Source organism: Muricoprocola aceti (genome assembly GCF_025567005.1).
Lineage (GTDB): Bacteria > Bacillota > Clostridia > Lachnospirales > Lachnospiraceae > Marvinbryantia > Marvinbryantia aceti.
Genome location: NZ_JAOQKE010000001.1, coordinates 1 through 57,671, shown reverse-complemented (window position 1 = coordinate 57,671; position 57,671 = coordinate 1). Strand labels below are relative to the sequence as shown.

The 57,671-nt window shown below is 43.3% G+C and carries 55 protein-coding genes, 1 other RNA gene and 1 pseudogene (1 of these 57 running past the window's edge); 9 read left to right on the top strand and 48 right to left on the bottom strand.

Going from position 1 to position 57,671, the window contains the following annotated elements; genetic code table 11:
- From ilvD to tgt, 4 genes are all read right to left on the bottom strand, one after another.
- On the bottom strand, nucleotides 1-60 hold the 5' end (the start) of the coding sequence (gene ilvD, locus OCV47_RS00280; protein WP_262652964.1) for a dihydroxy-acid dehydratase. 1,602 nt of this gene lie to the left of the window's left edge; 60 of the gene's 1,662 nt are visible here — the first part of the coding sequence; its start codon is at nucleotides 58-60; the stop codon falls past the left edge of the window.
- Nucleotides 61-88: 28 nt separating this feature from the next.
- The gene (leuB, locus tag OCV47_RS00275; protein ID WP_262652962.1) at nucleotides 89-1,171 is read right to left on the bottom strand and encodes a 3-isopropylmalate dehydrogenase; all 1,083 of its coding nucleotides are present in this window, start codon (nucleotides 1,169-1,171) and stop codon (nucleotides 89-91) included.
- A 71-nt stretch (nucleotides 1,172-1,242) separates the two neighbouring features.
- Nucleotides 1,243-1,548 (bottom strand): preprotein translocase subunit YajC, encoded by a 306-nt coding sequence (yajC, locus tag OCV47_RS00270; protein ID WP_117448715.1) that lies wholly within the window; start codon nucleotides 1,546-1,548, stop codon nucleotides 1,243-1,245.
- A 70-nt stretch (nucleotides 1,549-1,618) separates the two neighbouring features.
- A complete protein-coding gene (tgt, locus tag OCV47_RS00265) occupies nucleotides 1,619-2,749 on the bottom strand; it encodes a tRNA guanosine(34) transglycosylase Tgt (protein WP_262652960.1) in 1,131 nt (376 codons plus the stop codon).
- A gap of 226 nt (nucleotides 2,750-2,975) precedes the next feature.
- On the opposite strand from tgt, the gene OCV47_RS00260 reads away from it, so the two are divergent.
- Complete coding sequence (locus OCV47_RS00260; RefSeq protein ID WP_262652959.1) at nucleotides 2,976-7,208, top strand: 2-hydroxyacyl-CoA dehydratase; 4,233 nt, start codon at nucleotides 2,976-2,978, stop codon at nucleotides 7,206-7,208.
- A gap of 134 nt (nucleotides 7,209-7,342) precedes the next feature.
- Here the strand turns inward: OCV47_RS00260 and OCV47_RS00255 are convergent, their stop codons facing one another.
- The 11 genes from OCV47_RS00255 to ssrA form a co-directional block, all read right to left on the bottom strand.
- Complete coding sequence (locus tag OCV47_RS00255) at nucleotides 7,343-8,308, bottom strand: OmpA family protein (RefSeq protein WP_117448716.1); 966 nt, start codon at nucleotides 8,306-8,308, stop codon at nucleotides 7,343-7,345.
- 19 nt (nucleotides 8,309-8,327) lie between these two features.
- Nucleotides 8,328-9,971 (bottom strand): MotA/TolQ/ExbB proton channel family protein, encoded by a 1,644-nt coding sequence (locus OCV47_RS00250; protein ID WP_262652958.1) that lies wholly within the window; start codon nucleotides 9,969-9,971, stop codon nucleotides 8,328-8,330.
- A gap of 17 nt (nucleotides 9,972-9,988) precedes the next feature.
- Nucleotides 9,989-10,663, bottom strand: coding sequence for a uracil-DNA glycosylase (locus OCV47_RS00245; protein WP_117448719.1), 675 nt, complete (start codon nucleotides 10,661-10,663; stop codon nucleotides 9,989-9,991).
- 10 nt (nucleotides 10,664-10,673) lie between these two features.
- Nucleotides 10,674-11,435 (bottom strand): imidazole glycerol phosphate synthase subunit HisF, encoded by a 762-nt coding sequence (gene hisF / locus OCV47_RS00240; protein WP_262652955.1) that lies wholly within the window; start codon nucleotides 11,433-11,435, stop codon nucleotides 10,674-10,676.
- Nucleotide 11,436: 1 nt separating this feature from the next.
- Nucleotides 11,437-12,051, bottom strand: a complete 615-nt coding sequence (hisH, locus tag OCV47_RS00235; RefSeq protein ID WP_262652953.1) for an imidazole glycerol phosphate synthase subunit HisH — start codon at nucleotides 12,049-12,051, stop codon at nucleotides 11,437-11,439.
- A gap of 89 nt (nucleotides 12,052-12,140) precedes the next feature.
- Complete coding sequence (locus tag OCV47_RS00230) at nucleotides 12,141-12,782, bottom strand: type I phosphoribosyltransferase (RefSeq protein ID WP_117449293.1); 642 nt, start codon at nucleotides 12,780-12,782, stop codon at nucleotides 12,141-12,143.
- Nucleotides 12,783-12,858: 76 nt separating this feature from the next.
- Nucleotides 12,859-13,398 (bottom strand): hypothetical protein, encoded by a 540-nt coding sequence (locus tag OCV47_RS00225; RefSeq protein WP_262652951.1) that lies wholly within the window; start codon nucleotides 13,396-13,398, stop codon nucleotides 12,859-12,861.
- A complete protein-coding gene (locus tag OCV47_RS00220) occupies nucleotides 13,385-14,893 on the bottom strand; it encodes a sensor histidine kinase (protein WP_262652949.1) in 1,509 nt (502 codons plus the stop codon). The genes OCV47_RS00225 and OCV47_RS00220 overlap by 14 nt, the downstream gene beginning before the upstream one ends.
- Nucleotide 14,894: 1 nt before the next feature.
- Nucleotides 14,895-15,572, bottom strand: a complete 678-nt coding sequence (locus OCV47_RS00215) for a response regulator transcription factor (protein ID WP_117449290.1) — start codon at nucleotides 15,570-15,572, stop codon at nucleotides 14,895-14,897.
- 110 nt (nucleotides 15,573-15,682) lie between these two features.
- The gene (locus OCV47_RS00210; RefSeq protein ID WP_262652948.1) at nucleotides 15,683-16,375 is read right to left on the bottom strand and encodes an SGNH/GDSL hydrolase family protein; all 693 of its coding nucleotides are present in this window, start codon (nucleotides 16,373-16,375) and stop codon (nucleotides 15,683-15,685) included.
- Between the two features lie 169 nt (nucleotides 16,376-16,544).
- Nucleotides 16,545-16,890, bottom strand: a transfer-messenger RNA (tmRNA) gene (gene ssrA, locus OCV47_RS00205).
- 153 nt (nucleotides 16,891-17,043) lie between these two features.
- Here ssrA and OCV47_RS00200 point away from each other — a divergent pair.
- Nucleotides 17,044-18,696 carry an SH3 domain-containing protein gene (locus OCV47_RS00200; protein ID WP_262652946.1) on the top strand — a complete coding sequence of 551 codons (1,653 nt, stop codon included), beginning with the start codon at nucleotides 17,044-17,046 and terminating at the stop codon, nucleotides 18,694-18,696.
- Nucleotides 18,697-18,743: 47 nt separating this feature from the next.
- Here OCV47_RS00200 and smpB read toward each other — a convergent pair whose 3' ends face one another.
- The 22 genes from smpB to OCV47_RS00090 all read right to left on the bottom strand — a co-directional run bounded on the left by smpB (nucleotide 18,744) and on the right by OCV47_RS00090 (nucleotide 41,166).
- Entirely contained in the window at nucleotides 18,744-19,211 is a 468-nt protein-coding gene (gene smpB / locus OCV47_RS00195) for an SsrA-binding protein SmpB (RefSeq protein WP_256301486.1), read from the bottom strand.
- Nucleotides 19,212-19,214: 3 nt separating this feature from the next.
- The gene (gene rnr / locus OCV47_RS00190) at nucleotides 19,215-21,341 is read right to left on the bottom strand and encodes a ribonuclease R (protein ID WP_262652945.1); all 2,127 of its coding nucleotides are present in this window, start codon (nucleotides 21,339-21,341) and stop codon (nucleotides 19,215-19,217) included.
- 138 nt (nucleotides 21,342-21,479) lie between these two features.
- Nucleotides 21,480-21,716, bottom strand: coding sequence for a preprotein translocase subunit SecG (secG, locus tag OCV47_RS00185; RefSeq protein WP_117449286.1), 237 nt, complete (start codon nucleotides 21,714-21,716; stop codon nucleotides 21,480-21,482).
- 65 nt (nucleotides 21,717-21,781) lie between these two features.
- On the bottom strand, nucleotides 21,782-22,540 hold the full coding sequence (locus tag OCV47_RS00180) for a hypothetical protein (RefSeq protein WP_262652943.1): 759 nt from the start codon (nucleotides 22,538-22,540) through the stop codon (nucleotides 21,782-21,784).
- Between the two features lie 48 nt (nucleotides 22,541-22,588).
- Nucleotides 22,589-22,915: a DUF3837 family protein gene (locus OCV47_RS00175; protein ID WP_256301480.1), complete on the bottom strand. Its 327-nt coding sequence runs from the start codon at nucleotides 22,913-22,915 to the stop codon at nucleotides 22,589-22,591.
- Nucleotides 22,915-24,456, bottom strand: a complete 1,542-nt coding sequence (gpmI, locus tag OCV47_RS00170) for a 2,3-bisphosphoglycerate-independent phosphoglycerate mutase (protein ID WP_117449283.1) — start codon at nucleotides 24,454-24,456, stop codon at nucleotides 22,915-22,917. The genes OCV47_RS00175 and gpmI overlap by 1 nt, the downstream gene beginning before the upstream one ends.
- 76 nt (nucleotides 24,457-24,532) lie before the next feature.
- Nucleotides 24,533-25,819, bottom strand: coding sequence for a homoserine dehydrogenase (locus OCV47_RS00165; protein ID WP_256301476.1), 1,287 nt, complete (start codon nucleotides 25,817-25,819; stop codon nucleotides 24,533-24,535).
- Between the two features lie 99 nt (nucleotides 25,820-25,918).
- Complete coding sequence (locus OCV47_RS00160) at nucleotides 25,919-26,638, bottom strand: ABC transporter ATP-binding protein (protein ID WP_262653435.1); 720 nt, start codon at nucleotides 26,636-26,638, stop codon at nucleotides 25,919-25,921.
- A 1-nt stretch (nucleotide 26,639) separates the two neighbouring features.
- Nucleotides 26,640-27,482 (bottom strand): ABC transporter ATP-binding protein, encoded by an 843-nt coding sequence (locus tag OCV47_RS00155; RefSeq protein WP_117449281.1) that lies wholly within the window; start codon nucleotides 27,480-27,482, stop codon nucleotides 26,640-26,642.
- Nucleotides 27,482-28,564, bottom strand: a complete 1,083-nt coding sequence (locus OCV47_RS00150) for a branched-chain amino acid ABC transporter permease (RefSeq protein ID WP_262652938.1) — start codon at nucleotides 28,562-28,564, stop codon at nucleotides 27,482-27,484. Before OCV47_RS00150 ends, OCV47_RS00155 begins: the two co-directional genes overlap by 1 nt.
- 14 nt (nucleotides 28,565-28,578) lie before the next feature.
- The gene (locus tag OCV47_RS00145) at nucleotides 28,579-29,460 is read right to left on the bottom strand and encodes a branched-chain amino acid ABC transporter permease (RefSeq protein WP_117449279.1); all 882 of its coding nucleotides are present in this window, start codon (nucleotides 29,458-29,460) and stop codon (nucleotides 28,579-28,581) included.
- An 82-nt stretch (nucleotides 29,461-29,542) separates the two neighbouring features.
- On the bottom strand, nucleotides 29,543-30,718 hold the full coding sequence (locus OCV47_RS00140; protein WP_262652937.1) for an ABC transporter substrate-binding protein: 1,176 nt from the start codon (nucleotides 30,716-30,718) through the stop codon (nucleotides 29,543-29,545).
- A gap of 338 nt (nucleotides 30,719-31,056) precedes the next feature.
- A complete protein-coding gene (locus OCV47_RS00135; protein WP_262652935.1) occupies nucleotides 31,057-33,003 on the bottom strand; it encodes a TRAP transporter permease in 1,947 nt (648 codons plus the stop codon).
- 109 nt (nucleotides 33,004-33,112) lie between these two features.
- Nucleotides 33,113-34,063: a TAXI family TRAP transporter solute-binding subunit gene (locus tag OCV47_RS00130; RefSeq protein ID WP_256301469.1), complete on the bottom strand. Its 951-nt coding sequence runs from the start codon at nucleotides 34,061-34,063 to the stop codon at nucleotides 33,113-33,115.
- A gap of 394 nt (nucleotides 34,064-34,457) precedes the next feature.
- Entirely contained in the window at nucleotides 34,458-34,922 is a 465-nt protein-coding gene (locus OCV47_RS00125) for a low molecular weight protein-tyrosine-phosphatase (protein ID WP_256301465.1), read from the bottom strand.
- Nucleotides 34,923-35,082: 160 nt separating this feature from the next.
- Nucleotides 35,083-36,324 carry a site-specific integrase gene (locus tag OCV47_RS00120; RefSeq protein WP_262652931.1) on the bottom strand — a complete coding sequence of 414 codons (1,242 nt, stop codon included), beginning with the start codon at nucleotides 36,322-36,324 and terminating at the stop codon, nucleotides 35,083-35,085.
- A 104-nt stretch (nucleotides 36,325-36,428) separates the two neighbouring features.
- A complete protein-coding gene (locus OCV47_RS00115) occupies nucleotides 36,429-36,659 on the bottom strand; it encodes an excisionase (protein WP_262652929.1) in 231 nt (76 codons plus the stop codon).
- 6 nt (nucleotides 36,660-36,665) lie between these two features.
- Nucleotides 36,666-36,875, bottom strand: coding sequence for an LLM class flavin-dependent oxidoreductase (locus OCV47_RS00110; RefSeq protein ID WP_262652927.1), 210 nt, complete (start codon nucleotides 36,873-36,875; stop codon nucleotides 36,666-36,668).
- 222 nt (nucleotides 36,876-37,097) lie between these two features.
- Nucleotides 37,098-38,441 carry a virulence-associated E family protein gene (locus tag OCV47_RS00105; RefSeq protein WP_262653434.1) on the bottom strand — a complete coding sequence of 448 codons (1,344 nt, stop codon included), beginning with the start codon at nucleotides 38,439-38,441 and terminating at the stop codon, nucleotides 37,098-37,100.
- Nucleotide 38,442: 1 nt separating this feature from the next.
- Nucleotides 38,443-39,060: a CHC2 zinc finger domain-containing protein gene (locus OCV47_RS00100; RefSeq protein ID WP_262652925.1), complete on the bottom strand. Its 618-nt coding sequence runs from the start codon at nucleotides 39,058-39,060 to the stop codon at nucleotides 38,443-38,445.
- A gap of 60 nt (nucleotides 39,061-39,120) precedes the next feature.
- Nucleotides 39,121-40,341, bottom strand: coding sequence for a serine/arginine repetitive matrix protein 2 (locus tag OCV47_RS00095; RefSeq protein ID WP_262652923.1), 1,221 nt, complete (start codon nucleotides 40,339-40,341; stop codon nucleotides 39,121-39,123).
- A gap of 516 nt (nucleotides 40,342-40,857) precedes the next feature.
- Nucleotides 40,858-41,166, bottom strand: a complete 309-nt coding sequence (locus tag OCV47_RS00090; RefSeq protein ID WP_262652922.1) for a molecular chaperone — start codon at nucleotides 41,164-41,166, stop codon at nucleotides 40,858-40,860.
- Nucleotides 41,167-41,492: 326 nt separating this feature from the next.
- Between OCV47_RS00090 and OCV47_RS00085 the strand changes: the two genes are divergently transcribed.
- The 5 genes from OCV47_RS00085 (at nucleotide 41,493) to OCV47_RS00065 (ending at nucleotide 45,307) form a co-directional block, all read left to right on the top strand.
- Nucleotides 41,493-42,305, top strand: coding sequence for a helix-turn-helix domain-containing protein (locus tag OCV47_RS00085; protein WP_262652921.1), 813 nt, complete (start codon nucleotides 41,493-41,495; stop codon nucleotides 42,303-42,305).
- A gap of 15 nt (nucleotides 42,306-42,320) precedes the next feature.
- Nucleotides 42,321-42,998 (top strand): response regulator transcription factor, encoded by a 678-nt coding sequence (locus tag OCV47_RS00080; protein WP_262652919.1) that lies wholly within the window; start codon nucleotides 42,321-42,323, stop codon nucleotides 42,996-42,998.
- A gap of 1 nt (nucleotide 42,999) precedes the next feature.
- On the top strand, nucleotides 43,000-44,004 hold the full coding sequence (locus OCV47_RS00075) for a sensor histidine kinase (RefSeq protein WP_262652916.1): 1,005 nt from the start codon (nucleotides 43,000-43,002) through the stop codon (nucleotides 44,002-44,004).
- 106 nt (nucleotides 44,005-44,110) lie between these two features.
- A complete protein-coding gene (locus OCV47_RS00070) occupies nucleotides 44,111-44,791 on the top strand; it encodes an ABC transporter ATP-binding protein (protein ID WP_262652914.1) in 681 nt (226 codons plus the stop codon).
- A 12-nt stretch (nucleotides 44,792-44,803) separates the two neighbouring features.
- Entirely contained in the window at nucleotides 44,804-45,307 is a 504-nt protein-coding gene (locus OCV47_RS00065; protein WP_262652913.1) for an FtsX-like permease family protein, read from the top strand.
- On the opposite strand, the gene OCV47_RS00060 is transcribed toward OCV47_RS00065, so the two are convergent.
- The 4 genes from OCV47_RS00060 to OCV47_RS00045 are packed head-to-tail and all read right to left on the bottom strand — an operon-like array spanning nucleotide 45,297 to nucleotide 49,425.
- A complete protein-coding gene (locus OCV47_RS00060) occupies nucleotides 45,297-46,142 on the bottom strand; it encodes a type I restriction endonuclease (RefSeq protein ID WP_262652911.1) in 846 nt (281 codons plus the stop codon). The two genes, OCV47_RS00065 and OCV47_RS00060, sit on opposite strands and share 11 nt — an antisense overlap.
- A 16-nt stretch (nucleotides 46,143-46,158) precedes the next feature.
- Nucleotides 46,159-47,370: a restriction endonuclease subunit S gene (locus tag OCV47_RS00055; protein WP_262652909.1), complete on the bottom strand. Its 1,212-nt coding sequence runs from the start codon at nucleotides 47,368-47,370 to the stop codon at nucleotides 46,159-46,161.
- On the bottom strand, nucleotides 47,367-49,193 hold the full coding sequence (locus OCV47_RS00050; RefSeq protein ID WP_262652906.1) for a class I SAM-dependent DNA methyltransferase: 1,827 nt from the start codon (nucleotides 49,191-49,193) through the stop codon (nucleotides 47,367-47,369). The genes OCV47_RS00055 and OCV47_RS00050 overlap by 4 nt, the downstream gene beginning before the upstream one ends.
- Entirely contained in the window at nucleotides 49,186-49,425 is a 240-nt protein-coding gene (locus tag OCV47_RS00045; RefSeq protein ID WP_262652905.1) for a helix-turn-helix domain-containing protein, read from the bottom strand. Before OCV47_RS00045 ends, OCV47_RS00050 begins: the two co-directional genes overlap by 8 nt.
- 300 nt (nucleotides 49,426-49,725) lie before the next feature.
- Here OCV47_RS00045 and OCV47_RS00040 point away from each other — a divergent pair, with 300 nt between their 5' ends.
- Nucleotides 49,726-50,055: a helix-turn-helix domain-containing protein gene (locus OCV47_RS00040; protein WP_262652902.1), complete on the top strand. Its 330-nt coding sequence runs from the start codon at nucleotides 49,726-49,728 to the stop codon at nucleotides 50,053-50,055.
- A 5-nt stretch (nucleotides 50,056-50,060) separates the two neighbouring features.
- Nucleotides 50,061-50,816, top strand: a complete 756-nt coding sequence (locus OCV47_RS00035) for an ImmA/IrrE family metallo-endopeptidase (protein WP_262652899.1) — start codon at nucleotides 50,061-50,063, stop codon at nucleotides 50,814-50,816.
- A 429-nt stretch (nucleotides 50,817-51,245) separates the two neighbouring features.
- Here the strand turns inward: OCV47_RS00035 and OCV47_RS00030 are convergent, their stop codons facing one another.
- From OCV47_RS00030 to OCV47_RS00005, 7 genes and pseudogenes are all read right to left on the bottom strand, one after another.
- Nucleotides 51,246-51,377, bottom strand: a complete 132-nt coding sequence (locus tag OCV47_RS00030) for a Maff2 family mobile element protein (RefSeq protein WP_087315783.1) — start codon at nucleotides 51,375-51,377, stop codon at nucleotides 51,246-51,248.
- 74 nt (nucleotides 51,378-51,451) lie between these two features.
- A pseudogene (locus OCV47_RS00025) lies at nucleotides 51,452-52,798 on the bottom strand (VirD4-like conjugal transfer protein, CD1115 family); the annotation flags it as partial.
- A 66-nt stretch (nucleotides 52,799-52,864) separates the two neighbouring features.
- Complete coding sequence (locus OCV47_RS00020; protein WP_262652896.1) at nucleotides 52,865-53,068, bottom strand: transposon-encoded TnpW family protein; 204 nt, start codon at nucleotides 53,066-53,068, stop codon at nucleotides 52,865-52,867.
- A 350-nt stretch (nucleotides 53,069-53,418) separates the two neighbouring features.
- Nucleotides 53,419-53,535, bottom strand: a complete 117-nt coding sequence (locus tag OCV47_RS15810; protein ID WP_331481072.1) for a putative holin-like toxin — start codon at nucleotides 53,533-53,535, stop codon at nucleotides 53,419-53,421.
- A 231-nt stretch (nucleotides 53,536-53,766) separates the two neighbouring features.
- Nucleotides 53,767-55,668 carry an AAA family ATPase gene (locus OCV47_RS00015; protein WP_262652894.1) on the bottom strand — a complete coding sequence of 634 codons (1,902 nt, stop codon included), beginning with the start codon at nucleotides 55,666-55,668 and terminating at the stop codon, nucleotides 53,767-53,769.
- 13 nt (nucleotides 55,669-55,681) lie between these two features.
- On the bottom strand, nucleotides 55,682-57,346 hold the full coding sequence (mobQ, locus tag OCV47_RS00010; protein ID WP_262652892.1) for a MobQ family relaxase: 1,665 nt from the start codon (nucleotides 57,344-57,346) through the stop codon (nucleotides 55,682-55,684).
- Nucleotides 57,346-57,615: a DUF3847 domain-containing protein gene (locus OCV47_RS00005; RefSeq protein ID WP_262652890.1), complete on the bottom strand. Its 270-nt coding sequence runs from the start codon at nucleotides 57,613-57,615 to the stop codon at nucleotides 57,346-57,348. Before OCV47_RS00005 ends, mobQ begins: the two co-directional genes overlap by 1 nt.
- Nucleotides 57,616-57,671 lie beyond the last annotated feature (56 nt).

Here is a 57,671-nt window from a genome sequence, read left to right as displayed (position 1 = left end):
ATTAAACAGGGATCTGTGTGGTGCCTGCTGCATACCTTTTTTTACTGCGTCACTTCTCATGATGATTCCGCCTTTCCCTTTTTCTTTTTTATACTCTCTCTGCGATCAGTCTGCCCATTTCCTTACAGCCTACCTTTGTACATCCTTCTGACATAATGTCTCCGGTACGGTAGCCATCCTTTAATACCTGAGATACTGCCGCTTCAATGGCATCCGCTGCCTCATCCAGGTTCAGAGAAAATCTGAGCATCATGGCTGCTGATAAAATAGTTGCAATTGGGTTCGCAATATCCATACCTGCGATATCCGGTGCAGAACCATGGCTTGGTTCATAAAGGCCAAAACCGGTCTCATTCAGGCTGGCTGAAGATAACATGCCGATAGAGCCCGTAACCATACTGGCTTCATCTGACAGGATATCTCCAAACATATTCTCTGTCAGGATGACGTCAAACTGCTTCGGATCACGCACCAGCTGCATGGCACAATTGTCAACCAGCATATGTTCCAGTGTAACTTCCGGGTAATCCTTTGCCACTTCTTCTACAACACTTCTCCATAAGCGGGAAGAATCCAGAACGTTTGCCTTGTCCACACTGGTCACTTTCTTTCTTCTCTTCATAGCAATATCAAAACCGCGTTTTGCGATTCTGCGAATTTCATTTTCATCGTAAGTCAGGGTATCGATAGCTTTCTTTACCCCTTTCTCTTCTACCGTCTTTCTTTCTCCGAAATACAGACCGCCAGTCAGTTCTCTCATGATCATCATGTCAAACCCGTCACCAATGATCTCATCACGAAGCGGGCAGGCATCTTTTAATTCTCTGTAAAGATAGGCAGGCCTTAAATTAGCGAAAAGATTCAGAGATTTACGAAGCTTTAACAATCCTGCCTCAGGTCTCTTAGATGGCTCCAGTCTGTACCATGGTGATGTCCTTGCATCTCCTCCAATAGAACCCATCAGAACTGCATCGCTGGCTTTTGCCTTTTCAATGGTCTCATCGGTCAGTGGAATCCCATACACGTCAATGGATGCTCCTCCCATCAACAGCTTTGTGTAGTTCAGTTCAAATCCAAACTTCTTTCCCGTTGTGTCCAGTACCTGAATGGCCTGTTCCACAATCTCCGGGCCGATTCCATCTCCCGGAATTACTGCAATGTTGTAGTTCATAATATACACTCCTCCATATAGCAAAAGACACAGCAATGATGCTGTGTCTCTTGCGTTTTTAGTGCTTTTTATTATTCAGCATCTGCTTTCTCTACTTCTGAGATAGCAGCTTTTTTCATTGGAATTCTGCAATTCTTGTTGCTGCCAAACTCAACTATTACATCTTCATCTGTAATGTCAATGACAACACCGTAAAAACCGCTTGTTGTTACTACGCTGTCTCCGACTTCCAGTTCAGAAAGCATCGCATTGAGACGTTTCTGTTCTTTCTTCTGTGGTCTGATTGCAAAAAAGTACATTGCACCGCCAATGACGACTACGTAAACCAGCAGAAGTAACATTCCTCCACCGGAAGATGCCTCAGTTAATAAATTCATGTTAAATTCCTCCATTTTATTTCGCTAAAATTCTCCGTACTGTTAATAATACACAAAAATGATAATATCATCAAGTAGTTTCTTCAAATCCAGCAAGTTTTTTTGCTTTGTACTGTTTATATTCGCCTTTTTCAATTGCTTCCCGAATCTCTTCCATCATATGATTGTAGAAATACAGGTTATGCAGCACGCAAAGTCTCATGCCAAGCATCTCTTTTGCCTTTAACAGATGGCGGATATAGGCACGGCTGTAATGTCGGCAGGCCGGGCACTGGCATCCGTCTTCAATCGGACTGTCATCTAGCTCATATTTTGCATTAAACAGGTTTAATTTTCCATGATTCGTGTAAACATGCCCATGACGACCGTTTCGGCTTGGATAAACACAGTCAAAGAAATCGATTCCTCTGTCTACCCCTTCCAGAATATTAGCCGGCGTGCCTACTCCCATAAGATAAGTTGGTTTGTTCTGTGGAAGATATGGAACTACTGCATCCAGGATCCGGTACATCTCTTCATGGCTCTCGCCTACTGCCAGTCCTCCTACCGCATACCCATCCAGATCCAGTTCTGCGATCTGCTGTGCATGTTCAATACGGATATCTTCGTAGACAGCACCCTGGTTAATGCCGAACAGCATCTGATTCGGATTGATCGTATCTGGCAGGCTGTTCAGCCGGGCCATCTCTGTCTTACATCTCTTCAGCCATCTGGTGGTACGGTCTACCGACTTTCTCACATAATCTCTGTCTGCTACGCTGGACGGACATTCATCAAATGCCATGGCTATTGTAGAAGCCAGATTAGACTGGATCTGCATACTCTCTTCCGGTCCCATAAAAATCTTTCTTCCATCTACATGAGAATGAAAATATACACCTTCCTCTTTGATCTTGCGAAGACCAGCAAGGGAAAACACCTGAAATCCGCCGGAATCTGTGAGAATCGGCTTATCCCAGTTCATGAATTTATGCAGTCCTCCCAGTTGTTTTACTATTTTATCACCCGGTCTGACATGGAGATGGTAGGTATTAGATAATTCCACCTGTGTACCAATCTCCTGCAGGTCTGTGGTAGCCACCGCACCTTTGATGGCCGCTGCCGTACCTACATTCATAAATACCGGAGTCTGAATCGTGCCGTGAACAGTCTCAAAAGAGGCACGCTTGGCTTTTCCGTCTGTTGCTAAAATCTGGTACATAGATATCTGTTCCTTTCTTTGTATGTACTCTATATCATTTCTGTAAACACCAGAATGCAGGCTCCGCATTTGGAGCTTTTAACCTTGACATCATATCATGTTTATAAAAATTTTACAATATCTACAACTTGAACTTCCAGATAATTTGTTGTATACTGTCGCAGATAAACATTTCTAAAATACCATTTAAATAGGTAACTTAATTTTTATGGAGGTTTATTTTTACATGAATGATAAAGTCACAATACATAGATTAGGTATTGACATTGGTTCTACTACTGTTAAGATTGCGGTCCTGGATGAACAGGATCATCTTCTTTTTGCAGACTATGAACGTCATTATGCCAATATTCAGGAGACACTGGCCAGTCTTCTGCAAAAAGCAGAGGAACAGCTTGGTACTTTAACTGTCGCCCCGGTCATCACCGGTTCCGGCGGTCTGGCTCTGGCAAAGAATATGGAAGTTCCGTTTGTGCAGGAAGTCATTGCGGTATCTTCTTCGATTTCTCACTACATTCCTCAGACAGATGTAGCCATCGAGCTGGGCGGCGAGGATGCTAAGATTATTTATTTTGATAACGGTAATATTGAACAGCGTATGAACGGCATCTGTGCAGGTGGTACCGGTTCTTTTATTGACCAGATGGCTTCTCTTCTTCAGACTGATGCATCTGGTCTGAATGAATATGCCAGGGATTACCAGTCTTTATATTCGATCGCAGCCAGATGTGGTGTTTTTGCAAAAAGCGATATTCAGCCACTGATCAATGAAGGTGCAACCAAGGAAGACCTGTCCGCTTCTATTTTCCAGGCAGTTGTCAATCAGACCATCAGTGGTCTGGCCTGCGGAAAGCCGATTCGCGGACATGTTGCTTTCCTTGGTGGTCCACTTCACTTTTTATCCGAACTGAAGGCGGCGTTCATCCGTACTTTGAAGCTGGATGACGAACATGCCATTACACCACAGAATTCTCATCTGTTTGCAGCCATTGGTTCCGCACTAAACAGTAATCTGGAAGCAGTCACCAGTACTGATGCACTGATTACAAAACTTTCAAAGAAAATTAAGCTGGAGTTCGAAGTAGCCCGTCTGGAGCCACTGTTTGCCTCTCAGGAAGATTATGACACCTTTCACGAACGTCAGAGCCAGTACAATGTCATGACCGATGATCTGGCTACCTATGAAGGAAACTGTTTCCTTGGTATCGATGCCGGTTCTACCACAACCAAAGCTGCTCTGGTTGGTGAAGATGGATCTCTCCTGTATTCTTTTTACAGTAACAACAATGGAAGCCCGTTAAAGACAACGATCAAGGCCATCCAGGAGATCTACTCCCTGATGCCTGAAAAGACAAAGATTGTCCGTTCCTGTTCTACCGGATATGGAGAAGCCCTGATCAAGGCAGCCCTGATGCTGGACGAAGGCGAAGTAGAGACTGTATCTCATTATACGGCTGCTGCATTCTTTGATCCGGAAGTAGACTGTATCCTGGATATCGGCGGTCAGGATATGAAGTGTATCAAAATTAAGAATCAGACCGTAGACAGCGTACAGCTGAACGAGGCTTGTTCCTCCGGCTGTGGTTCTTTCATTGAGACCTTCGCCAAATCTCTGAATTACAGTGTCAGCGATTTTGCAAAAGAAGCTCTGTTTGCCCAGCATCCAATTGATCTTGGAACCAGATGTACCGTATTCATGAATTCCAAAGTCAAGCAGGCTCAGAAAGAAGGGGCTTCTGTAGCAGATATTTCTGCCGGTCTGGCTTACTCTGTTATTAAAAATGCATTGTATAAAGTAATTAAAGTATCCGATGCTTCTTCCCTTGGAAAACACATTGTCGTACAGGGTGGAACTTTCTATAATGATGCCGTCCTGCGCAGCTTTGAACGTATTGCCGGCTGTGAAGCAATCCGACCGGATATTGCAGGTATCATGGGTGCTTTTGGTGCGGCTCTGATTGCCCGGAACCGTTATCATGGTGAAGAGACCACTATGCTGACCATTGACCAGATCAATGAGCTGACTTTCACTACCAAGATGGCCAAATGTAAGGGCTGTACCAATCAGTGTCGTCTGACCATTAACCGTTTCTCAGGCGGTCGTCAGTTCGTCAGTGGCAACCGTTGTGAACGTGGGCTCGGAAAGGCCAAAAAGAACTCTGATATCCCGAACTTATTCGAATTTAAGAATCAGCTGCTTTTTTCCTATGAGCCGTTAGCTGAAGAACAGGCAGCCCGTGGTACCGTTGGTATTCCACGTGTACTGAATATGTATGAGAATTATCCGTTCTGGTTCCAGTTCTTTACCAGACTGGGATACAGGGTGGTACTCTCTCCTGCATCCACCAGAAAGATTTACGAACTGGGTATTGAATCCATCCCAAGTGAATCTGAATGTTATCCGGCCAAGCTGGCTCACGGACATATTGAATGGCTGATTCAGCAAGGTATTCATTTTATTTTCTACCCTGCGATTCCATATGAGCGAAATGAATTCCCGGATTCCAATAACCATTACAACTGCCCGATCGTTACCTCTTATTCTGAAAATATCAAGAATAACGTGGAAGAGCTGCGCAGTGAACACATTGATTTCCGCAATCCATTTATGGCATTTACCAGCGTAGATACGGTAACTTCTCAGCTGATCAAAGCCTTCCCGGAAATTCCGGCTTCCGAAGTAAAAGAAGCTGCAAAACTGGGATGGGCGGAACTGACCAGGATCCGTGAGACCATGTACAAAAAAGGCGAAGAAACCATTGCATGGTTGAAAGAACATGGCAAACACGGTATCGTTCTTGCAGGTCGTCCGTATCACATTGATAACGAGATCAACCATGGTATTCCGGAACTGATTACTTCTTATGGCATTGCAGTATTGACAGAAGACTCTGTCTCTCATCTGCATCAGCCGGAACGTCCGCTGATTGTCAGTGACCAGTGGATGTATCACAGCCGTCTGTATGCAGCTGCCAATTACGTAAAAACTGTAGATTTTCTGGATCTGATCCAGCTGAATTCTTTCGGATGTGGTCTGGATGCCGTTACTACAGATCAGGTAAATGATATCCTGTCTGGATCCGGCAAGATCTATACCTGTCTGAAGATTGATGAAGTCAACAACCTGGGAGCCGCCCGTATCCGCGTCCGTTCCCTGATTGCAGCGATCCGGGCGAAGAAAGAGCAGAACGAAGAACGCAGGATCATACCATCCAGCATTGAAAAGGCTGTTTTCACACCAGAGATGCGTAAAAACTATACGATTCTTTGTCCGCAGATGTCCCCGATTCATTTTGATCTTCTGGTTCCTGCTTTTAAGACCTGTGGATACAATATTGAACTGTTACATAACGATGGCCGGGAAGCCGTAGATGTGGGATTGAAATATGTAAATAACGATGCCTGCTATCCATCTCTGATGGTGGTCGGCCAGGTGATGGATGCTGTGTTATCTGGAAAATATGATTTATCCAGAACTGCCATTATCATGACCCAGACTGGCGGCGGCTGCCGTGCTACCAACTATATTGGCTTTATCCGCCGTGCCCTGGAAAAAGCCGGACATCCTGAAATTCCGGTAATTTCCCTGAATGTCAGTGGACTGGAAAAACAGCCAGGTTTCCAGATCACACTTCCACTGCTGACCAAGGCGATGTATGGTGTTGTCTTTGGTGATATCTTTATGCGTTGTCTTTACCGTATGCGCCCTTATGAGGCCACTCCTGGTTCTGCCAATGCCATGCATGAAAAATGGAAAAAGAAATGTATTGAATTCCTGTGCCTGAAGAATCCGACTTATTTTGGTTTTACCAAACTCTGTCGCGAGATTATCGAGGACTTTGATCAATTGCCGATTCTGGATATTCAGAAGCCACGTGTTGGTATTGTAGGTGAGATCCTGGTAAAATTCATGCCAGCTGCTAACAATTATCTGGTAGAACTTCTGGAATCTGAGGGTGCTGAGGCAGTCGTACCGGATCTGCTGGACTTCCTGTTCTACTGCTTCTATAATTCCAACTTCAAGGCAAAGGAACTGGGTATGAGTAAGCGTACTGCTTTTCTGTGTAATTCAGGAATCAAGTTCCTGGAATTTATCCGCAGTACTTCCAGAAAAGAGTTTGCAAAGAGCAGGCATTTCTCTGCTCCTGCAGATATCCGGGAGCTGGCAGAATATGCTAAACCGATTGTATCCCTTGGAAATCAGACTGGCGAGGGATGGTTCCTGACCGGCGAAATGATGGAACTGATTCACGAAGGAGTCAACAATATTGTCTGCACACAGCCATTCGGCTGTCTGCCAAACCATGTAGTAGGCAAGGGTGTCATCAAAGAAATCCGCAGACAGTATCCTCTGGCCAATATTGTAGCAATCGACTATGATCCGGGAGCCAGCGAAGTCAACCAGCTGAACCGTATCAAACTGATGCTAAGTACTGCACAAAAAAATCTGAAGAAATAAAAATCCCAAAAGCAGTGATTCCATGTAGATATACATGGAACACTACTTTTCAAAAATAAGGAGTATCGCTCTATAACTGTCTGATCAGTTGTAAAGTAATACTCCTTATCTTCTTTTTATTCTGTCTGCGTCTCCTACTCTGATGTATCTAAGATTCCCCGCAGTTCTTCAATCATTTCTTCGTCTTTCAGTCGGAATTTTACTTCCACACGACGGGATGCTTCTGCATTTTCATTTCCATCTGCATCCAGCACCAGATTGCTGCTGGAGTGCCCGTTGACGGTCAGATTCTGACGCAGAAGCGCCTGATTGTCCTCTGAAAGGAAGTTCTGAGATAATTCCAGCAGATACTCTGCTACCGCCAGAGAACGTCTCTGGGACAGTTCCAGATTGTATTCATATCCTCCTGAGCTGTCTGTATAACCATCAATGATAATCTCTGCCAGATAAGAATAATACTGTGGATCCAGCAATACATTACAGTAAATTGGCAATACCTGCGCCAATACCTCTTTTCCTGCATCTGACAGTTCGGTCTCATCATAGTCAAACAAAACACTGGAATCCATAACCAGGGCACCATTGTTGGCATCAATCTCTACCGTCATATTATTGGCTGCAAATTCTTTTTTCAATGCTTCTATCACATCTGCCTTTACCCCGATAATATTATCAATACGCTGCTGTTGCTGGGCCAGCTGTGTAGTTTTTTCATTCAGAGCATTCTGCTGATCGTTTAACGTCACACTCTGGGCATCCAGCTTTTTCTGCTGATCTGCCAGCTGGGCGGCCAGATCATCCAGCTGCTGCTTCTGTGCTGCCAGCAGTTCATCCTGACTGGCCAGCTGATTCTGCTGGTCAGAGAGCTGGTTCTGCTGATCTTCTACCACACCCTGCTGCTCCATGATCTGCTTCGTATACTCATCTTGCAGCACCAGCTTTTCCTGCTGTTCTTTGATACTATTCTCATAATTGATCTGGGACTGAAAAAGTGTCACACACATAATCAGCACAAATAACAGCAGAATTCCGGCCATCATATCAGAATAAGAACGCCAGACATTGTGACCGGTCGTCTCTTTTTCTCTTCTTTTACGCATTTCATCCTCCTGCTAATATTTATCCAAAGAAGATTCCTTTTCCTTTTTTCCCGCTGCGATTATTTTCTTTCATATACTGCACCATCGTTTCCAGCAGTTCTTCCTGTCGGCTTCCCTGCTCTTCCAGGGTCTTCTGAATCTGCATCAGCATATCACGGTTACTGTTGTTGATGGCCATATTACGAATGTTGGTTCGATGGGTCTCATCTGGCGAAGTCACAATATTGTACAGGAGATTTTGTACCTGTTCCATCGTCTGTGCTGTCAGCTTCTGATACTGTACAAATTCCTGCATACGCTCATTGTAGCTCTGTACCACCCGTTCGTTTGCCTCATAAAGGCTGGCATTATGCTGGCTGGCTGCAGCAAATCCTTCCACACTGGCACCTGCTGCACTGACATACTGCTGCATTGCCTGGTTGCAGGCTACCCAGAACTTGGCTGAACTCTGCTCTGCATCCTGCAGATATGTCATAATCTGACGGTAATTGTGATCCAATACCTCACCATATTTCTGGTTGTTATCGATGGTCTGCTGTGCAGAAGTCATATATTCTTTTTGCATTGCGCCCATCTCACGCACCAGATTCTGCATCTGATCCCGTTCTGCGGAAAATGCGCTGTGAAGATCTGTCTCAGTTGCCTTATAAAGCTCCCTGGTAGCCTCGGTCATCTCTTTCTGTGCCTGGGTCATGCTTTCCAGTGCCTGATTGAAGTCATCAAATTCCATCTGGAAATTCTCCCGCATATTTGACAGGAAATCATTCAGCAGTCCCTTCAGCATCTCCTCCTGACCTTTTGCCATAGTTTCCGTCAGAATATCCATGGACTGATTCATTTTTCGAAAAGATGGCGTAATGACTTTTTCAAAGCTGTTCGCCAGATGCTCTGAGAACTGCTCTGACATCTTCTGGATGGCTTTTGTCTGCTCTTCCTGATAATTAACCATAATATTACGAGTCTCTGCCTCCGCAGAAGGAATCACCGTATTATGAAAATGATCCATGAACTCTGCCAGACGATCCATCAGAGACCCATAGGCAGATTTTAAGGCATAACTGAAGACCAGTGACAGAGACAGTCCATAAATCGAGGTCAAAAATGCCACCTTGATTCCATCCACAAGAGAAGATACAGAAGCTGTCATTGCCTCATAATTGGATGGCTCAAAGTCTTTCAATCCCACTACCAGTCCGATAAAAGTGCCAAGAATACCCAAACTGGTCAGGATATCCGGGATCAGATCCAGCATTTTTTTACTGATCAGTCCGTCCACTACATCCTCATTGATGTAATCTTCTATGTCCGCCAGCCCACTCTGACTCTTTTTTACAAATTTACGAAATTCAGTATAACGGCTATCCAGCTGTGATTCTCCAAACAGATCCTCTGGAAGAGTTCCTTCCTCTTCGCCGGTTGCCACATCCAGTGATTCAAAGGTATGTTCTATCTCATCAGATGCTTTCCGAAATGCATTCTCATACCGGTTCATTTTTCCAAATCCGGTGAGCATGCCAAACAGATATATGAGAATCATGATTCCAAGGAATACAAAGTTATAGATCAGTGTGGTAGAGATACCGCCGCTGACAAACCAGGTAAACCCAATACTGATTCCCACTACCAGGACAAACAGAATTTTATCTGCAATCTTATGTCCCATGTTGTTTCCTCCCTGCTCTATATATTTTCAATCTGCCAGTCTATTTCTTTTAATCCATGCTCTTTCAGGTATTTATTCGTGCGACTGAAAGGTCTGCTGCCAAAAAATCCCCGATACGCCGACAATGGGCTTGGATGTGGCGATTCTATGATCAGATGATTCGGGTTCGTCAGCATGGACTTTTTCATCTGTGCCGGTCTTCCCCAGAGAATGAAGACCATCGGTCTGTCCTGTTCATTCAATACCCGGATTGCCGCATCCGTAAATTCTTCCCATCCGATACCCCGGTGTGAATTAGCCTGATGGGCACGTACAGTCAGTACCGTGTTCAGAAGCAGTACGCCCTGCTTTGCCCACTTAGTCAGATAACCATTGTTCGGGATCTCACATCCACAGTCATCCTGCAGTTCTTTATAGATATTGACCAGTGACGGTGGGATCTCTACATCCGGTTTTACCGAGAAGCAAAGTCCATGAGCCTGTCCTTCTCCGTGATAAGGATCCTGCCCCAGAATGACTACTTTTACCTCATGTAACGGTGTCAACGCAAATGCATTAAAAATGTCATCTGCCGGTGGAAAAATCTGATGTGTCCGATATTCCTCATTCACCGTCTGATATAGTTTTTTATAATATGGTTTGGAAAACTCCGGCTTCAGAGGTTCCAGCCAGTCATTTGCTATTGCTGCCATCTTCTTTTCCTCACAATCTCACTGAAAGCCCTTTTTCTTTCAGGTACTCTTTTAATTCTCTGATCTCCAGTTCCTTGTAATGGAACAGGGATGCGGCCAGTGCTGCATCTGCCTTTCCCTCGGTCAGTGCTTCATAAAAGTGTTCCTTTGTTCCTGCTCCTCCGGATGCAATCACCGGTACAGACACCGCTTCTGCAATTGATCTGGTCAGTTCTATATCGTATCCTGCTTTGGTGCCATCACAGTCCATGCTGGTCAGAAGAATCTCTCCTGCACCCATACGGCAGACCTTTTCTGCCCATTCTACGGCATCGATTCCCACATCCACTCTTCCACCATTTTTATAAATGTTCCATCCACTGCCATCTGCCCGTTTCCTGGCATCAATTGCCACTACTACACACTGGCTTCCAAACTTGTCAGCTGCTTCACTGATCAGTTCAGGCCGGTTAATCGCCGATGAATTAATCGATATCTTATCGGCTCCTTCCCGCAGCAATACCTTGAAGTCCTCCACAGTTCGGATTCCTCCACCTACGGTAAATGGAATAAATACGTTTTCTGCTACTCTGCGCACCATGTCTACCACAGTCTTTCGTGCATCCGAAGATGCCGTAATATCCAGAAATACTATCTCATCTGCGCCAGCCTTGTCATAAGCCGCTGCAATCTCCACCGGGTCTCCGGCATCTCTGAGATTGACAAAATTCACACCTTTTACTACCCGGCCATTATGTACATCCAGACATGGTATGATTCTTTTTGTAAACATTCTAGTTCTCCTCTATTTCTGCAAAATTCTTCAAAATCTGTAAACCTGTCTCACTGCTCTTCTCCGGATGGAACTGGCAGGCAAATACATTGCCTTTTTCTACTGATGCGTGAATGTGCACGCCATATTCTGTAGAGGCCTTTACAATCTCCGGATCCTGCGCCTCCAGATAATAGGAATGTACGAAATAGACATAGCTGTTCTCCGGAATATTCTGAAATAATCTTCCATTATGTTCCAGATGAAGGGAATTCCATCCGATATGCGGCACCTTCAGTCCGTCTTCGTCCGGAATTCTTTTGATCTTTCCTTTTAATATGCCAAGCCCTTCTACTCCAGGGCTTTCTTCGCTTTCTTCAAACAAAAGCTGCAGTCCCAGACAGATGCCAAGAAATGGCTTCCCACTGTCAGCAATCTCATGAATCAATGTATCCAGATGATACTCTTTTAACTTTGCCATGGCATCTCCAAATGCTCCCACACCTGGAAGAATCACCTTGTCCACCTGCCTCAGCTGCTTCGGATCTCTGGTCACAATGACCTCTTTTCCCAGATAATGTAATGCCTTTTCCACGCTCTTCAGGTTGCCGGCATCATAGTCGATAATTCCAATCATAATTATTTTTCTCCTCTGTAACAAAATACCCCAAATGCATTATTTATCATAACACATTCGGGGTTTCTTGTCGATATCATACCCGGCGATTATACTCTTGAGTATCCATAACTGTTCACGATCGCATCCAGTTTTTCCTTCTTTGCGCACATCGGACATTCTGTCGCATGCCATGTCTGGTACTGTGGAATATCAGCTGGTGAAAACAGGGAATTGATCTTGATTCCATCTATCTCATCAGTAGCACTGAATAATGCTGCTGCACCTTCCATAATACCACCATAGTAACGGATACATTCTACTGCACGTTTTACTGTAATACCGGTAGTGGCTGTTGCCAGAACCAGCAGTACATGCTTATTGGCAATCATGGCCTGCATATTATCACGGAAGATCAGCTGACCACCAGTATGAATCTCCGGTGATGCAATATACATGGTATTATGTGTATTCAATGAGCGGATTCCGTTCTGGCTCAGTTCTTCTGCCAGATAAGCTCCGATGATCTCACATCCATCCATGCAGACAATAGTATCAATATAAGTACTGTTCTTATAATTCTGTGCCAGGATCTTTGCTGCATTCTCTGCTTCACTTTTTCTTGATTTTAAAAATGTCATATCTACATAATAATTGATATGTGAATGTGTCGTGGCAAAATGGCCAGGTATTACACGTAACACCACATTGCTGTTTACTTTCGACGGTATTCTGATCACTCTTGATTCCATATGCCGGCCTCCTAACATAATTTATAGTCAGATTATATCACATTCTCATTATTATTCAATTATTTTTGTATATATTTTATAAAGTATTCAGGAATTTTACCGGATTTTCGTCATAGCAAATACTTCTATTCTGTATTTCTTCCGGAACTTGTGCAAGTTTACTATGTATGCGGATCATCGATGATTTCTGATTATACAGAACTGTACGTTCAAACGGCATACGGATTACCGAAGGATACGCCATACCCACGCCAAGCTCCAGAATGCACAGCTTCTTTCCAATCGTCGATGTCAGCCAATTCCTATAATACTGCCACTGAGAAAGATAACAAGATTCATCATAGTCTTCATTAGTAACCACATTCCCACTACGGTCACTGCCACAGGGAGCCACTACAAAAAAGCTGTTCACTCCGGCATCATACACCAGATCATCGGTATTGACAGTCACCAGAAACCATGGTTTTCTCTTCACCAGATCCATGACTTTCTGATAGGCCTGCAAGATCTCTTCCTTTGTGTTCTTCCCTTTCTTTTCTGTGAATTCATCTCCTACCCCGATCAGCACCATGTCAGACTGCTGAATCTTTTCCGCTATCTGTTCAATTGGTTTCATATTCTCCTCCACGCTCTGCACTGTCCAGTTCAAACCAGAACACAACGCCTTCTTTTCGATTATAGACGCCATATTTCTGGTGGTGGGAATCCATAATTGCTTTCACAATTGACAATCCAATTCCACTGCCTCCATATTCTCTGGTTCTTGCCTTATCGACTTTATAGAATTTGATCCATACCTTATCAAGTGAATCATCCGGTATCGGCTGACCGGTGTTGAAGACACTGACCCGTATCTTCTCATCCTGATGCAGCACAGTTACTTCAATCTGTTTTTCTCCATCTACATGATTGATAGCATTACTGATATAGTTAGTCACTACTTCCTCAAGCTTAAACTCATCGCCCCACACATACAAAGGCTGCTTTTGATCAAAGCTGATGGTCGCCCCCTTTTGCTCTGCCAGAAGAGTGGATGACTGAATCACTCCGTTGATCAGTTCTGTCAGATCAAAACGCTGGATATTCACCACATCATTTCCAAATTCCAGCTGATTCAGACTAAGCAGCTTTTTCACCATATTGTTCATCTTGGCTGCTTCATCGATAATGACTTCACAATAAAATTCTCTGCTTTCCGCATCATCGTTGATGCAGTCCTGCAGACCTTCCGCATAGCCCTGGATCAGAGCAATTGGTGTCTTCAGTTCATGGGATACATTGGATAAAAATTCCTTTCGCATCTCATCAATCTGAATCTTCTGATTCAGGTCTGTCTGAAGCTCATTATTTGCTGTCTTAAGCTCTGAAATCGTCTTTTCCAGTGTCTCAGACATATGGTTGAAATTCTCGCCCAGCTGTCCGATCTCATTCTTTCCACCGCTGACATATTTGGCATCAAACTCCAGATTTGCCATACGCCTGGAAAGTGCAGTCAGTTCACTAAGCGGTTCTGTGATCTTCTTTGACATCCACCAGATCATGGCTACCGCCACCAGAATTCCCAAAAGCAGCGTGTATGCCACAAACCGGTTGGAAATCTTGACATTATCCTTGATCGACTGAATCGGAATCCGCATCAGGAAATAGCATCCTGATGACAGTTTACCCCAGGCTTCCAGATATTCGATTTTCTCAAAGGAATCTTCGCATTGCTGAATCGTATAATTGTCTGTGGATACCAGTACTTCCTGATGATCATTTTCCATACTGAATCCAAACAGATATCCTTCCACACGCCCCCGCATGATTCGGTTATCCCTGGACTGATAAACCGCTACAAAAGAGCCATCCTCCTCCGGTGACAGTATGGTCATCTCCACGTTATTCGTTCCGCTGATCTGTTGAAATTCATCATCAAATTCACTGCTCTTGAATTCTGATGCATCACCGATCTCATCCAGTTGTTCGTAAATATCAATCAATGCACGCTCTTTCTGATAAATGTAATATTTTTCCAGAAAAAAGTTATTAATCAGGAAATTGGCACCAAGGATCAGGGCCATCAGCGAAATAAATGATACTGCCAGCTGTGTTTTTATGGAATGCTTCATCTTATGACACCTCGAACTTATAGCCCATTCCCCAGATGGTCTTAATATAGTCGCCTTCCTTGCCCAGCTTGCTTCTCAGCTTCTTCACATGGGTATCAATGGTTCTGGCATCCCCAAAATAATCATAGTTCCATACACTGTTCAGGATCTTTTCTCTGGAAAGAGCCAGTCCCTGATTATCCATAAAATAATTCAGAAGTTCAAATTCCTTAAAACTCAGTTCCACAGGTTTGCCTTCAACAGTTACCTCATGTGCTGACTTGTTCAGCGTAATCTCTCCTGCGGTAATGATACTGTCATCATTCAGCAGATTACTTCTTCTTAAAATCGCCTCTACGCGGGCTACCAGAATCTTTGGGCTGAATGGTTTGGAAATATATTCATCTACGCCAAGATCAAATCCCAGCAGTTCGTCTCTCTCATCTGACTTCGCCGTCAGCATGATGATTGGCACGTCCGATAATTCACGTATCTCGCGGCACACCTGCCATCCATCCATCTTCGGCATCATTACATCCAGAATAATCAGTGAAATATCTTTTGTACTAAAAAAAATATCCACTGCCTGTGCCCCATCTTCTGCCTCTAATACAATAAAATCCTTTTTTACCAGAAAGTCTCTGACCAGCTTTCTCATTCTGCTTTCATCATCTACTACCAGTATTTTCAGCTTTTCCATAAGTCCTCCCATATGTCTGTATTATTTCATCAGGGAACATCCCTTCCAGAATCTTTTTACTACTATAGCGAAAAATTATGTCTGTTTTGTGAAATACATTTCTCAATCTTTTAACTTTCTTTCTGATTAATCAGATACTTTGTATACTCCTGAATCACCAGACAGGTTCCCACATCGTAATGCACCCCGTCTGAGGTTCCATATCCATTTTCCTGCAGATAGGAACAGACATCCAGATACTGCTCTGGAAAGGACTGCTGCAACACGTTATTAAAAGATATGACCATGTCACTGTTGATAAAATAACCGCAGGAAGACGCCATAGCATCGTTCACCGGATTCACCGACATGAACCAGAATCTGGTATCCGGATAAGCATCCACCAGATACTGATATTCTGAAATGTAACTGCCAATATTGGCCACATCATTAATTCCAAAACACAGGATCACATCTGCATCCGGCCATGCATTCATCTGATCCAGCATCTGATAAACGCCCTCAGATACAAACCAGTCATAACCAATGCTCTCTTTTCCTACATAACTGTAGCCACCTGCCATCGACATACCAACCACTCTGGAATCTCCCACAAAAATCATCTGAGATACTTCGTGATGTTGCTGTGCCTCCAGTTCCTTCCACTCCTTATGAATCTCCTCAATCGTATGGCGAAAAATATTCAGACCCAGATAAGGATTATCCTGTTCTTCTACAATAAACAAAAAACGCTCCAGATCAAAGGGAATCTGCGTTTTCTCTGCCGGATCAGTCTCCTGTGCATGAACATCAAAAAAAGCCATGCTTCCCAAAATCAATAACAAGCTCAGAAAAAAAACGCATTTACATTTCTTTCTAAATAACATAGTCCGTTTTCCCATCATTTTTCAGTTTTGTTTTTTAGTATAACACAAAAATTTGCTTCTGCTACAAAAAAAACCGCTAAAACACTGGATTTTAGCAGTTTTTCTTAAATGGAGCTGAGGGGAATCGAACCCCTGTCCGAAAGCCTATTCATCGTGGTATCTCCCATCACAGTCACTGTTTTAACATTCCCTCCATGGCACGCCCAGAGACAGGCTGGTCACTTCAGTAGCTTCATCAATTCTTTTATCTGTTCAAAGCTTCACAGACAAAGTGCCCCGCAAGTTTGATGCCGGGATCCTAAGCAGCGGGTTGCTCAGGGCCGACAGCAGCCATTAGGCTGCGTACGCTAAATTTTCGTCTGCGTTTATATTTAATTCCGGTTTACTATGTGGTCCCGGCCCACAGATGGCTGCCTCGATTGCAAAACCCCCGTCGAAACCAGTACAACCCCTGAATTCAGGTGTATGGGTTATGCAGATATTAGCGTAATTTATTCTAACGCATTCATTCATTTCCGTCAAGCCGGTTTCCGCATATTTTCTTGAAAAAACCTATAGTATTCAGTATAATGAAAATAACTATACCAAAAGGGGGTTGAGTTTTTATGAAGAGAAAGTATATGCTTTTACAGGCTTTTTTATTATCTGCTGCTCTTGGTTCTTCCACAGCAGCCGCTGTTCCTGAATCTGATGTAACAAAGGCTTACGATTCTGCAGTAGATCTTCAGGATCATCAGGACAGTATTGATGTTACAGTAAATGAAACTACCAATGTGCCAGATATCAAAGGCAATGCGACAAAAAACATTCATCTGCAGGCCAGCGGACTTCAGGATCTGAAGAATCTTAAAGTAGCTATCTCCATCGAGACAGATGATGGAACCAAAGAGCAGTACTATACGGACGGATATTTTTATGACAATGATTCCGGTGAGAATGTAAAGTATGCCATGAAACCGGAAGAGATGATTCAGCTTATGAACCAGTATGTCTATCTTAATCTGAATTCACAGTATCTGGATTCTCTGGATTATAATAACGCCAGCTATCTGTTCACTGCAACAGAAGGTTCTCTGGGTGAGTTTAAAGACAACGTTCTGGAAGGTGCACAGGACGAGCATCAGATTAACCTGGTGACGCTTCAGGGATATGTAAATACTGATGAGCAGGGACAGATTACGAAACGGAGGATTCAGACTGTTTACACGGTTCGCTCCGGTGAAGAGCCACAGACCTGCACTACAAACTCTGTGAGCACATTTACCAATCATAGTACTGCCATTACTGTTGATATGCCAGATTTATCTTCTTATAAAGAATCCAAGGCGACAGAACCGGTTGTAGAGATCACCGAAAAAAAAGCAACCATTTATGCTACGGCTGATCTGAATGTCCGGGCGCAGAACAATGTATCCGCCACAGTGCTTGGTGGTATTGCAGCAGGAAACGAGATTACGCAGACCGGTTATACCAGCGATGGCTGGATTCAGATCAGTTATCAGGGAGCCACAGCTTATGTATCTGCTGACTTTGTCAGCGACAAAAAGCCAGTGATTGTAAAATCCATGTCCGGTACTATGTATGCGACCACAGAAGTCTATGTCCGCAGTGCAGCCGGAACCGATGGCGCTATTCTTGGATCTCTGAGTACCGGCAGTACCGTCACTGTCAGCGGATATACGAATAACAACTGGATCCGAATCACTTACAATGGTCAGACTGGTTATGTATCCAGCGATTATTTAAGCTGGAACGCTCCGGTTACCGCTATGGGAGGAACTATGTATGTTACCAGTGCACAGGCGAATGTGCGTTCCTATTATTCGACCGATGCCAGTGTACTTGGCACTCTGAACTATGGGGATGATGTGAGTGTTACAGGATATACTCCAAATAACTGGATCCGTGTCAGTTATAAGGGATACACTGGTTATATTTACGGAGATCTTCTCTCCTGGACAGATCCATTGGATTACAGTGATTATGTACCTGGAAATGATCAGAACAATCAGCCATCCTCTGATTCTTCTAATCCGGCAGACAGCAGCTCGGTAAAACAGGTATTTGGAACCGTCATTTCCAGTGGAATGAGTACGATTACCATTTCCTGTAATAATGGCAAAATTCTAAATCTTGCAAAAGAAGACGGAGAAATCAACTGTCCAAATGGCATTTACAACGGATTATATGTATCTGTCGTATATTATCATGAGCCTGTCTACGGGGCAGATATTCTACAGTCCATGGATGCAATGTAAAACATAAGCCACCGGCTTTTTTACCTGCCGGTGGCTTTCTTACTTCTCTAATACAGATTTTTCACCTTAAATTCTTTTTCTGCTTCTCTTCTCTGATCTTTCTTGGCAATATCCTGTCTCTTATCGTAAAGCTTCTTGCCTCGCGCCAGGCCAATCTCTACTTTTACCAGACTTCCTTTAAAATAAACTTTCAACGGCACCAGCGTCATACCTTTTTCTTTGATCTTGCCCATCAGCTTATTAATCTCATACTTATGCATCAGCAGCTTTCTTGGTCGCAGAGGATCTTTATTGAAAATATTGCCCTTCTCATAAGGGCTGATATGCATGCCATAGATGATCACTTCTCCGTTTTCGATGCGGACAAATGCTTCTTTGATACTGCATTTTCCCATGCGAAGGGATTTTACTTCCGTGCCAGCCAGAGAAATCCCTGTCTCATAGGTATCATCTACAAAAAAATCATGATATGCTTTTTTGTTATTTGCAATGAGTTTGACTGTCTGTGCTCCCATCTCCTACTCTCCTATACAAAAATCTATGGTACGCATCTCTTTATCTGCATCCAGCACACGCACCTTTACCCGCTGTCCCATCTGATATACTTTTCCGGTTTCCACACCATACATCTCGTAAGTCTCTTCATTATAATAATAACGATCATCATAGAGATTGCTGACATGTACCATGCCTTCTACGGTGTTTGGCAATTCCACATAGAATCCATAGCTGTTCATACCGGAAATCACTCCTTCAAAGGTTTCTCCAATATGCCGCTCCATATATTCTACTTTCTTCATCTTATCTGCTTCCCGTTCAGCATCATCGGCACGGCGCTCAGTCTTGCTGGTCTGTTCTGCCACACTCGGAAGAATTTCTTCATAATGAGCGATTCGTTCTCCGTTCAGACGTCCTCGCAGATTTTCTTTGATAATACGATGAATCTGCAAGTCCGGATAGCGGCGGATCGGCGAAGTAAAATGGCAGTAATATTTTGCAGCCAGTCCAAAATGTCCCGTACAGTCCACCGTATAACGTGCCTGTTTCATGGACCGGAGTGTCAGTCGGCTAATCAGAGATTCTTCTGGAGAATCTTCAATTCTGGCTAAAAGTTTTTGTAACTCCTTTGGATGTACTTCATCCCGGATTCCTTTCATGCCATATCCAAAATTGGCAATAAACATGGCCAGCTGCTGAATCTTTTCCGGATCCGGTGACTCGTGGGTACGATACAGGAATGGCAGTTCCTGCCAGTAATAATCCTGCGCTACAGTCTCATTTGCCAGAAGCATGAAGTCTTCGATGATCTTGGTAGCCACATTTCGGTCATATGGTTTGATCTCTATTGGCTCTCCTTTTTCATTCAGCAAGATCTTACTCTCAGCAAAATTAAAATCAATGGAGCCACGCTTTTTACGATTCTCCCGAAGGACTGCTGCCAGTTTTTCCATCTCCTGAAACATCGGCACCAGCTCCTGATATTTTTCTATCTCTTCTTCATCATGATCTGTCAGAATCCTTGCTACACTGGTATAAGTCATTCTGCGATTGACACAGATCACGCTCTCCACAATCCGATGAGCTACTACCTCACCTTTTGCATTCACGTCCATCAGACAGCTCAGAGCCAGCCGGTCTACTCCCTGATTCAGAGAACACATACCATTGGAAAGTGTATGTGGCAGCATCGGTATCACCCGATCCACCAGATATACACTGGTTCCCCGCTTTAACGCTTCACGATCCAGTGCACTGTTCTCCTGTACATAATTCGTTACATCTGCAATGTGCACTCCAAGATGCCAGATCTGCTGCTCCTCATCCCAGGTTACCGATACTCCGTCATCCAAATCCTTGGCATCTTCCCCATCAATGGTCACAATAGTGAGATCCCGCAGATTCTCTCTGCCCTGACAGTCTGCCTCGCTGACTTCCTTAGCTACTCGTTCCGCCTGATTCAGCACTCGTTCCGGAAATTCCATTGGCAGCTCATGTCCATAGATCACAGATAGAATATCCGTTCCAGGATCATTCACGTGCCCAATGATCTTAATAACCTTTCCTTCTGGCTTCTTCGTACTGCTGCCATAGCTGGTCAGTTCCACCAGCACCTTATGTCCATCCACTGCTCCTTTAGACCTCTCGATGGGGATAAAGATGTCTTTGGAAAATTTCTGATTATCTGGTCTCACAAACCCGAAATTCTTACATTTTTCAAAAGTACCGACGATCTCTTTTAATTCATGGGTAATGACGCGGGTGATGATCCCTTCCTGCCTCTTTCCTGCTTTACCTGGCAAAATCTCTACTTCCACAGTATCATGATGGATTGCTCCATTGATATGGTCTTCAGAAATAAACAGATCTTCTTCTCTTCCTTCGATCTCTACAAAGCCAAATCCTCTGGCGTTACCAATAAACAATCCTGTGGATATGGCACGCTCTGCCTTCTTATACTTGCCCCGTTTGGTTAATTCTATCTTTCCTTCCCTCTGCAGTTCTTCCAGAATGGCCTCCAGTTCCGGCCGGTCCTCTTTGGCTACCTGCATTACAATGGCGATCTCCTTAATCTTCATCGGCACATAATGAGGATCACACATCAGGGAATATACTATTTCTTTTCTTTTTTCAAATTTATTATCCATATATCTCCTGTAATAAGGAAAAAGTATGTCTCGGGTTTTGTGTGAACGAAGATCACACAAAACACCTCACGGAACATACTCTGTGAATAGTAGCAAAAACACTCTTGTATTCTACAAGAGTGTCTTACCATTCAACGTCTAAAAGTTCAAATTCAATACAATCGCTAAAACAACAAATCCTATTGCCAGTGCCTTGGTAATCTTAACCAGTGCGCCTTCCATGGAACGACCCTTATTCTTGCCCCAGTATGTCTCGGACAGTCCGCCAATGGTTCCAAGTCCTGCAGATTTTCCCTCCTGCATTAATACGATAACCGATAAAGCGATACAATCAATAATAAAAATTATGGTAAGAATGATTCTAAGAACTCCCACTTCTCCACCTCCTATGTCAAACAAAATCAGTGTATCATAGCTACCCGCTTTTTTCAACTGATTTTTTATAAATGTTCCAGAATTCTCATCAGACGTGAATATTTCACTGTATTTTCTCCACGTACAGGCGGTCGCAGCTCCAGCACATCTGCTCCGGAAGCAACTGCCAGATCCACCAGGAATGCATCCAACACATATTCACCGTCTTTTATCACTATCGTTTTTTCTCCCTGTTCTTTCCAGGCACGAATCTCTTTCAGACACTGTGTTACGGTAATGTACTGTTCTGGATGAATCACTTTTTCCGTTTTCGTTTTCAGTGTCTCCATGCCAATCTCTGTCTTTTCATATCTTTTCTTCCATCTGTCCATCAGAATCTGGCACCTTGCTCCTGGTGTTTTTTCTTCTGGAATTCCTATACGCAAAATCGGATAACTTTGTGCCTGCACGCCTCCCAGATACTGATACAGTGGAATTCCAAGGTGCTTTGTGGCTGTTCTTGCCGCTGCACAGGATATTGCCCGAATCGCATACTTTCTCATTTGCATCTCCTGTACGCCTCCTGCTGACCGTTCCAGAATCTGGTCAACATGCTTCTGTGCCAGCAGGTTCTCACCAATGATTTTATCTGCAAGATTCCTATTGATAAACAGCGCCAGGCTCTCTGCCAGCTCTTCCAGATTATCTTCCGGACCTGGCAGTGATACTGCTCCTCTGCCGATTTCTCCATCTTCGCCAAGTACTTCTACTTCTATGGCAGGAAGTCCTCTTCCATCCAGTATACTTCTCCCCAGCACATCTGTAATCTGCTTATACTTAAACATAAAGCACAATACCTCCTTTGGAAGTATTGTGCCCTGTTTTCCTGTAACTTATCCCTGATACCCCATATCAAACAGGGTACGTGTATGTTCATCCAGCTTATCTTTCACACGGCACTCCAGCAGCATCTGCTGCAGCTTTTCTCCGTGTTCGAATGTAGTCCAGACATCCGAAGCTCTGACCAGTTCTTTTACTTTTTCCCGAAACTCGGTAAAGTCATCCATGTCCCGAAGCTCTCTGGCCATCTCACTGTCCGTTCCCATCTTCTTCAGTCCAAGACCTGCCGCATAGCTGTATTCCAATGCAGAAATCAGTGGTGCATCCCATCTGGACTTCAGCTTCAGCTGTACCGCATCTCTCGATAATTCGATGTTCATTATTTACGTACCAGCAGAGACTTTCCTGTCATCTCTTTTGGCTGCTCCATACCCATCAGTTCGATCAGCGTTGGAATGATATCTGCCAGGCATCCACCTTCACGCAGAGTATAAGCAGGATCTGCATTTACCAGAATAAATGGTACCGGATTTGTGGTATGTGCGGTGAATGGAGCGCCAGTCTCATAATCCACCAGCTGTTCTGCATTACCGTGATCAGCGCAGATAAACATCTGGCCGTCTGCTTCCTTGAGTGCCTCTACTGCCCTGCCTACACACTTGTCTACTGCTTCTACTGCTTTAATCGCAGCTTCCTGTACACCAGTATGACCAACCATATCCGGATTTGCAAAGTTGATGATGATTACATCATACTTGTCAGAGCGTATTGCTTCGCATAATTTATCACATACTTCAAATGCACTCATCTCCGGCTGAAGGTCATAAGTAGCAACTTTTGGAGATTTTACCAGAATACGGTCTTCTCCTTCGTTTGGTTCTTCTACACCACCATTGAAGAAGAATGTTACATGTGCATACTTCTCAGTCTCAGCAATTCTTGCCTGAGTCATGTGATGTGCTGCCAGATATTCTCCAAATGTATTGGTGATCTCTACCTTATGGAATGCTACCAGTTTATTTGGAATGGTTGCATCGTATTCGGTAAAGCATACATAAGTCACATCCAGTCTCTTTCCTCTGTTGAATCCATCAAACTCATCACAACAGAATGTTCTTGTGATCTCTCTTGCACGGTCAGGACGGAAATTGAAGAAGATAATAGAGTCCTTGTCCTGAATTCTTCCGTATGGTTTACCGTCCTTTTCCAGATATGCAGGAATCACAAACTCATCTGTCTTCTCATTGTCATAAGATTCCTGGATTGCTTTTACGATATTATCTGTAGCTACGCCTTCTCCTTTTACCAGTGCATTGTAAGCCAGCTCTACACGATCCCAGCGATTGTCACGGTCCATCGCATAATAACGTCCCATAACAGAAACCACTTCGCCGACACCGATCTCTTTCATTTTGGCTTCCAGCTGCTCTACATAACCCTTTCCTGATGCAGGAGGTGTATCACGTCCATCCAGGAAGCAGTGTACATATATCTTTTCTACGCCTTCTCTTTTTGCCAGTTCCAGCAGACCATAAATATGTGTAATGTGGCTGTGTACTCCACCATCAGATACCAGACCATACAGATGCAGTGCTGAATTGTTCTCTTTTGCGTTCTTGCATGCAGCCAGCAGAGCTTCATTCTTAAAGAAATCTCCATCTTCAATCTCTTTGGTAATTCTGGTCAGTTCCTGATATACAATACGGCCGGCCCCCATATTCAGATGTCCTACCTCAGAGTTACCCATCTGTCCTTCTGGAAGTCCTACTGCCAGACCACTGGCCTGTCCTTCTACAAATGGATAGTCTGCCATTAATTTATCCATCACCGGTGTATCTGCCAGTGCAACGGCATTGCCATCTTTTCTTTTATTTAATCCATAACCATCCAGGATCATTAATACGGTTGGTTTCTTGCTCATAATCATTCTCCTTTATGTTCACATTCCAATATGTTTCCAAAAGTATATTTTACAGGATTCTTCTCTTAATTGTCAATTAGTATACTCGAATTATTGCAGATATCTGCTTAATCATAGACATCGTCTTCAGTATCTTCACAGAATCATCAAAATTCTTTTCCAAGACTTCTTCTGTGATGACCACAATCTCTGCCAGATCATCATTCTTCCGTTTCTGGATGAACTGTTCAATGCTGACTCCGTTATTACCAAATACACTAGTAACTGCCGCCAGTACTCCCGGTCTGTCTTCTACTTTAATTCTCATAAAATATTTGCTGATAATATTTTCTCTGTTTTTCATAGGAATCTGCTTATAACAGGTACAGCCGATTCGTCCGGTGCAGCCAAAGTGCATATTCTTAATCACATCAAAAATATCTCCTACCACTGCACTGGCTGTCGGCAGTTCTCCGGCACCACGTCCATAAAACATCGTATCGCCTACCGCATCTCCCTTTACAAATACTGCATTAAAGGAATCATTCACAGAAGCAAGCGGATGTCTGCTGTCGATCAGCATCGGATAAACGCCTACCTCAATACCATCCTCTGTATTACGGGCTCTTCCCAGAAGCTTGATCCGGCATCCCACTTCCTTTGCATAGCGGATATCCCGTGCTGTAATCTTGGTAATGCCTTCTGTATAGACATCTTTGAATGTGACTCTGGAATGAAAACCGATAGAAGCCAGAATCGCCATTTTTCTTCCTGCATCCAGACCTTCTACATCGGCAGTAGGATCTGCCTCTGCATAGCCCAGATCAGTTGCCAGCTGAAGTGCTTCCTGGAACTCCATGCCTTCTTCTGCCATCTTGGTTAAAATAAAATTGGTCGTTCCATTTACAATACCAACGATCTCTTCAATGTAATTGCCTTGAAGTGCCTGCTTCAGCGGCTGGATGATTGGGATACCGCCAGCTACGGCAGCCTCAAATAAGAAGTCCTTATTTGCATCTTTTGCTGCATCCATCAGTGCATGGCCATCTGCTGCAATCAAATCCTTATTGGCGGTCACCACATTCTTTCCTGCATGCAGCGCATCCAGAATATAAGTACGAGCCGGTTCCATGCCACCCATGACTTCCACGATAATATCAATGGTATCATCAGAAATAATATCTTCCCAGTTATTCGTCAAAACAGATGGATCATCCACTCTGGAAGCCGCACGTTCCAGATTCCTCACCAGCACACGGCGAACCTCTACTTCAACTCCCAGCTTTGGCAGCATCTCCGGCTGCTGCTTCTTTAGCACCTTGTATACACCAGTTCCTACGGTGCCCAGGCCAAGTATTGCGATCTGTATCTTATTATCTTTCATGATTCCTCCTGTAAAATCCATTCGGTTAGTCTGTTATTCAGCTTAAAACAGAATCCGAAGCCTGTCAATAGCAGACTCCGGATTTCTTTTCGCCCTTTCTTACTTTTCTTTTTTCTTTTTTGCTTTTCCCAAGTATGCCGCTTTGATCTCTTCATTTGCTGCCAGTTCTTTTCCAGGTCCGGACATGGTAATTCGTCCTGTCTCCATAACGTAACCCAAATGAGCTGCATTTAATGCCATATTAGCATTCTGCTCAACCAGCAGTATTGTCACACCCTGTTTATTAATCTCTCGAATAATATCAAACACGCCCTGTACAATAATCGGCGCAAGGCCAAGGGATGGCTCATCCATCATGATCAGCTTTGGTTTACACATCAGCGCACGGGCAATGGCAAGCATCTGCTGTTCGCCTCCTGATAAGGTTCCGGCTGCCTGCCAGCTTCTTTCTTTCAGTCTCGGGAACAAATCATAAACCCAGTTCAAATCCTCTTCGATGTTGTCCTTTCGCATATAGGCTCCCATCTTCAGATTCTCCAGAACAGACAGGTTTACAAAGACACGGCGGCCTTCCGGTACCAGAGTGATTCCCTTTGTTACGATCGTCTCTGTTCCCATACCGATCAGATCCATATCCTGAAACTTAATACTTCCTGCTTTTGGCTTCTCCAGTCCTACAATCGAACGTAAAGTAGAGCTTTTTCCTGCACCGTTTGATCCAATCAGTGTAACAATCTGGCCTTCCGGCACATCAAAACTAATACCCCTTACCGCTTCAATTCCACCATATGCCACTTTCAGATCTTTTACTTCTAATATATTACTCATCTTCCTGTACCCCCAGATATGCACTGATAACCTTCGGATCATTCTGGATGACTTCCGGTGTTCCCTGAGCAATCAACTTACCAAAATCCAGTACATAGATACGGTCTGAGATGCTCATGACTAATTCCATATGATGTTCAATGACCAATACGGTCAGGTGAAATTCATTTTTGATCTTTAAGATAAATTCACTAAGCTCATCTGTTTCCTGCGGATTCATACCGGCAGCCGGTTCATCCAGAAGAAGGAGTTCCGGCTCTGTAGCCAGCGCACGGGCAATCTCCAGACGTCTCTGTTTTCCATAAGGAAGAGAACTTGCGATCTCATCCTTTTCATTTTCCAGCCCTACCATTCTCAGCAATTCCAGTGTCTTTTTCCGATTTTCCTGCTCTTCTTTTTTATTCAGGCAGAAAGTCGCTGAAAAAACATTTGCCTTAGAACGCATATGTCTGGCTATCAATACATTGTCAAATACAGTCAGACTCTTAAACAGTCGAATATTCTGGAAAGTACGGGCAATGCCCAGATTAGTAATCTGATCCGGTGTCTTTACGATAGTCTTATCATATCTGCCATCATTTTCGCCCAGATAGTTTTTCACCATCTTTCCCTGGGGATGGTTCTCCAGCATAACCTCGCCTTTGAACGAAATCTTTCCATTGGTCGGTGCATACACACCGGTGATCATATTAAATGCAGTGGTCTTTCCGGCACCATTTGGTCCGATCAATGCAACGATTTCGCCTCTGTTTACATCCAGTGACAGGTTATTTACTGCAACCACACCACCAAACTGCATGGTCATATTTTCTACATGAAGTACATTTTCAGCCATTATGATTCACCTCCTGCAGAAATTTTTTTCTTTTTTCGTTTAAAGAGTCCAAACAAACCGTTCCAGGAAAACTCATTCGTTCCCATAATACCACGTCTCCAAAACAGTACCACTACCATCAGAAGAATTGAATACACCACCATACGGAAACCTGGGTGGAACAACGGAATATGTACACCTGCAATCTTAAAGGTATCATCATCGAGGAAACGGAGCCATTCCTGTCCACCGTTAATCAGGAAAGAACCAATAACAGAACCGGTCACACTTCCGATACCACCAAGTACTACGATCAGCAGAATATTATAAGTCAGCATAACCTGGAATGTCTTCGTATCAATTGATCTCATATAGATTGCCAGCATGCCGCCTGCGATTCCTGTAAAGAAAGAAGAAATCACAAAGGACAGTTCTTTATGATGAAACAGGTTGATTCCCATAGCTTCTGCTGCAATATCATCTTCTCTGATCGCCTTAAATGCACGGCCATAAGAGGAATTGATCAGAAGCACCATAATTCCGATGCAAATAACGGCCAGTGCTACCGGCTGGAAAATATTCTTAAATCCAGGAATATTGTTCAGACCATAAGATCCATTGGTGATCTGATCCATCATTGGAGCTGCCAGAAAGGCACGGATAATTTCCGCAAAGCCGAGGGTAGCGATGGCAAGATAATCACTTTTCAGTCTCAGGATTGGGATACCAATCAAAGCTGCCGCTGCTGCTGCAAACAGTCCACCAATCAGCAATGCTACTACCATCGGCGCATGCAGATCATGCAGCCATCCGACAATTCCATTCATATAGTACACACTGTCACGCATCTCTACCGGGATAGTGAGAATCGCTGTCACATAGGCTCCGATCGCCATAAATCCAGCCTGTCCCAGAGAGAACAGTCCGGTAAATCCATTTAACAGGTTCATGGCCACCGCAACAACAGCATAAATTACAGAACGCTCAATGATCGAGATCGCATAAGAATGAGATGATGTATCTGACTGAAAGAAACATAACAGTCCAACTACCAGTGCGACCAGCAAAATATTTAATATGGTATTTCTTGTTTTCTTATTCATATGATCACACCCCTCTATACCTTATCTGTTGCAGCCTCACCGAATAATCCGGTCGGGCGTACAAGCAAAATAATAATCAGCAGTAAGAAGGTGAATGCATCTGAGAATGTGGAGTATCCCAAAGCAACCAGGAATGTTTCACAGATACCTATAATAAATCCACCGATTACTGCACCGGGAATGGAGCCGATTCCACCTAATACAGCGGCTACGAAGCACTTCAGTCCAGGAAGTGATCCTGAATATGGATATACCGTCATACGGTCAGTAAAATACAAAATCGCACCGATACCTGCCAGGAGACATCCAATGATAAATGTCATGGAAATCGTATTATCTACCTTGATTCCCATCAGTCTGGATGCTTCGGTATCCTTAGACACTGCTCTCATCGCCATACCAATCTTGGTATGATTGATCAGCTGCATTAACAAAACTACCAATACTACTGTTAGAACTGGTGTCAGCAAAGTAACCAGTGATGTAGTAATTCCTCCAAAAGTCAGGATCTTTTTCAGAAATGGAATCTCCGGATATGCTTTCGGAATAGCAGTAAATAAATAAGTAGCCAAATTCTCCAGCAGATAGCTGACACCAATTGCAGATATCATAATCGACATGCGCGGTGCACTTCTCAGTGGTTTATAAGCTGCTTTTTCAATGACTACTCCCAGAATTACCGTTCCGATCAATGCAACCGGAATAGCAATAAACCATGGAAAAGATGCCATTGCAAAAATCATAAAATAACCGGATATCATGAAAATATCACCATGCGCAAAGTTGATCAATCGCAGGATACCATATACCATTGTATACCCGATGGCGATCAGTGCATAGGCTCCTCCAAGGGAAATACCGGTGAGTAAATGCTGTGCAAACGTCGTAGCACTCATATTTGTTGCCTCCTAACATACAAAAGACGGGGCGAAGCATCTTTGTTTCGCCCCCTTCTTTCATTTTCTTTTATTTTCCAATTTATTCTGCTGTAACAGTTTTCAGGAATTTGAATGCACCATTTTCTACGATATCAATGTATGCAGTATCTTTTTCTGCATCACCATTTGCATCAAAGCTGATCTTACCTGTTACACCTTCTGTCTGAAGTGCTGCCAGTGCATCCTTGATTGCTTCTCCATCCAGTGAATTTGCAGATTCGATTGCATCCAACATTACATTGTAAGCATCGTACATCAGTGCACAGTTACCAACAATCGCATCGTCTCCACCATTCTTTTCAATACGGGAATCGTCTGCATTTAACCATTCTTTATAACCATTTACGAAATCTACTGTAATCTGGCTGGAAGTATCTGCTTCATCAAAGAATGTAGAGCAAACAACACCTTCCGCATTTTCCGCACCGGCATTTTCGATAATGGTTGAGTTATACCAGGTATCTCCTGCCATGAATGGAAGGTCTACACCAAGCTCTTTTGCCTGTTTCAGAAGCAGTGGCGCTGTAGTAATGGAGGATGGTGCGAATACCGCTTCTGCTCCAGATGCCTTTACCTCTGTCAGGATTGCCTTGAAATCAGACTGGTTTGTCTGGAACTGCTGTTCTGTTACGATTTCTCCGCCAAGTTCTGTGAACTTCTTGTTAAAGAATCCTGCCTGTCCCATGGAGTAATCATCACCGATCTGGTCAATCAGTGCTACCTTTGTGTATCCTTCATCCCATGCGTACTGTGCAAGAACACTACCCTGGAATGGATCCAAGAAACATACACGGAAATAATAATCACATGCACTGGTTACCTGTGGATTCGTACAGGAAGCACCGATTGCCGGAACCTTTGCTTCTGCAAATGTCGGTCCTGCTGCAATAGCACATCCTGAGCCATATGTACCAAGTACACCAGTTACCCCATCAGATACCAGCTTCTGTGCTGCAGTAACAGCTTCTGTCTTATCCGACTTATTATCTACCTTGTCAAGTTCTACTGTATACTCTACGCCATCTACAGTAACGGTTGGTCTTACTTCATTAGCATAATCAGCTGCCTGAGCTTCCTGTGTACCGCCACCACCATTCTCTCCTGTCAGTGGCTCAAAGATACCAATCTTGATTACGTTATCATCGGCTGCTGCCTGAGACACCATCATCATTGCCATTGAAATTGCTGCGACTGCTGTGAAAGCTTTTCTTTTCATAATTTTTCCCTTCCTTTTCCACCTGCCACCTTCAGGTCTATGAGTACGCCCTGAACATCATTGCAGGGTTGTGCTTTCTTGACGGACATTTGTTTGTTCATCAAGTACATGTTTGCATTATAGCATCCTGCTTTTGGAATTGCAAGCAAAAATAAGTTTTTGTTTTAAAAATTATTATGATCATTTTGATTTGTTTTGTGAATTGTTTCAAGTTCAAGCCTTTACACAGCCTGACAGTGTTTCCTGGTCCGTAACAAAAAGGAACCGCACAGAGGATCTCATAATCTCCCATACGGTTCCTATCTTTTTTCTACATTTTACACGGAATGAGTTATATTTCAGGCTGCTGCCTGCTTTTTCGCTCCCAGTCTCTGAAGCAGAATCACACCGCCTACCATCACAAAACCGATCACATCTGTCATGGTTCCAGGAATCAGCAGAGTAATACCACCTACTACAATGAGTGCTCTCATCAGTGGATTCATCTTTTTGTATACGAACCCACTAAGACCTGCTGCCACACCAAAAATACCGATCAGCGAAGTAATGACAATCATCACTACCTCAGCCGGGCCTGCATCAATCAGAAGCATAGCAGGACTCAGTGCACAGATATAAGGCACGATAAATCCGGCAATCGCCAGTCTGGTGGCCGTAAAGGCTGTCTTCATCGGCGAGGACTTGGCTATAGCACTTCCTGCATAAGCTGCCAGGGCTACCGGTGGTGTAATGTCTGCAACGATACCAAAGTAAAATACGAAGAAATGTGCTGAAATTACCGGAATACCGATCTCAGGGCTTACCAGAATCGGTGCACAGGTAGCTGCCATAATACAGTATGTCGCTGTAGTAGGTACACCCATACCAAGCACGATACAGCAAAGCATCGTCAGTACCAGTGCGATCATGGCATGTCCGTTGGCAACGGATACGATCGCCGTGATCATCTTAGATGCCAGACCTGTGGATGTTACACAGCCTGCCACAATACCTGCCATCGCGCAGGCAACCGCTACAGAAATAGTTCCCTTTGCGCCAGATTCCAGTGCATCAATGATCTTCGTAAATGTAATGCGGTCATCTTTGTTAAAAAGACCAACCAAAATGGTTGCTACAATCGCAACAGATGCAGAGAACTGCATAGATCTGGTATTGGTAGATACCAGCACTACCAGCAGTACCAGCGGGAATAACAGATAGATCTTACGGATCAAAACGCTGAACTTCGGCAGCTGATCTTTTGGAATACCTTTTAAGCCCAGCTTCTTTGCTTCCAGATGTACTGCGATATAAATACCTACAAAGTACAGAATAGCCGGCAATAAGGCACGATATGCGACTTCTGCATAGCTGACGCCCATATACTCTGCCATCAGGAATGCAGCCGCACCCATGATTGGCGGCATAATCTGTCCACCGGTAGATGCAGCTGCTTCTACTGCTCCGGCAAACTCACTCTGATATCCCGTCTTCTTCATCATCGGAATCGTCACGGAACCGGTGGTTACGGTGTTACCAACAGAAGAACCAGATACCATACCACACAGACCAGAAGAGATAACCGCAACTTTTGCAGGGCCTCCTGCTGTAGCTCCTGCTATGGAATTGGCCAGATCAATGAAAAAGGTGGAAATACCCGTCCGTTCCAGAAAAGCCCCAAAGATCAGGAACACCACAATATACTTGGCGCACACATCAATCGGAGTATTCATAATACCGGATGTGGCATAAAACTGGTCATAAATTACCTTGGTAGGATCTACGGTTACAAAGGTATACACCAGCAGAATACCTACCACAATCAGAATCGGCACGCCAACACTTCGGCGGCACAGTTCCATCATAGCCAAAATGGACAGGCACGCAATCACCAGCAGGAACATATCTCCTCTGATAAACTTGGGCCGCAGATTTGCCAGTTCTGCTCCATGAATAGATGCATAGAAGAATCCAAATGCGCCTACTGCCATGATCAGGATATCATACCATGGCATATGGTTGACCTTCTGAGTTCCCTTTTTCGCCGGGAAATTCAAATATCCTATCACCAGAATCATCCCAAGGAAATTCATCAGACGAATCTGTCTCATAGCTGTACTGAACAGTGTCACATAGATACTATACAGTGAGAAGAATACCATAAGCCAGCGGATGACCAGCTTCGGCTTTCCCTCCCAGATACGGGTGTTGGATTCTCTGTCATATTTTTTTAATACTTCATCCACATCTGCCGCAGACCCCACTTCTACATTTGCTGCAGATGATTTTTTTTCCATATCACTCATATGGTTTTCCTCCTTCCTTATCTTAAAAAGGCTGAGACAGGTAGTACAGCCTGTCTCAGCCTGCTGCTCATTTTTGTATTCACTGATTGTCCAAGTCGAACATCAATGCTTATTCTGTCTCTACAGTAAGTCCCTTTTCTTCAAAGTACTTTGCAGCTCCTGCGTGATAAGGTACAGAAGTAATGGATGCTGCATAGTCCAGATCCAGCTCTGCGCCCTTTGCATGTGCAGTCTCGATCGCATCTGTGTTCTCAAATACTGCAGATACAAAGTTGTAGATATCATCTTCTGCTACATCATTACTTGCAATCACAACAGCACCAACCGCTACTGTCTTCACGTCTTCATCCAGTCCGTAAGTATCCGCAGAAATGGTGTTCTCTGTGTAGTATGGGCACTCTTCCAGAAGAGTCTTCATATGTTCATCATCAATGCTTACCAGATATACATCTTTAGCTGTACCAAGGTCTGTTACTGCTGTGGTAGGCGCACCTGCTGTGATGAATGCTGCATCGATCTTGCCATCTTTTAAGCTGTCAGCAGAATCTGCGAAAGATTCATATGTAGGGTTGATGTCTTCTTCTGTCAGCCCATATGCATTCAGGAGATCGATTGCGTTGAAATATACACCCGAACCGGAAGCACCGATAGAAACATTCTTGCCCTTCAAATCTGCAACGGTCTTGATATCAGGATTCGTGGTAATGATCTGTACCTGTTCCTGATACAGTGCTGCTACGGTTGAAAAAGAATCAATTGGATCACCCTCGAAAAGATTGATTCCATCATGGGCATATGCCATAACATCACTCTGGCAGAATGCAATATCTGCATCTCCTGCATCTACCTGGTCTACGTTATCTGCTGAACCATTGGATTCTACAGCTGTGACCTTGGTGTCTGTATCGGAGCTAACTTCTCCAGCCAGTACACTACCGAATGCATAATAAGTTCCTGAAGATCCGCCTGTAGCAAATGTCAGATCACCTGCTGCGGAAACGCCTGTAGCAGGTAATGCTGCTAACATAGCTGCTGCTGCTAAAACTGTAAGTTTCTTCATTATAACTTCCTCTCTTTCATAAACCTTTTTTCCCATTTTATCAAAAAGTGAAACATCATGCAATACTTTAGCACATCATTTTGTGAACGAAATTTTTCATAGGGGAAATATAGATTATACCAAAAGGGAAAACCTTTTCTGTCCATATGCTTTTTTGCAAATCTCTCTTTCGCTTTTCAAGATGGCGAATCGGGCTGTGATACCTGGTGCCTGACCACGGATTTCACTTATATTTTCTTTTCCAGGGTTGATTTTGATCGGAATAGCCTACACATGACCGCGGATTTCACTTGTTTCTTCTTTTCCGGGGTCGCATTCGGGGTGCTTTCTTGGCATCTGGTCACGAATTTCGCTTGTTTCTTTTTCTCCACGGTCGAATTGCACTTGGATTCATTTATATCATCCCATTTTCTCTAAGATAATCCAAAAAGCCTTCGCAGCCTTCCAGCACGTCTCTATAAGTCTCATCAAAATTGCCCGTATACCATGGATCTGCAATATCCCGTCCTGATCCGGCAAAGGTAAGGAACTTATAGATCTTTCCCTCTGGATCTCCTTTTAACATTCTGTTCAGATTCCGAATATTCGCCGTATCCATGCCAATGATATAATCAAACCTATCATAATCCGCCCATGTAATCTGCCGGGCTCTGTGAGGCACCAAAGGAATACCGACTTCTCTTAACTTGTTTACTGTACCACGGTGAGGCGGATTACCGATCTCCTCCGTACTGGTCGCCGCACTGTCGATCAGAAACTGATCGGCAAGGCCAAGACTACTCACCATATGGGTGAAAACACTTTCTGCTAAAGTTGACCTGCAGATATTGCCGTGGCAGATGAAAAGTACTTTAATCATATATCTAAAACTCCTTGAAAATGCTGATTTTCCTTGATTTTACGCCACTTTTCGGCATTTCTACGACAGAGGCTTAACAACCATAATTTGGTATAACTATGCTTATTTTGGCTTGTTTTTGCCATCATTTGTCGTAAATTCTGTCGTAAATTCAAAAGATTTACGACACGCACCTTTTACGGTGCGTTGTCGATTTCTTAGAAGCTGTACCTACTACTTTCTGCATTTCTTCCTCTGCATCATCGTAATTCAGATGGGTGTAAACATTCAACGTTACGCTGATGTCACTATGACCCATAATATATTGAAGCGTCTTCGGATTCATTCCGGACTTCGCCATATTAGAACAGAAAGTATGCCTACAAACATGAGGAGTAACTTTCGGCATCTGTACTCTGTAAATCTTGTTGTACTTCTCACGGATATGCTGAAAATATTTCTCCCAGTGAAGTGCCACCATCGGTCTGCCGTTCTTATCCAGAAACAGGAATCCACTGTATCCATCTACCATAGGCTCAACCTTTGGATTCTTTCTGTTGGCAAGGATACGCTGAAACGCTTCCTTCACTTCCGGTGTCATCGGCACCATGCGCTCGCCGCTTTCTGTCTTGGTATCTTCAATGATATATTTCATATCTCTGGTTCTCTGAAGCTGATGATCCACGATGATTCTACTGTTTTCAAAATCAAGGTTTTTCTTCGTCAGTCCTACAAATTCAGAGATACGAAGCCCTGTCTTAAACAGGATATAGATACCATCATAGTACTTACAGAAATGCTTATCGTTCTTTACAAACGCTAAGAAATCTCTTTCCTGCTGTCGTGTGATAGCTTCCCTTGTGACACTATCGTTCACAACAACGGTGTTCAGCTGAAACTCAAACGGATTCTTTACCAGCAAATCATCATCCACCGCCATCTGAAAGGCAGGTCTTACCACCCCACGGATTGTGTGGATAGAACTGTAACCTCTCCCATCAATCTGCTGCATCTTAATCAACCATTCCTTAGCATCGGATACCTTAATCTTGTCAATGCGCTTCTGCCCAAAGGCTTCTTTCTTAATTACATTGACCACAAAGTTATAATTCGCCCTTGTGTTATGACGGACACCGGTTTTCTGGGAAATATATTTTTCCACCAGTTCCAGAACTGTGAAATTACCACCATCCGGTGTGATGTTGCTGTTTAAATCCTTTTGAATTTGCTTAATCTTTTCTCGCAGGGAAATATCATCACGTTTTCCTGCCGGAACTCGGTCAGTCGGAGTCAGTTTCCAACTATACACCGTCTTTCTCTTGCCCCATGCATCATGATACTTATATTCATATTTCCCGTCTTTGCGCTGGCTCTCTCCATTAAATAACTTGCGACCTTTATTGTCTCGTCTTACTTCTGACATTCAGTTCTCCTTTCTATCAACCTAACTGTCATAGAAAAGAGCCAAGCTATGATATAATATAATATCATAAACTTGGCTCTGAATCTATCGTGTATTTGCCGTTTTTATATGGCAGATAATTTCTCATCTACATATTGTTCAAACACCCTGCGCTTGATCTGAGGTCTTGACCCATTCCACAGAATGAACTCTGCATCCGGATTTTCGTCAATCAGCTTTCGAAGCTTTTTATCTCCGATGTGAAAATATTTTGCCGCTTCCTGCACACTCAGAGTGTACTTTCTCCAGACAGGAATATCATACTTATCTACGTTCTGATTCTGTTCATTCACCATAGGCACTTACCCCCTCTTTTTCCAAACAATCTCGTAGCCCAGCACATCTGCCAGTTCTACGGCTTCTTTATAGCGCAGCGTTTCTCGATGGAGTTTCCCCGACAGGTTGGAAATGCTCCTGCTCCATCCATACTGCTGTTCCAATTTACCAAGCACATCCTGCATGGTCACTCCCTCGCACACAAGATGTGATTTCACTTCATTTCGTACATTCATTTTCGCTTACCTCCATAAAAAAGCCTTGCAAAAGGAAATGACAACGAAGTTCGACAACCGACCTTAACAAACTATCAAATTCCAATACAAAGCTCTGCTACTTTAATTCTATTCTTTTTATAATTATAGGTTGTTTTGGTTGTCAGAGTAGAAAATCCTTTGAAAAATAAGGATTTTTCCAGACAACCAAATCGACAACCCGATGACATTTTAACTGACAATTTACTCTGTATTTCCAAAAGGTAGCTCCATCTGTTTGGCTTCTTCCTCCGTCAGTTCTACAAAACCATCAAAATTATTCGTTCCAGTTGTCACAGGCTGGTTGTCACGCTCCCAACCTTTCTGTCTGCCATATCCAGCAAAATGCCTTGGATTCGTAAACTGCTTCCATCCCACAATGGAATTATTCATAATATCGTTGATTTCACGAATTTCCCATTGCTTCGGCTCATCAAATGGATGATTTAAGGCTTCCTTATAAAGCATCTTGGAACAAACCATATTTCCCTTATAGCTATCCAAGAATCCCTGAATCATGCCTGCTTTTGTATCTTCCGGCATGAACTGCTTCTGAAATTCTTTCAGATATTCTTCCATTTCCTTTGAAAGGGAAAGCTGATACTTTTTGCTTCGATAAATCACCATAGCTTCTGCCCACATCTGCTCGATATAGGCTCTGGATGCCTTTTCGTCTTCCATAATGTGTACCTCTGCCTTTTCCGGATAAACCATAATAGGAAGAAATCTGCGATTTCCGGTGCGGTCAAGGGGCAGAAAATCCAATGTATTGGAAGAGCCGCCGAACACGCACTGGCGAAGCCTGTCATCCGGCTGCTTATCATAAGGAATTTTATAAGTTTCCTTTTGACGGCTGAGGAACGATTTAATATCCTCAATGCTTTTTGCATTAGCTGTGGCAATCATCTCCGACATTTCCACAATCCAATGCCCTTGCATTTTACGGAACACATTGTCATCCTCCAGCTTTTTTAAGTCATCTGTAAACCACTCATCTTTTATTGCAAGAAAACGAAAGAATGTGGACTTACCTGCACCTTGCCCTCCCACAAGACACAACATCATTTCAAATTTGCATCCAGGGCGAAAGCTTCTGTGAATGGCACCCAGCATAAACAACTGCATCGCTGTACTGGTATATTCGTTCTTTTCCACTCCAAGAAAATGTGGCAAGGCATTTTCGATACGCTTCTTTCCGTCCCACACTAAACTTTTCAATTTTTCCTGAATCGGATGATACTTATTTTTATCAGCAATTATCGAAATCGCTCTCGAAATTTTTGCTTCCACACTAAGTCCATAATTTTCTTCCAAATATAACATCAGATAGTTTACATCTGTTTCATTCATCACTGGACTTCGCTTATGCCACCATAGCGTTTTCACAATATCCGTTTTTTCCGTGAACAGATTGTAGCGGATACTTTGATGAAGCACTTCGTCCAGACGAAATACGGTAAGACAGTTTTTGATGCTGTTCTTCACACCGCCATTCTCCGTTCGGTCTAAGCGCTCCCTGACCTCGGCAGGACTGCACGGCTTTTCCATATCACTGGCTGCTTCCAATACTTGTTTCTGCTTCTCGGCAGGTAAATTTTGAAATTCGTTGTTCAAGCAATGTCACCTCCTTCCCGTATTCCATTACAAGCAATGCTTTTTCCTCTATTTCTCCAAACACCAGAATATCCAAGAGATATTCCAGATGTGATTTTTTCTGCAAGGCTTCCACAAACAGCGGATGCCATGTTTCATCTTCCATGTTGGGAGCGTAATCCATTTCCCATTTTCTCAGAAGATGGTAGTAGTCTGACAGAACCCGAAAGCAACGCTGTTCGGCTTCTGCATAGATCTGTGCATCTGATTTTTTGTGTACCACTTTCTTCGGCTTTGCTTTTACAGGCTTACTATCATAAGAAATCCCAAAGTCTGAAGCTATCTTTTGTGCTGCTTCCAGACTTGAGATACCATAAAGCCTTGATACAAAATCAATTACATCGCCATCAGCTCCACACCCGAAACAATGAAAACGCTTATCCACTTTCATGCTCGGAATTCTATCATTGTGAAAAGGGCAGGATGCCATATTATTTCTGCGGACTTTCACTCCATATATTTCCGCAGCCTGTCTGGTTGTGACAGACTGCTTGACTGCATCAAACACATTCATGGCATATTCCTCTCCATAGAAAAAGCACCTGACATTTCCGAAGAAAATGACAAGTGCCTGTTAGCGTTCCATATTTTTTTGTTTGATTTTCTTATCCGAATCCCCATCCTTTTTCACAAGTTCTTTATTACGCTGCAATTTTGCAAGCAGCGATTCTTTTGCTTTTTCCTTTACCACAGTCTTGTTCTTTTCTTTGACTGTCGGCAGCTTCAATGCGGTCAAAACTTTATTCAGCAGCTTGTCCGCCGTTTTCTTCATTTTGTTTTGCAGGGCATCCAGAGATTTACTGATGGCAGATTTTTTATCAGCCGAAACATTGCTTTCTTCCGTGATCCACTTCTGATAATTCGCCACAACCTCCAAGTCCTGTTTCTGGGTTTCAGCAAAAACTGTTTCCGCAATTACTTCACATGCTTTCTCATAAGCGGTATCTGCAATTTCTTCCACCAGAGATTCTGCATCCCCCAGCTTCATTGTGATTTCTGAAAGTGCCTGTTCTTTTTCTGCCATGACCTGTTTCTGCTTTTCGATGATAAAATCATTTTTCTCCATATAGGCTTTTCCACCGTAGATTGGCTCACGATCCAGATGCAAACCATAGCGTTCACAAATCTCAAACAACATTTCTCTGCACATAGCATCAAAAGTCTGCTTGCGATTGTTGTGTCTGCCTTTCGGCTTGCTCGGATCAGGAAGCGGTATTCCCAATTCCTCCAATGCCTTTTCCTGTTGGGGGCAAAGCTCACCGTATTGATTTTTGCAATCGAACACATGACGTTCCTGAATGTGGGGCGTCCCCTCATCCAGATGCAATGCCCAGTTCAGAATGTGAACATGAGTACCAAATCTGCTTTCCATTTCTCCAAAGAAATCATTTGCAATCTGCAACAAAATTTCCGGCGGTACAGATTCTTCTACTGTGCCAATCTGGTAAATGGTTTCTTCCGGACAGGTCTTTTTATTTTTCAGCAAATCCTCCACAGTTCTGTTCCTCTCCGGGTGTCGATTCTTTATATTTCTCTCGTTCTGAAAGTAGATAAAATCACTATATTGAGATGTGTAATACATCTGCTCAACTTTCTCAAAAGAAAAATCCTGTTCGGCATCTGCATTACGGTTATCGGAAGTTGTGATTCCACGATAACAATCCCAATAAATATTTCTTTTGGCTCGCTCCACATCAATGTGTTCGCTGTTTTCCAAATCAAACCTACGGTCATTATGCTTTGGATTATAGGCACCATTTTTACCGAAACGACCATTGTGTCGTGTCAACCTCAAAGGCTTTTCCTCCATTTCTTTTTGAGTGTTGTCAAGGAAATCGAAGCAGCTTTTGCTGCTGTCCTGCTTCATTTATGCGCAGGTAATACCCAGTACTAAGTGGCGAAACGCCACTGACTGGGCAAGGCTGCCGCCCTTGACCCGCACAGGGATATTGCATTCCCTGTACCCATGCACAAAGGGCTGCGCCCTCTGTACTCCTGCCGGACAATCTGTTTCAAACCACTGGCCAGTTAGCTCTCACAGCTTCTCCGTTTTCTAAGAACGCTCCACTGGAGCCTTCTTAAAAAATTTCAGGTGATGACTGTTCACCTATATCGTGAACCATCAGCACCTGCTCTCGTATGTCGGTACCTGCATACTCGATTTGTAAATTGCCATGGCAATTTATCTTTGCAAATGAGCAAAACAAAAGTAATTCTATTCCATGTGAATTACCTTTGCTTCAATCATTTGCAGTTCAAAACGCCAGTCCCAGGACTGGCATTTTGATTGCAAACATCACATCACGAAACCTTATGCAGAAACCTGTTCTGCATGATTTTTGTCGCTGCTGATGCCGTACTTTTTCCCAAGAGCCTGGGCAGCTCTTCGTCTTTCCTCACTGTATGGAGGAAGTAGACGAACGGAAACTCTGGACTTCTCCAAAACGTAAGTTACGCTTCCCTCCGCAGTCCATCTGACCAACTTTGCAATCTCCGGATATTTTTTAGAATACTCCGCCAGCCTGCGCTTCAAAGAAGCATTGAATGTATAAATGCTGACAGTCTCTTCACCCTCGCTGGTCAAAATAATCGTTTCTTTTTCGTACTTAGATAATCTCATTAAAACTTCTCCTTTGCATTGTTTTTGCTTTGCCGTTCTACCCTCGATGTTTCCTTGGAGGCATATCCCCTGTTCGGTGCTGTCCAGTCTCCCTTACGAAAGCGCTCCCATTTCGATCATGGCGGTTTATCTCATCTCGGACGGTCATTCAATTTTTCGTTCTCCTCTGAACTGGGTACATCATACACCGAAAAATCGAAAATCCCGTTTTATTTCCACTATCGAAAATCAACGCAAAAATACCCCATTTTTTCCGATTGGAAAAAGCGGGGCAAGTTGTCACTTTATGCAGTTTATGATAGAATATCTGCGTCAGGAGGTGACCTATGAAAGCCCAATTATCGACACAGGAAAAATTATGGGATTTAAGAAAAGAACATGATTATAAGCAGGAATTTGTTGCGAAAGCAATCAACGTCTCCACCGCAACAATCAGCAAATATGAAAATAAAGATAACAAAGAGTTCAATCTCGCCATCCTTTCACGACTTGCAAAGTTTTATGATGTTTCTCTGGAATGGCTCGCAGGAACTACCGAAGTCAGGGAAGAATCTCAAACCGATATTGACGAATTGATGCTGGATGACGAAACCATTGAACTTTTGAAAAGCGGCCGCTTCAACAACAGGCTTTTATGTGAAATCATCAAACATCCAGATTTTATAAAATTGATGACCGATACTGAAATCTATGTTGACGGTATCGCTACCATGCAGATTAAAAATATGAATGACTGGCTGGATGCTGTCCGCCTGCAAATCATTCAACAGAAAAATCCCGATGCCAATGATCTGTACTTAAAAGTTTTGGAAAGTTCACATATTCAAGAGGAAGAATATTTCTTCCATACTATTCACAGCGATTGGGATAATATCGTACGCACCATCCGTGAAAGACACCAGTTCGAAGCAGAATCTGCTCCCATTGAAAGACCGATGTCCAATGATAAAAAGGTACAGCGTTTCTTGCAAACTTTAAAATTCAAGAGCAATCCTATCGAAGAATTCTGGCGTTTCTTCTGCGATGAAATGCAAATTCCATTTGACCATCTTTCTGTAGATGAACATAAAACTATGAAAGATGTATTCAAGCGTTCCAAGCTGCTAAAGGCTCTGCCAAATCGTAAAAAGGGAAAATAAACAGGAGACAATATTATGCCTAAACTTTTAATTGTAGAAGATGATGTGGATATAGTAGAAAATCTTTCCATGCTATTGGAAGATGAAGGATATTCTGTTTGCCATGCACTGGATATGAAAAGTGCTTTGAATAAACTGCATACAGAAAACATTGATCTTGTACTTCTTGATATTACTCTGCCCGATGGGAATGGGTACTCAATCTGTACTGCCGTTAAACGTGCAACAAATGCACCGGTTATTTTTCTTACTGCGATGACAGATGAATCCAGTATCATTACAGGTTTTCAGCTTGGTGCAGACGATTACATTACAAAACCATTTAAACCGATGGAACTGATTTATCGTGTGCGGAACGCTTTGCGTAAGAGCGGAAAAGCACCTTCGGTCTTTCAGGTTCAAGATTTACATATCGATGCCACCAAGGGTATTGTGATGAAAGCTGGAACTGAAATAATTCTCTCTGCTTTGGAATACAGATTGCTTCTGGTGTTTCTTAATCATTTTGGTGAAACGCTTTCTCGTCGAGAATTGTTACATGAAATATGGGATGTTACTGGTGCAGGTGACTATGTCAATGATAATACTTTGACTGTGTACATCAAACGACTTCGTGACAAGATAGAGTCAGATCCTGCCAACCCCGTAATCTTAAAAACCGTTCGTGGTCTTGGATATAAAGTGGGTGATTGATATGAATTTATTCAGAAATAAAGAAATTAAGGTATTTCTTTTCATCTACCTGCTTCTTTCCATCGCTGCATCTGCTGTCGCATCATTAATAAGTGTTTGGTCGGTGGTTTTAGTAGTCGTTATATGCGTGATAAGTGCTTTGCTTTTTATTCTATTTACAAGAAAACGCTATCAAGCCATTTCAGACTTAAGTGCACAAGTTGACAGCATTTTGCATGGAGAATACAACATCAATCTTATTCCCGATGAAGAAGGAGAACTTGCAGTTCTTTGTAGTGAATTAAGCAAAATGACTTTGCGTATGAGAGATCAGGCTGATCGGTTAGAAAAAGATAAACGATACCTGAGTGATTCACTTGCGGATATTTCGCATCAGTTACGTACACCGCTTACATCTATTCGTATGATTGTGTCCAGGCTTGCAGATGATGAGCAAAGTATCGAACAGCAGGAAAATATTAGAAAAGTTAATATCTTGTTAGAACGAACCGAATGGTTAATTTCCACGTTGTTAAAAATAGCGAGGTTAGAATCTGGTACGGTACAGTTTTCTGATGAATCCATTCTAATCGAAGCATTGATCAATGATATACTGGAACCGTTAGAAATACTTATAGATATAAAAGATATTAGCTTATCGTGCGACATAAAGAACAATGCAAGCTTTATTGGTGATCGCCTTTGGAGTACGGAAGCACTCGTAAATATATTAAAAAATTGCATTGAACATTGTCCTAATGGCGGAAAACTGGAAATATTCGCCACAGAAAATCCACTCTACACAGAAGTTATTATTTCAGATAATGGAACGGGTTTTGATGAAAAAGATATTCCTCATTTATTTGACCGTTTCTATCGTGGAAGTAATTCAGCAAAGGAAAGCGCAGGAATTGGTTTGAATCTGTCCAGAATGATAATTTCAAAGCAAAATGGAGTTATTACTGCTGCAAACAAAGCAAGTGGTGGGGCGCAGTTTACAATACGCATTTACAAGGGGGCTATATAGGCTCCCTTGCTGTTTTATTACAATATTGTAATGAAAAAGTCACGTGCTTGATTTTTGAAATTGCTATACTGTATCCTAAATAAATATATCAAAAAGGAGAATACTCATGGAGATATTAAAAGTAGAGAATCTTTGTAAAATCTATGGGAAAGGCAACAATCAAGTACAGGCTTTGAATGATGTATCATTCAGCGTTGAAAAGGGAGAATTTGTTGCAATCGTCGGACAGTCAGGTTCCGGCAAATCTACGCTGTTGCATTTGATTGGTGGCGTGGACAAACCCACCTCCGGACACATTTTTGTTGATGGACAGGATGTGTATAAAAAGAATAAAGAACAGTTAGCTATTTTCCGTCGCCGTCAAGTTGGACTGATTTATCAGTTCTACAATCTTATTCCTATCTTGAATGTGGTAGAGAATATGACGTTACCTCTGAAACTGGATGGGCAGAAAGTAAATGATGAACGTGTTAATGAACTGCTTGAGGTTCTTGGACTTGCAGACCGTAAAAAGCATTTGCCGAGTCAGCTTTCGGGCGGTCAGCAGCAGCGTGTATCTATCGGCAGAGCGCTTATCAACGCCCCTGCATTAGTGTTAGCCGATGAGCCTACCGGAAATCTTGATAGTAAGAGCAGTCAAGAGATTATGGAACTGCTGAAATACTCAAACAAAAAATACGGGCAAACATTGATCGTGATTACGCACGATGAAAATATTGCGTTGCAGGCGAATCGTATCATCAGAATTGCAGATGGTCAAATCGTTTCTGACGAGAAAACTCATTAAGGAGGGCTCGCTATGTGGAACGCTTATAGTGCCAGTTATATAAAAAATAATAAAACTGGCAACAGGTTTATTATGGTAATCTCCTTTTTGGCAGCTATGATGCTTAGCCTTGTGAGTGGTTTGTTCTACAATCTGTGGATAGATCAAGTTAATCAAACCATTGCCGAAAGTGGAACTTCGGAGGTAGCGTTTACCCCGGTGGTCATCGCATACATCGTAGTATTCACCATAGCCAGCCTTGCACTTGTTATGATGATCCACCACGCTTTTGCGGCGACTATGACAAATCGCATCCATCAGTTGGGCATTTTGCAAAGCATTGGTGCAACACCTCGACAAATCAAATCTACGCTTGTCAATGAAGTGGTGGTTTTGTCTTTGCCTGCCATTATTGTTGGAAGCATTATCGGTATTGGCTTATGTTGGGCAGTTATGAGCATTATTATCGGCTCAACTGCTAATTTGCGTGATTACACCTTGACCTTTACCTATCATCCCATTGTGTTTATTGGTTAACTCCAAGATACTGATGGTTGCGGGCAAGAATTTTTACTGTACGACCATCGGAATGATCATAAAGAATAAAGTTTTCCAACAAGTCGAAGAAGTTTTCCTTCTTACAGATACCGCGTAGCATTGTCTCTAAGGCTACATTGCCTTCATCTGCCTCAGACAAACGTTTCCATTCATGGAAGAATTCATACTTACTGCCAAGGGTGCCGACTTTTGCCTCCACGCCGTTTGACAACATCAGGAATGCATTGTAATGGAACAAATGCGGAATGGTATCCAAGTAGTCCGTATAGTTATCGTCATAGGCATTCTGTACATCCACTGTGTTCTTTTTCAGTTCAACAAACAAAAGTGGAATACCGTTTACGAAACCAACAATGTCTGTACGGCGTCGATAGTATTCGCCATGTATTTTTAATTCTTTTATAGCCAGGAAATGATTTCTACTCTGATCGGTCGGATTCTGAAAATCCACAATCTGCGCCTTCTTCTCCTCAGACTGACCATTTGGCTTCTTCATCGTTACTGGTATACCATCACGGATCAGGGCATACTTCTCCTCATTAATCTGCAAAAGAGAAGCCGTTGAGAGATAACTTTCCATCTTTCGCTGTGCTTCATCCATCTGCATAGGCGTAATCCACGGATTCAGAACTTTCAGAGCATTGCGAAAATAACGTACCAACAGAATATCCTTGTAGGACTTTCTGCCAAAGGTACCGTTCTCACCAAGAATCTCTGTATTATAGGCAAACTTTACTTCCCAGCCCAGTTCATGTTCAAGAAGATTGCCAGCAGCTTCTTGGACTAATATATTTTCAGAATAGTCATAGCTCATTGAGCAACCTCCTTTCTTATACTTCGATTTCTCCGCTCATCAGTTTCGGGAGTAAGCGGTCGCGAGCTTCCGCAAGAGAAGCAATATTCTTATCAAGATTTTCTATTTTTCTGAATATTGGCTCGGCAATCTCATGAAACCTGCCTAGCACTTGGTCATTCGGCTTTAACACAATCGCTTTTTCAAAATGCTCGGGTTTCACCGCCGGATATGCGGCACCATTCGTACAGTTAATTAGATAGCCAATAAACGAGTCCTGCGTCACCAAACAATACAAATATGTAAACGGCACTTTTTTCGGTGAAATAACCGCAAACCCCGTTGAGTATACATTTCTTATAGATGGATGCATTACCAATGCGTAAGACCGCAGATTTGGTCTTACCATCCCCCATATTGTATCACCGTCTTGTGCAATTCTTTTTGCTCTTCCTGGTGCATTAGCTAATGTATAACTGGTGATTTCATTTATGTGGCCCAGTCTAACAGAGCCCAAATCTACATATTCAATGTGTGAATAAGGATAGTTTTTTGATATATTTTCCGAATTAATAGCAACTATATTTCCTAATTTACATACTGCCCATCCTTCCGGCACACCATCAACAATGACAGCATCCTCGTAGCCGGGGAAGTGCAAGTCCACGAACCATTCCTTGTAAAGACGCTGCACAGCTTCTTCCAACAATTTGATTTGCTTCTGGTTGTTTTCAATGAGATTGTCATAAACAGAAAGCATTTTAACTATGGCTTTCTGTGAATTCACAGGTGGAACAGCTATTTCAATTTTCTTTAACGAACTAATGGTCAACGCCTTTTGAGATGAGCCAATTGTAGTATTATTCAGAACACCTTGACCTTCAGTAGATCGAACCCAAAAGTAAATGTACTCTGGAATAACATCGGTACTATATTTCCTGAACCATGTCAGGTTGCCATCTTTGAAATAAAAACGATCACTGTCTTTTACTATGTATGGAACTCCTATTGTCCCAACTGAAGTCAACAGCATATCACCAGCAGTAGGGACTCCAAATTTGTTTTTTATTTCTTCATACTTTTCCTCAGAGATGAAAAGAGGCTCGCTAATCTCCATTCCTTGAGAACTCTCAATTATTTCTTTAGAACGATAAAATGGCACTCCACTCTCCACATATTCTGAATAAAAGATTCGCTTGCTAGAAGTTATTTCACACAGTTCTCCAAGTTTTCTTTGTGACCAACTCATAATCCCATCTCCTTCATATTCGCAGAGATGGTATCCATCAAATAATTTGATTCAGCCTGTAAAGAAAGCAATTCTCTATGTATTTCAGCCATGCGTTTCTCAAAATCAATGCCGTCATCTTCCACCGGAGCAACACCAACATACGCCCCTGGAGTAAGGGAGCAGCCCTTTTCTTCAATGATAACGGCACGACTCTCAACCTTGCAAAGACCAAGGATATCCTGATATTCGCCCTCGCCAAATTTCTCATAAAGCCATACTGCTTCTTTAGCCACAGTGATCTCTTCATTTTTTGCTGCAATAAGTTCATCATATTCTGCCTGAATGCGTTTCTTATCCTTTCGATTGGCAGCTTCAGTTTCAATTTTTGCTCGTTTCTGTAAATCTTTCAGTTCCACCTTTAACTGTGAAAGTGCTTCCTCGAAAGAGGCATCTGCACCGAGGGCAGAACGGTATTCAGCAAGAAGTCCTTTATATTTATCAACTTGTCCACGATAGAGCCATACGATTGCATTCATATTTTTCAGTTGCCATTCGCTCCACTCGTTCAAGGTACGGTCAACCACTGTGTAATAATTACGGGCATCAATAAACAGAACCTTGTCCTGCAGTTCGGCAGGCTTGCCCTTATCGAAGAACCAAAGGGAGCAAGGAAGACTCTTGGTATAGAAGAAGTTATTTCCAACAGAAATCATTACATCCACATGGCCTGTTTCAATCAGCTTCTGACGGATATCTTTATCCTTGCCCTGACTATCGGTTGCAGAAGCAGCCATAACAAATCCGGCACGACCTACTTCATTCAGATAGGAGTAGAAATAGGAAATCCACAGGTAATTACCATTACTGATTTCCTTTGTCTTCGCATTCACTCCAGGCAGACCAAATGGTAATCTTCCGGCACTCTGTGCAGATTCAGATTTTACTTTGTCTACATTGAAAGGAGGATTTGCCATAACAAAATCACAGCATCCATTCAGATTGTGAGCATCGTGATAGAAGGTGTTAGCTTCATCACCGGATTTAATAACACCAGTCAGTCCATGTACCGCCATATTCATCAGGCATAGTTTTGCATTATACTCTACCTTTTCCTGTCCATAGAAAGTCATAGCAGAGTTTGCACTCATTCCCAACTGGTTGACAAAGTCTCCACTCTGGATAAACATACCGCCACTACCGCAAGCAGGATCAAGCAGAACACCAGATTGTGGCTCAAGGATATTTACAATCATCTTTACCAGAGATTTTGGTGTGAAGAACACTCCATCATCAGAGGCGATGTTTTTTGCGAATTTATTGAGGAAATACTCGTAGATGCGACCGATTACATCACCACCCACATCATCCAACGCATCATTATTAAAAATACGAATCAGTTCAGAGAGCAGTTCATCTGAGAACATGGTGTAATCCTTCGGAAGAACACCTGTCAGCTGTTCACTCTGCTGTTCAACGAGTTCCACTGCATTATTGACCACTTCTCCAAGGCTGGACATAGTACGTCCCTGTATATCATGTAAATTCTGTGAGGTAATATCTTCCGGCAGATTTACAAGCCATGCATACTGCGCCATCTTTGGAAGATACAATGCAGCCTTTTCATTAAAATCGCTGGCCTCCACAGGCATAACACGACCTCTTCTCACTGGTCTGTCCTTCAAAATCTCTGCCTCAACTAATTTAAAGCGACTATATGCATAACGCAGGAAAATCAAGCCCAACACAGGCATACAATACTGGTTGGATGTTAATTTAGATCCAGCACGGAGTAGGTCGGCAGATTCCCACAGGTCTGCCTCCAGTTTTCTAATATTAATCATGTTTCTTTACCTCCGTTTTATAATTGAGCCATGCCTCCTCGACATTGCTGTATTCGATATTATTTCTATCGCAGAACGCTTTAATGCTTTTCATCGCAGTCAAGTTAGGACGTGCTTTGCCGCATTCCCAACGATTCACGGTAGAGAATGCCACATTCAATTCCTTGGCAAATGCCTCCTGGGTAAAAAAGCTACGTTCACGAATTCTTTTGATTTCATCTGAAAAACTCATATTTGCATCTCCTATTCAGGGAACAATCACTGTTATAGCCCTATTATAGCGTTTTGTAGTCAAAAAATCTACCGCCCTCCGAAATATAAATCAGCTAACAGTAGATTTTCCATGAAACACGCATTGTTATCCCATCCTCTGCTGTTCAATTTAGTCATTATTTTTCAACTTGACTAAATTGAATGTGTGAATGACAATGTTAACCAATATTTTTGTCATATTTTTTATAGTTTTATGCATTGATTTTATGACAGATACATACTATACTATAAATGAACTACAAGGAGGAGGAACATGACCATGGCAAATATCATTGGAAATAATATTAAAACGCTTAGAGATGGAATGGGATTTAACCAGTCTAATATTGCCCGTTTCCTCAATGTCGATCAGAGTTTAATCTCAAAAGTTGAAAAAGGCGAACGCATTTTATCAGCGGATATGCTGGAGAAGCTTGCCTGTCTTTTCGGTGTCTCAGTAGATGCTATTGAAGATAGTGCCATTGAAGCATCAAGTCTGTCATTTGCTTTCAGAGCCAGCGACCTGTCTGCGGAGGATTTGGAAGCAATCAGTGCGATTAATCGTATCGCTCTTAATTCCGAATATATGGCAGAATTATTGAAAGGGTAATGCTTATGATTGATTATGCAGATTTAATGACTAAAGCTGAACGATTAAGAAAACAGCTCGGCGAAGATAATAATTCCCCTATTGATATCTTTGCATTAGCACAGGGAATCGATAGGCTGACGATTGTTTATTATCCATTGGGCAGCAAAATCAGTGGAATGTGTATTAAAGGTGCTGACGGAAGATGTACCATTGCATTAAATTCAGCAATGACATTAGGTCGTCAGCGTTTCTCACTTGCCCACGAATTATACCATTTGTTTTATGACGAGAGCATGAAGTCAGTTTGTGCCAAGTCAATCGGCACAGGGAATGAAGTAGAAAAGAAGGCGGATGCTTTTGCAGCATATTTTTTAATGCCTCGTGCAGCATTAGCAGACAAAGCAGATAGCCTCATTTCCAAACATGGAGGTAAAATCAGCCTTCAGGACATAATTCGTATTGAGCAATACTTCGGAGTCAGCCATCAAACTGCCGTATATCAGTTAAATAACTGCGGCTATATTAATCGAGATGATTTAGATACCTTGCTAAATATCAGTGTAAGACGACAGGCAGAATCGATGGGTTTCAATTCCGATCTGTATCGTCCGCTACCTGAAGAAAAGCAGTACTGCACATACGGCCATTACATTGATCAAGCCGACCAGTTATTAACTCGTGATATTGTTTCGTCCGGAAAGTATGAAGAGTTATTGCTTGCAGCTTTCAGAGATGATCTCGTTTACGGCACAGAGGAAGGTGGTGAATTGATTGACTGAGCCACTTTTCTTTGATACAGATTGCATTTCTGCTTTCCTGTGGGTAGATAATGAAAGTATTCTTTCCAAGCTTTTTCCTGGAAGAATCATTATCCCAAAGGAAGTATATGATGAGCTGTCTCATCCTGGTGTTAATCGTGTTAAAGGATTGAAGGCACAGGTCGATCTAATGCTCCAAGCAGGGGATAGGCAACACCATCCACCTCTGGACAGCTTTCGTGTCTGGTCTGAAAACCAGTCTTACGGTTGCTCTCTGCCGACTTCACCGAGCTCTATAAACTTTTGGAGAGAGCCGTTGCATGCTCCCCGCCATTCGGAGTATTAGGGTGGCGTTTCGAGACGTTACCCCCTCATTTCACCCATCGGAATATCAGTTCTCCAAAGTTTCGGGCTACAATTGCCCTTCGACTTTGTGCGCAAGCTTTTCACTTACGAACGTGTCGCACGGTTGTCATTGCCATAACCTTCCAGAAGGTTGATGACACCCCATACGCCAAGACCCGCCCCGATTGCTACGACCAGGGTCTTCAGAGTAGTAATTGCACTGGTAAAAAATGCCATATAAATCACCAAAACTAACTTTGCCGGGTGTAACCGGGAATGAAAAACGCCGGTAACAATACCGGTGCACCCTGTTAGTTATTCCTTTCCTCATTATTTTCCTGCTCATTCCCGTCTTCTAAAAGATCCATTTCCATCACTTCCACCTCATCATCAGGTTTCGGTGAGTACTTCGGATCCAGTTCTTTTTCCACCTTAAACCGGTTCTTCTCACTGTAATCCGCAAGGAGCCGGTAATTGGGGTGTTTGGTTATATCATATTTGTCCGAATAGAACGGACGGACACCACGGATCTGCAGGATGCATTTCCCGCCGTCCATGACTGCGATCTCATCCTCCGTCATCAGCTGTTTCCCGGTTTTCTGGTAATTCAGCCCGAATGACTTCTGGTTGCTGCGTGTTTCCGAGGTGTTGTAAAGGTCAATCGTCTCCTTTCCCAGAAGCTCACTCATCTCTTTCAGGGTGGTCTTTTCCTTGCCCCCAAGGAACAGCATCGTGTCACAATTCCCCAGAATTGTGTCCGCACTATCCTTGTACATTGCCTTCAGCTGGCTCTGTGACTGCAAAATAATAGAAGCAGAGATTTCCCTGCTTCGGATAGTGGCAATCAGCTTATCAAACTGTGGAATCTGCCCAATGTTGGCAAACTCATCGCAGATGACCCTCACATGGACAGGCAGCCTGCCGCCATATTTATCATCTGCCTTATCACAAAGCAGATTGAAAAGCTGGGACTGCAGCATGGCGATCACAAAGTTAAAGGTGGTATCTGTGTCCGACATAATCAGAAACAGTGCCGTCTTCCGGTCTCCCACCTTATCCAGTTCCATCTCATCATAGCTCATGATCTCCCGAAGCTCGGCAATATCAAACGGAGCCAGTCTGGCACCACAGCTGATCAAGATGGATTTTGCTGTCTTACCTGCCGCCAGCTTGTATTTCTTATACTGGCGTACCGCAAAGTGTTCCGGATTCCTTTTTTCCAGATCCTCAAACAGCATATCCACTGGATTTTTGTAATTCTCGTCATCCTCCCTGGTCTCGCTTTCATTCAGAAGGTCGATCAGGGTGTTCATGTTCTTCTCGTCCTCATCCCCTTCATACCAGATCAGGGCAATCAGTGCCGTGTACAGCAGTTTTTCTGCTTTGACCCAGAAATCCTCGGTTGCCTTTTCCCCTTCCCCTTTGGTGTTGGCGATGATAACCGTCACCAGTTTCAGGATATCCTTTTCAGATTTCAGATAGGCAAACGGATTGTAGTGGAGTGATTTGGAGAAGTTAATGGTATTTAAGACCTTGATCACATAAGGCTCATGCACCACCTTCCCGGATTTATCTTTCACAACATTTCCATGCTTGTCTCTCTTTGGCGGTCCTTTGGCTAACATCTTCCCGCATTCTTCGATGAGTGTTCCCTTGGGCACCATTCCGTCAAGTAGGAATTTGACCAAAATCAATTTTTCTTAAAATGCTGAGAAATCCAGTGTTTATGCGGGTTTGTCGAGTTCTGCCTCTAGTTCATTCTTCATCATCCTCATGATTTTTTGCTGCATGGTTTCCTTGGAATTAGGATCAAAAAAGAGATGAACGTGATAACGAGTGCGACCAATTTTCTTCTCAAAAACTGCGTTTTCCTGTGAAGAATTTGTCTCCTGTACAGTAACGATTTCATTCTTATTTTCATTATTCAATGTACTTTCCTCCTTAAAACAGACAGTTGGAATCTTCATTCTGCTGTGTCTGTATCTACAATTTCATGCAATTAAAAAAGCAGCTGATTCCATTTATGGTCAACTGCTCGTCCTTTACTTTGTATTTTTTCTGGAATTATTTTGAGAATTATGAATATACTAAAAAAGGGGTTGGCTTTCCACATCTTCATAAGCATCATGGCTATTTTGAAAAACCATATTGAAAATCAGATAGACTGGTGTTATATTAGAGATAGGAAAAGCACCCACTCCAAAGTGGATGCCACCCAAGAAGGTTATATGTCCTTATGGACACCGCCTATCCTGTGTGTCAGACAGGATAGGCATTTTTATTTTCGCTTATTTCTCTTATCGAGAAAGGTAAGCAATGCAATGAGTAAACCTCCAAAGGATATCAGCAATGCCAATATCCCAAGGAAAACCATAATGGTCTCATAGTCTGTCATATGCACCACCTCCCTTCCGTTGTATTCCGGCAAAGCCGGTTTCTCTGGTTAGGGAGGCTACCACCTGTCATGGGCACTTTCCCACAGCAGTTACGCTGCAGGACAATCATATCATTGAACCTGTCTGATTGCAATCTGTTCTCTCAAAAATCTCCGAAAAAAGCAAGTGGCAGAGTGGCAGACTTTAAGGTATCTATAGAATTTATCTGTTTTTCCAAAAAATCCTGCCACTTACTCTGATTTCAGCCGGACAGTATTATCCTTTCCATTTTCTCTTCCATAGATCAGCCGGTCTCCCATGCGGTTCCGGACATCTCTCATGGTTCTGGATGAAATATTCATTTCGGCAGCTTCTTTCTGGATGCTTTTCAATGGAACTTCTTTTCCATCTTTCAGCATTTCCTCCATCAGCCTCATACCTCTTTCCAGTTTTGTTTCCACCCGTTTCCCCTCTTTACCGTTCAGGAGATCGTCCGCATTGATGTCATAGCCACCGATCCACCGGAAACCTCCTTCATCCCCCAGCTTAAACGCAAGGGTCTCCCCCGGAGGGGCAAGAGAACTTTTCTCATGGATCAGCACTCTCGTTGTCGGGTCTTTCTTTACCTTTCCGATAAATAAAAGGCTTCTGACAGCAGCCATGATGTCAATGGAGCCCAGCCCCCGGTAGGTACTCTGCGTACCGCAGGCTTTGTTCAGATGCCCGATGAGCACAATGGCACATCCGGTCTGTTCCGCCACATTTCCCAGTTTCCGGAATACCGGACGGACTTCATTCGCCCGGTTCATATCCACATCCGCACCGATAAATGCCTGCACCGGGTCAATGATCAATAGTCGGACTTTGTTCTGCCGGATGGCTCTCTCAATCCGGTCATCCATCAACGTCAGTGGGATTTTTGTATCATCAATCACCATGACCCTTGAAAGGTCGGCTTCGCATTCGATCAGCCTTGGTTTGATGGTATCTCCCTTTCCATCCTCGGCAGTCTGGTAGATTACATTAAATGGTTCTGTCTCCTCCATATTTGGGAGATATTTCCGGTTGGTGCAGGCTGCGGTCAGCTTCATGGCAAAATACGTTTTTCCTTCCCCCGGATTGCCCTGAATGATGGTCAGCTTGCCAAAAGGGATATAGGGAAACCAGAGCCATTCCACACTTGTGGCTTCCACATCCTGATAATAAATCATCGGCACGATCTCTTCTTTTTCCGGTGCTTTCAGCACAACCGTATCTGCAACCGGGTTCCTTCCCCTCATTTCTTCCTGATGGCAGATGATTTCATTCCAGTCTTTCAGAACCGGCTTTAAGCGGATGATCCGTTCACAGGGAACCTCTTTCCCGGCAATCTTTTCACAGGCTTCCTCCCCGGCTTTGTCATTATCAAGGCAGAGAAATACCGAAGTGATATTCGGGCTGTCAGAAAGAAAGGCTGTCAGTGCCCTGTCCGATGTACCGCCCAGGCTAAGATAGCTTCTCTGTTCCCAGTCTTTCGGGAACAGCTGAATAAAAGATAAAAGGTCAATCGGTGCTTCAAACACATACAGCTGGTCACTGCTTCCTCTGTAGCAAAAACTGTACTCTTTCAATGAACCAGCCACATCTCCCCGGAATTTTTCTTCTTCCGTTCCCCGGATGTGGGCGTACCGGGGAATCCCTGAATGGTCTTTCCCGACAAACACGATATTATGGTGCTTTTCATCCTCATAAATATCGCCATTCCCAATAAATACCTTTACCAGATCCTCTTGTATTCCTCTGGTCTTTGTCAGATATTCCAGTATCTTTTTTTCATCCCTGTTTCTCCTTGGAAGCCGGAAATCAGGCGAAGGGGCGGGGATGCCCTGTTTTGGGGCATCCTTCGCCTCCCGCCTTTCCTCCCCCTCTTCCCCGGTCAGTTTTTTCATTGCTTCCGGAAATGTCAGTCCATAAAACTCCATCACAAAATCAATCGGTCCACCGCCAGTCCCCCGGCTGTGCCGGAACCAGCAGTTTCCACGGACAGTCACGCTGTCATGAGCCATCCAGCGGTACTCCTTCCCGCTTTTTATCAGCTTCTCGCCCTGTGACTGTAAAAATGAAACGAGGTCAGTGGATTTTGCCCGCCTGACCTGCTCTTCTGAATACTGCATTTTCATTTCCTCCTTATAAACTCATGTCATTTCTTTTGATTTTTTTCTTTGATGCTTTTCTTTCTTCCTCCTCTCTCCGCTTGATCTCCTTGTTTTTGTTCAGCTTCTCCAGAACGGAAGTCCTTTCTTCCATTGGTTTCGGGGAATATCCTTTTGCCTGAAATGAAATCGGATGCTGCACAGATAGATCTTCTTTTTCTGATCGCCCGGTGTTACCGGACTGCATCTGGGATTTTTCATTCAGCATGACATCAATGCATTTCTGCACTTTCCTGACCATTTTTAATTCCTCATCATATGGAGTAAGGTCTATATTTGAATCCCGGTTCAGTGCCTCCAGCTTTTCCTGCTCTTTTTTCCACTGTGCCACCGGCAGCTTCCCCTCTGCATCCCGGTAGGGTTTCAGCCTCCGTTCACACATCCGGTACAGGTCGATCTGCTTTTTATGCTCACTGTAATATTTCTGCTTGGAACCCTTAAAGAAAATCTTATGGTATTTATCCATAACCGGCTGCAGCTTTTTCATTTTCTGGTCATAATCCATCAGTTCCCGGTACCCGGCAATCTCTCCCCTCCGGGATTTGATTTCGGAACGGATGCCACCCGCAACCGTCTGTAATTCCTCTACTTTCTGGTTCAGCTGTTCTACAGTTGCGATCTGGTTCACCGTCAGGTAATTCACTGCCTCTGCAAACTCTTTCAGGTTCGTCAGGTGTGCTTTCCGGCTCCCATACTGGTAGGTATCTGCCACTTTATCACGTTTCTCATAATAATCCTGCAGGCTTTCCATCAATGTAGGGTTTGCCTTCCGGTACAGTTCTGCACTGACCTCTTCCCGGAATGTTTTCGCCCACACAAGGGATTCTTTTAAATGGATCCATATCTCATTTAATTTGCGGATTGCCCGGTTCAGGTCTCCCACTACTGTCCGGATGCCTTTCCTCTCCATCGCCCGGACTTCATATCCCTCATGGATCGTAGGGATCAGTTCAATCCCCTGTTTCTCATAGGAACGATGGTCTATCCTTGCTGCCAGACCATTCTCCCTGAATGCTGCATTGACTTTATCCGCCCACTGTTTTCTCCATTCTTCCAGAAGTTCCGGGGAATTCCAGCCGGTAGTGGATACAGCAGAAAAGATATATTTCCCATTTTCATCCCGGATACGGTTTCCATCCTCATCCAGCTTGTAATCCCGCCGCTGTTTCTTTCCCCATGTCCCATCCGGATTCATCGGGCGGATGGGAACCAGCACATGGAAGTGGGGATTGTCGGCAATCTCCGGGTCACTGGATTTCCCCTCATGGACTGCCATATCCACGATCATTCCCCGGCTGACAAACTGTTCCCTGCAGAACTCCCTTGCCAGCTCCACATTTTCTTCCATGGTCAGCTCATTTTGTAATGCAATATTAAAAGAATAAGCAAGCTGTGCCCTCTTTCCTTTCTCCCCAAACTCCACTTCATTCCAGAGTGTCTGACGGTCAGAGAAACGGTCCTGCACATAATCCGGCAGCATGATCTCGTCATAGATCACCCCCTGCTTTCTGGTGTAATCATGAATTTCCTCGTAATAATCATTGTGCAGTTTCTGCCCGGAAATATAAGCTGCGGAACCCACCACCGTCTGCCCTTTGCCCCTTGATACCTGCTTTACAGAAAAATGATACAGTGACATTACTGCTCCTTTCCGGAAGATGCCAGACTGCGGTTATATTCGGAATGGCTCACTGACCATTCCAGCATTTCATGTACACTCTTCATGTGAGCGATACATTTCAAAAATGCCCGGAACTCTTCTTCTGTCAGTACCTTAACTTCCGGGAATGCTTTCTCCACCTCCGCACCTCTGACAATCAGGCTGTGGTTCCTTGCTTTCCGCTTTGCCACCTTCATCTGCTGTTTGGCAATGTTCAGCCTGTGATGTTGTATAAATAAAGTTGACACCTTATTCTCAAAGAATTCATGTATAATAAAGAGAATAAGGAGGAACTCTCAATGTC

What these genes read in the sequence shown, in the direction of transcription:
- leuB (WP_262652962.1), bottom strand. Translation starts at nt 1,171, where the DNA reads ATGAACTACAACATTGCAGTAATTCCGGGAGATGGAATCGGCCCGGAG.
- yajC (WP_117448715.1), bottom strand. Translation starts at nt 1,548, where the DNA reads ATGAATTTATTAACTGAGGCATCTTCCGGTGGAGGAATGTTACTTCTG.
- tgt (WP_262652960.1), bottom strand. Translation starts at nt 2,749, where the DNA reads ATGTACCAGATTTTAGCAACAGACGGAAAAGCCAAGCGTGCCTCTTTT.
- OCV47_RS00260 (WP_262652959.1), top strand. Translation starts at nt 2,976, where the DNA reads ATGAATGATAAAGTCACAATACATAGATTAGGTATTGACATTGGTTCT.
- OCV47_RS00255 (WP_117448716.1), bottom strand. Translation starts at nt 8,308, where the DNA reads ATGCGTAAAAGAAGAGAAAAAGAGACGACCGGTCACAATGTCTGGCGT.
- OCV47_RS00250 (WP_262652958.1), bottom strand. Translation starts at nt 9,971, where the DNA reads ATGGGACATAAGATTGCAGATAAAATTCTGTTTGTCCTGGTAGTGGGA.
- OCV47_RS00245 (WP_117448719.1), bottom strand. Translation starts at nt 10,663, where the DNA reads ATGGCAGCAATAGCAAATGACTGGCTGGAACCTCTGAAGCCGGAGTTT.
- hisF (WP_262652955.1), bottom strand. Translation starts at nt 11,435, where the DNA reads ATGTTTACAAAAAGAATCATACCATGTCTGGATGTACATAATGGCCGG.
- hisH (WP_262652953.1), bottom strand. Translation starts at nt 12,051, where the DNA reads ATGATTGGAATTATCGACTATGATGCCGGCAACCTGAAGAGCGTGGAA.
- OCV47_RS00230 (WP_117449293.1), bottom strand. Translation starts at nt 12,782, where the DNA reads ATGGAATCAAGAGTGATCAGAATACCGTCGAAAGTAAACAGCAATGTG.
- OCV47_RS00225 (WP_262652951.1), bottom strand. Translation starts at nt 13,398, where the DNA reads ATGAAACCAATTGAACAGATAGCGGAAAAGATTCAGCAGTCTGACATG.
- OCV47_RS00220 (WP_262652949.1), bottom strand. Translation starts at nt 14,893, where the DNA reads ATGAAGCATTCCATAAAAACACAGCTGGCAGTATCATTTATTTCGCTG.
- OCV47_RS00215 (WP_117449290.1), bottom strand. Translation starts at nt 15,572, where the DNA reads ATGGAAAAGCTGAAAATACTGGTAGTAGATGATGAAAGCAGAATGAGA.
- OCV47_RS00210 (WP_262652948.1), bottom strand. Translation starts at nt 16,375, where the DNA reads ATGGCTTTTTTTGATGTTCATGCACAGGAGACTGATCCGGCAGAGAAA.
- OCV47_RS00200 (WP_262652946.1), top strand. Translation starts at nt 17,044, where the DNA reads ATGAAGAGAAAGTATATGCTTTTACAGGCTTTTTTATTATCTGCTGCT.
- smpB (WP_256301486.1), bottom strand. Translation starts at nt 19,211, where the DNA reads ATGGGAGCACAGACAGTCAAACTCATTGCAAATAACAAAAAAGCATAT.
- rnr (WP_262652945.1), bottom strand. Translation starts at nt 21,341, where the DNA reads ATGGATAATAAATTTGAAAAAAGAAAAGAAATAGTATATTCCCTGATG.
- OCV47_RS00180 (WP_262652943.1), bottom strand. Translation starts at nt 22,540, where the DNA reads ATGTTTAAGTATAAGCAGATTACAGATGTGCTGGGGAGAAGTATACTG.
- OCV47_RS00175 (WP_256301480.1), bottom strand. Translation starts at nt 22,915, where the DNA reads ATGAACATCGAATTATCGAGAGATGCGGTACAGCTGAAGCTGAAGTCC.
- gpmI (WP_117449283.1), bottom strand. Translation starts at nt 24,456, where the DNA reads ATGAGCAAGAAACCAACCGTATTAATGATCCTGGATGGTTATGGATTA.
- OCV47_RS00165 (WP_256301476.1), bottom strand. Translation starts at nt 25,819, where the DNA reads ATGAAAGATAATAAGATACAGATCGCAATACTTGGCCTGGGCACCGTA.
- OCV47_RS00155 (WP_117449281.1), bottom strand. Translation starts at nt 27,482, where the DNA reads ATGGCTGAAAATGTACTTCATGTAGAAAATATGACCATGCAGTTTGGT.
- OCV47_RS00150 (WP_262652938.1), bottom strand. Translation starts at nt 28,564, where the DNA reads ATGAATAAGAAAACAAGAAATACCATATTAAATATTTTGCTGGTCGCA.
- OCV47_RS00145 (WP_117449279.1), bottom strand. Translation starts at nt 29,460, where the DNA reads ATGAGTGCTACGACGTTTGCACAGCATTTACTCACCGGTATTTCCCTT.
- OCV47_RS00140 (WP_262652937.1), bottom strand. Translation starts at nt 30,718, where the DNA reads ATGAAAAGAAAAGCTTTCACAGCAGTCGCAGCAATTTCAATGGCAATG.
- OCV47_RS00135 (WP_262652935.1), bottom strand. Translation starts at nt 33,003, where the DNA reads ATGAGTGATATGGAAAAAAAATCATCTGCAGCAAATGTAGAAGTGGGG.
- OCV47_RS00130 (WP_256301469.1), bottom strand. Translation starts at nt 34,063, where the DNA reads ATGAAGAAACTTACAGTTTTAGCAGCAGCAGCTATGTTAGCAGCATTA.
- OCV47_RS00125 (WP_256301465.1), bottom strand. Translation starts at nt 34,922, where the DNA reads ATGATTAAAGTACTTTTCATCTGCCACGGCAATATCTGCAGGTCAACT.
- OCV47_RS00120 (WP_262652931.1), bottom strand. Translation starts at nt 36,324, where the DNA reads ATGTCAGAAGTAAGACGAGACAATAAAGGTCGCAAGTTATTTAATGGA.
- OCV47_RS00115 (WP_262652929.1), bottom strand. Translation starts at nt 36,659, where the DNA reads ATGGTGAATGAACAGAATCAGAACGTAGATAAGTATGATATTCCTGTC.
- OCV47_RS00110 (WP_262652927.1), bottom strand. Translation starts at nt 36,875, where the DNA reads ATGAATGTACGAAATGAAGTGAAATCACATCTTGTGTGCGAGGGAGTG.
- OCV47_RS00105 (WP_262653434.1), bottom strand. Translation starts at nt 38,441, where the DNA reads ATGGAAAAGCCGTGCAGTCCTGCCGAGGTCAGGGAGCGCTTAGACCGA.
- OCV47_RS00100 (WP_262652925.1), bottom strand. Translation starts at nt 39,060, where the DNA reads ATGAATGTGTTTGATGCAGTCAAGCAGTCTGTCACAACCAGACAGGCT.
- OCV47_RS00090 (WP_262652922.1), bottom strand. Translation starts at nt 41,166, where the DNA reads ATGAGATTATCTAAGTACGAAAAAGAAACGATTATTTTGACCAGCGAG.
- OCV47_RS00085 (WP_262652921.1), top strand. Translation starts at nt 41,493, where the DNA reads ATGAAAGCCCAATTATCGACACAGGAAAAATTATGGGATTTAAGAAAA.
- OCV47_RS00080 (WP_262652919.1), top strand. Translation starts at nt 42,321, where the DNA reads ATGCCTAAACTTTTAATTGTAGAAGATGATGTGGATATAGTAGAAAAT.
- OCV47_RS00075 (WP_262652916.1), top strand. Translation starts at nt 43,000, where the DNA reads ATGAATTTATTCAGAAATAAAGAAATTAAGGTATTTCTTTTCATCTAC.
- OCV47_RS00070 (WP_262652914.1), top strand. Translation starts at nt 44,111, where the DNA reads ATGGAGATATTAAAAGTAGAGAATCTTTGTAAAATCTATGGGAAAGGC.
- OCV47_RS00065 (WP_262652913.1), top strand. Translation starts at nt 44,804, where the DNA reads ATGTGGAACGCTTATAGTGCCAGTTATATAAAAAATAATAAAACTGGC.
- OCV47_RS00060 (WP_262652911.1), bottom strand. Translation starts at nt 46,142, where the DNA reads ATGAGCTATGACTATTCTGAAAATATATTAGTCCAAGAAGCTGCTGGC.
- OCV47_RS00055 (WP_262652909.1), bottom strand. Translation starts at nt 47,370, where the DNA reads ATGAGTTGGTCACAAAGAAAACTTGGAGAACTGTGTGAAATAACTTCT.
- OCV47_RS00050 (WP_262652906.1), bottom strand. Translation starts at nt 49,193, where the DNA reads ATGATTAATATTAGAAAACTGGAGGCAGACCTGTGGGAATCTGCCGAC.
- OCV47_RS00045 (WP_262652905.1), bottom strand. Translation starts at nt 49,425, where the DNA reads ATGAGTTTTTCAGATGAAATCAAAAGAATTCGTGAACGTAGCTTTTTT.
- OCV47_RS00040 (WP_262652902.1), top strand. Translation starts at nt 49,726, where the DNA reads ATGGCAAATATCATTGGAAATAATATTAAAACGCTTAGAGATGGAATG.
- OCV47_RS00035 (WP_262652899.1), top strand. Translation starts at nt 50,061, where the DNA reads ATGATTGATTATGCAGATTTAATGACTAAAGCTGAACGATTAAGAAAA.
- OCV47_RS00030 (WP_087315783.1), bottom strand. Translation starts at nt 51,377, where the DNA reads ATGGCATTTTTTACCAGTGCAATTACTACTCTGAAGACCCTGGTCGTA.
- OCV47_RS15810 (WP_331481072.1), bottom strand. Translation starts at nt 53,535, where the DNA reads ATGACAGACTATGAGACCATTATGGTTTTCCTTGGGATATTGGCATTG.
- OCV47_RS00015 (WP_262652894.1), bottom strand. Translation starts at nt 55,668, where the DNA reads ATGCAGTATTCAGAAGAGCAGGTCAGGCGGGCAAAATCCACTGACCTC.
- mobQ (WP_262652892.1), bottom strand. Translation starts at nt 57,346, where the DNA reads ATGTCACTGTATCATTTTTCTGTAAAGCAGGTATCAAGGGGCAAAGGG.